Origin of the sequence: Embleya sp. NPDC059237 (assembly GCF_042754105.1) — a bacterium.
Taxonomy (GTDB): Bacteria; Actinomycetota; Actinomycetes; order Streptomycetales; family Streptomycetaceae; genus Embleya.
In genome coordinates this window covers 1-56,807 of the sequence record NZ_JBHZAE010000031.1, presented here as the reverse complement: position 1 = coordinate 56,807, position 56,807 = coordinate 1, and the positions used below count along the sequence as shown (strand labels likewise).

The 56,807-nt window shown below is 70.2% G+C and carries 54 protein-coding genes, 1 tRNA gene and 1 pseudogene (1 of these 56 running past the window's edge); 19 read left to right on the top strand and 37 right to left on the bottom strand.

Features of this window, described 5'->3' with window-relative positions:
* On the top strand, positions 1–111 hold the final stretch of the coding sequence (locus tag ACFXKZ_RS49720) for a type II toxin-antitoxin system Phd/YefM family antitoxin (RefSeq protein ID WP_380014211.1). It extends 162 nt beyond the left edge of the window; the window shows 111 of its 273 coding nt (coding positions 163–273); the start codon falls outside the window, past its left edge; it ends in the stop codon at positions 109–111.
* On the top strand, positions 108–377 hold the full coding sequence (locus ACFXKZ_RS49715; protein WP_380014208.1) for a type II toxin-antitoxin system RelE/ParE family toxin: 270 nt from the start codon (positions 108–110) through the stop codon (positions 375–377). Before ACFXKZ_RS49720 ends, ACFXKZ_RS49715 begins: the two co-directional genes overlap by 4 nt.
* 56 nt (positions 378–433) lie before the next feature.
* Here ACFXKZ_RS49715 and ACFXKZ_RS49710 read toward each other — a convergent pair whose 3' ends face one another.
* The 5 genes from ACFXKZ_RS49710 to ACFXKZ_RS49690 form a co-directional block, all read right to left on the bottom strand.
* Positions 434–1,744, bottom strand: a complete 1,311-nt coding sequence (locus ACFXKZ_RS49710) for a geranylgeranyl reductase family protein (protein ID WP_380014205.1) — start codon at positions 1,742–1,744, stop codon at positions 434–436.
* A gap of 95 nt (positions 1,745–1,839) precedes the next feature.
* A complete protein-coding gene (locus ACFXKZ_RS49705; RefSeq protein WP_380014202.1) occupies positions 1,840–2,541 on the bottom strand; it encodes a demethylmenaquinone methyltransferase in 702 nt (233 codons plus the stop codon).
* A 441-nt stretch (positions 2,542–2,982) separates the two neighbouring features.
* The gene (locus tag ACFXKZ_RS49700; RefSeq protein WP_380014199.1) at positions 2,983–4,227 is read right to left on the bottom strand and encodes an amidohydrolase family protein; all 1,245 of its coding nucleotides are present in this window, start codon (positions 4,225–4,227) and stop codon (positions 2,983–2,985) included.
* 23 nt (positions 4,228–4,250) lie between these two features.
* Complete coding sequence (gene mqnC / locus ACFXKZ_RS49695; protein WP_380014196.1) at positions 4,251–5,456, bottom strand: cyclic dehypoxanthinyl futalosine synthase; 1,206 nt, start codon at positions 5,454–5,456, stop codon at positions 4,251–4,253.
* A 70-nt stretch (positions 5,457–5,526) separates the two neighbouring features.
* Positions 5,527–6,411 (bottom strand): menaquinone biosynthetic enzyme MqnA/MqnD family protein, encoded by an 885-nt coding sequence (locus ACFXKZ_RS49690; RefSeq protein ID WP_380014193.1) that lies wholly within the window; start codon positions 6,409–6,411, stop codon positions 5,527–5,529.
* A 176-nt stretch (positions 6,412–6,587) separates the two neighbouring features.
* Between ACFXKZ_RS49690 and ACFXKZ_RS49685 the strand changes: the two genes are divergently transcribed.
* Positions 6,588–7,643, top strand: coding sequence for a hypothetical protein (locus ACFXKZ_RS49685; protein WP_380014190.1), 1,056 nt, complete (start codon positions 6,588–6,590; stop codon positions 7,641–7,643).
* 69 nt (positions 7,644–7,712) lie between these two features.
* Here ACFXKZ_RS49685 and ACFXKZ_RS49680 read toward each other — a convergent pair whose 3' ends face one another.
* Complete coding sequence (locus tag ACFXKZ_RS49680) at positions 7,713–8,213, bottom strand: Asp23/Gls24 family envelope stress response protein (RefSeq protein ID WP_380014187.1); 501 nt, start codon at positions 8,211–8,213, stop codon at positions 7,713–7,715.
* Positions 8,214–8,456: 243 nt separating this feature from the next.
* Between ACFXKZ_RS49680 and ACFXKZ_RS49675 the strand changes: the two genes are divergently transcribed.
* Positions 8,457–9,227, top strand: coding sequence for an SDR family NAD(P)-dependent oxidoreductase (locus tag ACFXKZ_RS49675; RefSeq protein WP_078975844.1), 771 nt, complete (start codon positions 8,457–8,459; stop codon positions 9,225–9,227).
* Between the two features lie 132 nt (positions 9,228–9,359).
* Here ACFXKZ_RS49675 and ACFXKZ_RS49670 read toward each other — a convergent pair whose 3' ends face one another.
* The 6 genes from ACFXKZ_RS49670 to ACFXKZ_RS49645 all read right to left on the bottom strand — a co-directional run bounded on the left by ACFXKZ_RS49670 (position 9,360) and on the right by ACFXKZ_RS49645 (position 13,354).
* Positions 9,360–9,602 (bottom strand): chaplin, encoded by a 243-nt coding sequence (locus tag ACFXKZ_RS49670; protein WP_380014184.1) that lies wholly within the window; start codon positions 9,600–9,602, stop codon positions 9,360–9,362.
* 337 nt (positions 9,603–9,939) lie between these two features.
* Positions 9,940–10,260, bottom strand: coding sequence for a hypothetical protein (locus ACFXKZ_RS49665; RefSeq protein WP_078975846.1), 321 nt, complete (start codon positions 10,258–10,260; stop codon positions 9,940–9,942).
* 91 nt (positions 10,261–10,351) lie between these two features.
* Positions 10,352–10,474 carry a hypothetical protein gene (locus ACFXKZ_RS49660; protein WP_380014181.1) on the bottom strand — a complete coding sequence of 41 codons (123 nt, stop codon included), beginning with the start codon at positions 10,472–10,474 and terminating at the stop codon, positions 10,352–10,354.
* Between the two features lie 10 nt (positions 10,475–10,484).
* Positions 10,485–11,129, bottom strand: coding sequence for a helix-turn-helix domain-containing protein (locus ACFXKZ_RS49655; protein ID WP_380014178.1), 645 nt, complete (start codon positions 11,127–11,129; stop codon positions 10,485–10,487).
* A gap of 122 nt (positions 11,130–11,251) precedes the next feature.
* The gene (locus ACFXKZ_RS49650) at positions 11,252–11,824 is read right to left on the bottom strand and encodes a GNAT family N-acetyltransferase (protein WP_380014175.1); all 573 of its coding nucleotides are present in this window, start codon (positions 11,822–11,824) and stop codon (positions 11,252–11,254) included.
* Between the two features lie 153 nt (positions 11,825–11,977).
* Complete coding sequence (locus ACFXKZ_RS49645) at positions 11,978–13,354, bottom strand: cystathionine beta-synthase (RefSeq protein ID WP_380014172.1); 1,377 nt, start codon at positions 13,352–13,354, stop codon at positions 11,978–11,980.
* Between the two features lie 300 nt (positions 13,355–13,654).
* Between ACFXKZ_RS49645 and ACFXKZ_RS49640 the strand changes: the two genes are divergently transcribed.
* The 3 genes from ACFXKZ_RS49640 to ACFXKZ_RS49630 all read left to right on the top strand — a co-directional run bounded on the left by ACFXKZ_RS49640 (position 13,655) and on the right by ACFXKZ_RS49630 (position 16,968).
* Positions 13,655–14,797 (top strand): SGNH/GDSL hydrolase family protein, encoded by a 1,143-nt coding sequence (locus ACFXKZ_RS49640; protein WP_380014169.1) that lies wholly within the window; start codon positions 13,655–13,657, stop codon positions 14,795–14,797.
* A 157-nt stretch (positions 14,798–14,954) separates the two neighbouring features.
* Positions 14,955–16,175 carry an acetyl-CoA C-acetyltransferase gene (locus tag ACFXKZ_RS49635; RefSeq protein ID WP_380014166.1) on the top strand — a complete coding sequence of 407 codons (1,221 nt, stop codon included), beginning with the start codon at positions 14,955–14,957 and terminating at the stop codon, positions 16,173–16,175.
* Positions 16,176–16,377: 202 nt separating this feature from the next.
* Positions 16,378–16,968 (top strand): hypothetical protein, encoded by a 591-nt coding sequence (locus ACFXKZ_RS49630; protein WP_380014163.1) that lies wholly within the window; start codon positions 16,378–16,380, stop codon positions 16,966–16,968.
* Between the two features lie 19 nt (positions 16,969–16,987).
* Here ACFXKZ_RS49630 and ACFXKZ_RS49625 read toward each other — a convergent pair whose 3' ends face one another.
* Positions 16,988–17,419, bottom strand: coding sequence for a hypothetical protein (locus tag ACFXKZ_RS49625; RefSeq protein ID WP_380014160.1), 432 nt, complete (start codon positions 17,417–17,419; stop codon positions 16,988–16,990).
* 109 nt (positions 17,420–17,528) lie between these two features.
* On the opposite strand from ACFXKZ_RS49625, the gene ACFXKZ_RS49620 reads away from it, so the two are divergent.
* A complete protein-coding gene (locus tag ACFXKZ_RS49620) occupies positions 17,529–17,762 on the top strand; it encodes a DUF4287 domain-containing protein (protein WP_078975854.1) in 234 nt (77 codons plus the stop codon).
* A gap of 181 nt (positions 17,763–17,943) precedes the next feature.
* Here ACFXKZ_RS49620 and ACFXKZ_RS49615 read toward each other — a convergent pair whose 3' ends face one another.
* The gene (locus ACFXKZ_RS49615; protein ID WP_380014157.1) at positions 17,944–18,798 is read right to left on the bottom strand and encodes a Bax inhibitor-1/YccA family protein; all 855 of its coding nucleotides are present in this window, start codon (positions 18,796–18,798) and stop codon (positions 17,944–17,946) included.
* A 204-nt stretch (positions 18,799–19,002) separates the two neighbouring features.
* Between ACFXKZ_RS49615 and ACFXKZ_RS49610 the strand changes: the two genes are divergently transcribed.
* On the top strand, positions 19,003–19,221 hold the full coding sequence (locus tag ACFXKZ_RS49610) for a hypothetical protein (protein WP_380014154.1): 219 nt from the start codon (positions 19,003–19,005) through the stop codon (positions 19,219–19,221).
* Positions 19,222–19,413: 192 nt separating this feature from the next.
* Here ACFXKZ_RS49610 and ACFXKZ_RS49605 read toward each other — a convergent pair.
* Positions 19,414–19,498 (bottom strand) — tRNA-Leu (locus tag ACFXKZ_RS49605).
* 451 nt (positions 19,499–19,949) lie between these two features.
* Between ACFXKZ_RS49605 and ACFXKZ_RS49600 the strand changes: the two genes are divergently transcribed.
* Positions 19,950–20,726, top strand: coding sequence for an ABC transporter ATP-binding protein (locus tag ACFXKZ_RS49600; protein ID WP_380014151.1), 777 nt, complete (start codon positions 19,950–19,952; stop codon positions 20,724–20,726).
* A 67-nt stretch (positions 20,727–20,793) separates the two neighbouring features.
* On the opposite strand, the gene ACFXKZ_RS49595 is transcribed toward ACFXKZ_RS49600, so the two are convergent.
* From ACFXKZ_RS49595 to ACFXKZ_RS49570, 6 genes are all read right to left on the bottom strand, one after another.
* A complete protein-coding gene (locus tag ACFXKZ_RS49595; protein WP_380014148.1) occupies positions 20,794–22,143 on the bottom strand; it encodes an NAD(P)/FAD-dependent oxidoreductase in 1,350 nt (449 codons plus the stop codon).
* A gap of 539 nt (positions 22,144–22,682) precedes the next feature.
* Entirely contained in the window at positions 22,683–23,630 is a 948-nt protein-coding gene (locus ACFXKZ_RS49590; protein ID WP_380014145.1) for an exopolyphosphatase, read from the bottom strand.
* Entirely contained in the window at positions 23,627–24,172 is a 546-nt protein-coding gene (locus tag ACFXKZ_RS49585; RefSeq protein ID WP_380014142.1) for a DUF501 domain-containing protein, read from the bottom strand. The genes ACFXKZ_RS49590 and ACFXKZ_RS49585 overlap by 4 nt, the downstream gene beginning before the upstream one ends.
* A 123-nt stretch (positions 24,173–24,295) precedes the next feature.
* The gene (locus ACFXKZ_RS49580; protein ID WP_380014139.1) at positions 24,296–24,943 is read right to left on the bottom strand and encodes a septum formation initiator family protein; all 648 of its coding nucleotides are present in this window, start codon (positions 24,941–24,943) and stop codon (positions 24,296–24,298) included.
* A 56-nt stretch (positions 24,944–24,999) separates the two neighbouring features.
* Positions 25,000–26,280 carry a phosphopyruvate hydratase gene (gene eno / locus ACFXKZ_RS49575; RefSeq protein ID WP_380014136.1) on the bottom strand — a complete coding sequence of 427 codons (1,281 nt, stop codon included), beginning with the start codon at positions 26,278–26,280 and terminating at the stop codon, positions 25,000–25,002.
* A gap of 314 nt (positions 26,281–26,594) precedes the next feature.
* Complete coding sequence (locus ACFXKZ_RS49570; protein WP_380014133.1) at positions 26,595–27,107, bottom strand: RICIN domain-containing protein; 513 nt, start codon at positions 27,105–27,107, stop codon at positions 26,595–26,597.
* A 1,064-nt stretch (positions 27,108–28,171) separates the two neighbouring features.
* On the opposite strand from ACFXKZ_RS49570, the gene ACFXKZ_RS49565 reads away from it, so the two are divergent.
* The 5 genes from ACFXKZ_RS49565 to ACFXKZ_RS49545 all read left to right on the top strand — a co-directional run bounded on the left by ACFXKZ_RS49565 (position 28,172) and on the right by ACFXKZ_RS49545 (position 35,099).
* On the top strand, positions 28,172–28,534 hold the full coding sequence (locus ACFXKZ_RS49565) for an SseB family protein (protein ID WP_380014130.1): 363 nt from the start codon (positions 28,172–28,174) through the stop codon (positions 28,532–28,534).
* Positions 28,527–28,877, top strand: a complete 351-nt coding sequence (locus ACFXKZ_RS49560; RefSeq protein ID WP_380014127.1) for a hypothetical protein — start codon at positions 28,527–28,529, stop codon at positions 28,875–28,877. The genes ACFXKZ_RS49565 and ACFXKZ_RS49560 overlap by 8 nt, the downstream gene beginning before the upstream one ends.
* 13 nt (positions 28,878–28,890) lie before the next feature.
* On the top strand, positions 28,891–33,363 hold the full coding sequence (locus tag ACFXKZ_RS49555; RefSeq protein ID WP_380014124.1) for a DUF6531 domain-containing protein: 4,473 nt from the start codon (positions 28,891–28,893) through the stop codon (positions 33,361–33,363).
* Entirely contained in the window at positions 33,360–33,845 is a 486-nt protein-coding gene (locus ACFXKZ_RS49550; protein ID WP_380014121.1) for a barstar family protein, read from the top strand. Before ACFXKZ_RS49555 ends, ACFXKZ_RS49550 begins: the two co-directional genes overlap by 4 nt.
* A 537-nt stretch (positions 33,846–34,382) precedes the next feature.
* Positions 34,383–35,099, top strand: a complete 717-nt coding sequence (locus ACFXKZ_RS49545) for a hypothetical protein (RefSeq protein ID WP_380014118.1) — start codon at positions 34,383–34,385, stop codon at positions 35,097–35,099.
* Here ACFXKZ_RS49545 and ACFXKZ_RS49540 read toward each other — a convergent pair.
* Positions 35,047–35,409: a hypothetical protein gene (locus ACFXKZ_RS49540; protein ID WP_380014115.1), complete on the bottom strand. Its 363-nt coding sequence runs from the start codon at positions 35,407–35,409 to the stop codon at positions 35,047–35,049. The two genes, ACFXKZ_RS49545 and ACFXKZ_RS49540, sit on opposite strands and share 53 nt — an antisense overlap.
* A gap of 33 nt (positions 35,410–35,442) precedes the next feature.
* Positions 35,443–36,327 carry a hypothetical protein gene (locus ACFXKZ_RS49535; protein ID WP_380014112.1) on the bottom strand — a complete coding sequence of 295 codons (885 nt, stop codon included), beginning with the start codon at positions 36,325–36,327 and terminating at the stop codon, positions 35,443–35,445.
* A gap of 1,787 nt (positions 36,328–38,114) precedes the next feature.
* On the opposite strand from ACFXKZ_RS49535, the pseudogene ACFXKZ_RS49530 reads away from it, so the two are divergent.
* The 3 genes and pseudogenes from ACFXKZ_RS49530 to ACFXKZ_RS49520 all read left to right on the top strand — a co-directional run.
* Positions 38,115–39,020 (top strand): annotated as a pseudogene (locus ACFXKZ_RS49530) (Scr1 family TA system antitoxin-like transcriptional regulator); the annotation flags it as partial.
* On the top strand, positions 38,933–39,244 hold the full coding sequence (locus ACFXKZ_RS49525) for a DUF397 domain-containing protein (RefSeq protein ID WP_380014304.1): 312 nt from the start codon (positions 38,933–38,935) through the stop codon (positions 39,242–39,244). The pseudogene ACFXKZ_RS49530 and the gene ACFXKZ_RS49525, both read left to right, overlap by 88 nt.
* Before the next feature lie 375 nt (positions 39,245–39,619).
* Entirely contained in the window at positions 39,620–40,351 is a 732-nt protein-coding gene (locus tag ACFXKZ_RS49520; RefSeq protein ID WP_380014109.1) for a DUF4232 domain-containing protein, read from the top strand.
* A gap of 42 nt (positions 40,352–40,393) precedes the next feature.
* Here ACFXKZ_RS49520 and ACFXKZ_RS49515 read toward each other — a convergent pair whose 3' ends face one another.
* Both ACFXKZ_RS49515 and ACFXKZ_RS49510 read right to left on the bottom strand, forming a co-directional pair.
* Entirely contained in the window at positions 40,394–41,725 is a 1,332-nt protein-coding gene (locus tag ACFXKZ_RS49515; protein WP_380014106.1) for a hypothetical protein, read from the bottom strand.
* A gap of 64 nt (positions 41,726–41,789) precedes the next feature.
* Positions 41,790–42,011: a hypothetical protein gene (locus tag ACFXKZ_RS49510; protein WP_380014103.1), complete on the bottom strand. Its 222-nt coding sequence runs from the start codon at positions 42,009–42,011 to the stop codon at positions 41,790–41,792.
* Between the two features lie 203 nt (positions 42,012–42,214).
* Between ACFXKZ_RS49510 and ACFXKZ_RS49505 the strand changes: the two genes are divergently transcribed.
* Complete coding sequence (locus ACFXKZ_RS49505) at positions 42,215–42,547, top strand: hypothetical protein (protein WP_380014100.1); 333 nt, start codon at positions 42,215–42,217, stop codon at positions 42,545–42,547.
* Here the strand turns inward: ACFXKZ_RS49505 and ACFXKZ_RS49500 are convergent.
* The 12 genes from ACFXKZ_RS49500 to rsmI all read right to left on the bottom strand — a co-directional run bounded on the left by ACFXKZ_RS49500 (position 42,495) and on the right by rsmI (position 56,583).
* Complete coding sequence (locus ACFXKZ_RS49500) at positions 42,495–42,923, bottom strand: pyridoxamine 5'-phosphate oxidase family protein (protein ID WP_078975872.1); 429 nt, start codon at positions 42,921–42,923, stop codon at positions 42,495–42,497. The genes ACFXKZ_RS49505 and ACFXKZ_RS49500 overlap by 53 nt on opposite strands.
* Before the next feature lie 102 nt (positions 42,924–43,025).
* Entirely contained in the window at positions 43,026–44,528 is a 1,503-nt protein-coding gene (locus ACFXKZ_RS49495) for a polysaccharide biosynthesis protein (RefSeq protein ID WP_380014097.1), read from the bottom strand.
* 462 nt (positions 44,529–44,990) lie between these two features.
* A complete protein-coding gene (locus tag ACFXKZ_RS49490) occupies positions 44,991–46,466 on the bottom strand; it encodes a WXG100 family type VII secretion target (RefSeq protein WP_380014094.1) in 1,476 nt (491 codons plus the stop codon).
* Positions 46,467–46,511: 45 nt separating this feature from the next.
* Positions 46,512–46,937 carry a hypothetical protein gene (locus ACFXKZ_RS49485; protein ID WP_380014091.1) on the bottom strand — a complete coding sequence of 142 codons (426 nt, stop codon included), beginning with the start codon at positions 46,935–46,937 and terminating at the stop codon, positions 46,512–46,514.
* Between the two features lie 257 nt (positions 46,938–47,194).
* A complete protein-coding gene (locus ACFXKZ_RS49480) occupies positions 47,195–48,979 on the bottom strand; it encodes an ABC-F family ATP-binding cassette domain-containing protein (RefSeq protein WP_380014301.1) in 1,785 nt (594 codons plus the stop codon).
* 52 nt (positions 48,980–49,031) lie between these two features.
* Positions 49,032–49,973: a 4-(cytidine 5'-diphospho)-2-C-methyl-D-erythritol kinase gene (locus tag ACFXKZ_RS49475; RefSeq protein ID WP_380014088.1), complete on the bottom strand. Its 942-nt coding sequence runs from the start codon at positions 49,971–49,973 to the stop codon at positions 49,032–49,034.
* A gap of 102 nt (positions 49,974–50,075) precedes the next feature.
* Positions 50,076–50,987: a 16S rRNA (adenine(1518)-N(6)/adenine(1519)-N(6))-dimethyltransferase RsmA gene (gene rsmA / locus ACFXKZ_RS49470; protein WP_380014085.1), complete on the bottom strand. Its 912-nt coding sequence runs from the start codon at positions 50,985–50,987 to the stop codon at positions 50,076–50,078.
* Positions 50,984–52,144, bottom strand: a complete 1,161-nt coding sequence (locus ACFXKZ_RS49465) for a ubiquitin-like domain-containing protein (RefSeq protein WP_380014082.1) — start codon at positions 52,142–52,144, stop codon at positions 50,984–50,986. The genes rsmA and ACFXKZ_RS49465 overlap by 4 nt, the downstream gene beginning before the upstream one ends.
* Positions 52,145–52,322: 178 nt before the next feature.
* Positions 52,323–53,219: a TatD family hydrolase gene (locus ACFXKZ_RS49460; protein WP_380014079.1), complete on the bottom strand. Its 897-nt coding sequence runs from the start codon at positions 53,217–53,219 to the stop codon at positions 52,323–52,325.
* Positions 53,220–54,839 (bottom strand): methionine--tRNA ligase, encoded by a 1,620-nt coding sequence (gene metG, locus ACFXKZ_RS49455; RefSeq protein ID WP_380014076.1) that lies wholly within the window; start codon positions 54,837–54,839, stop codon positions 53,220–53,222.
* Positions 54,840–54,926: 87 nt separating this feature from the next.
* On the bottom strand, positions 54,927–55,286 hold the full coding sequence (locus ACFXKZ_RS49450) for a hypothetical protein (protein ID WP_380014073.1): 360 nt from the start codon (positions 55,284–55,286) through the stop codon (positions 54,927–54,929).
* Positions 55,287–55,713: 427 nt separating this feature from the next.
* A complete protein-coding gene (gene rsmI / locus ACFXKZ_RS49445; protein WP_380014070.1) occupies positions 55,714–56,583 on the bottom strand; it encodes a 16S rRNA (cytidine(1402)-2'-O)-methyltransferase in 870 nt (289 codons plus the stop codon).
* Positions 56,584–56,807: the final 224 nt, after the last annotated feature.

Below are 56,807 nucleotides of genomic sequence, written 5' to 3'. Positions count from 1 at the left end.
GTCCTGCTGGCCCGCGAAGCAGAAGCGGTCCTGGCCGAAGGCGGCCCGACCGTGACAATGGCCGAACTACTGGCGGACCTGTTCACCGAGCACGGTGACGGCGCGGCGTGAAATACGCCTTCCGGTTCACCACCGCGGCGCAGCGACAGTTGCGATCCCTCGAACGCCTTGCAGCGATGCGGATCCTGACCGCACTGACCGCGCTCGGCGAGGATCCCTACCGCGAAGACGCCGACGTCAAAAAGCTCACCGGCCCGTCGGGGCTCTATCGACTTCGGGTGGGCAACTATCGGATCGCCTACCAGGTCCTCGACGGCGAGCTCGTCATTCTGGTCGTCAAGGTCGGGGACCGCCGCGATGTCTACCGCAACATCTGATCGCGTCGGTTGCCCTTCGGTCGGCCGCTCAGGGAGCGGCCGACCGAAGGCGACGACTACGCGGCCGGGGCGATGCGGGCCATGCCGTTGATGATGCGGTCCATCGCGTCGCCGCCCCTGGGGTCGGTCAGATTGGCCAGCATCTTCAGGACGAACTTCATCAGCATCGGGTGCGGCAAACCGTGCTTGGTGGCGAAGTTCATCACCCTCGGGTCGCCGATCAGCTTCACGAAGACCCGGCCGAGCGTGTAGTAGCCGCCGTAGGTCTGCTTGAGGATGCGCGGGTAGTCGTGCAGCGCGCGCTCGCGGCCCTCGGGGGTGAGGCGGGCCACCGCCTGGGTGATCACCTGGGCCGCGATCTCGCCGGACTCCATCGCGTACGCGATGCCCTCGCCGTTGAACGGGTTGACCATCCCGCCCGCGTCGCCGACCAGCAACAGGCCCTTGGTGTAGTGCGGTTGGCGGTTGAAGCCCATCGGCAGCGCCGCGCCGCGGATCGGGCCCTGCTGGTTCTCGTCGGTGTAGCCCCAGTCCTCGGGCATGCCCGAGACCCAGCCCTTGAGCAGGTCGCGGTAGTCGATGTCCTTGAACGCCGCCGAGGTGTTGAGCAGGCCCAGGCCCACGTTCGAGGTGCCGTCGCCCATGCCGAACACCCAGCCGTAGCCGGGCAGCAGCTTCTCCTGGCCGTCGCGGCGGTCCCACAGCTCCAGCCACGACTCCAGGTAGTCGTCGTCGCTGCGCGGGGAGGTGAAGTAGGTGCGGACCGCGACGCCCATCGGGCGGTCCTCGCGCCGGTGCAGGCCCATCGCGAGGGAGAGCCGGGTCGAGTTGCCGTCGGCGGCGACCACGATCGGCGCGCGGAAGACGGTCTCCTCCTTCGAGCCGTTCATCCGCGCGTTGACCCCGACGATGCGGCCGGTGCGCTCGTCCAGGATCGGGCCGGTGACGTTGGCGCGCTCGTACAGCTTCGCGCCCGCGGCCGCCGCCTGGCGGGCCAGGATCTCGTCGAAGTCGGCCCGCTTGCGGACCAGTCCGTGCGCCGGGAAGCTGGCCAGGTCCGGCCAGTCCAGTTCGAGCCGCATGCCGCCGCCGAGGATGCGCAGCCCCTTGTTGGGCAGCCATCCGGCCTCGACCGAGGTGTCCACGCCCATCGCGATCAACTGCTTGACCGCGCGCGGGGTGAGCCCGTCGCCGCAGACCTTCTCGCGGGGGAACGCGGTCTTCTCCAGCAGGATCACGCTCACGCCGGACTTGGCCAGGTGATACGCCGTGGTCGATCCGGCCGGACCGGCCCCGACCACGATGACGTCGGCCTCATGCGTCGAGTCGGCGCGCTTGGTGGTTGTGACGGGCGCTGCGTCGGTCACGGACGACTCCCCTGGAAGTCTCTGCGGCAGTGCCGAAACCGGGACGGTTCCGGCCGGACAAGTCTATGAGCAGCGGGCCGGGGACCGGCCCGTGGTCATCCGGTGGCGGGTCGAAAGCCCCGGTGCAGCGCGACCACGCCGCCGGTGAGGTTGCGCCACGCCGCCCGCTCCCAGCCGGCCCGGCGCACGATCGCGGCCAGTCCGGCCTGGTCGGGCCAGGCGCGGATGGACTCGGCCAGATAGACGTACGCGTCCGGGTTGCTGCTCACGGCGGTGGCCACCGACGGCAGCGCGCGCATCAGGTACTCCACGTAGACCGTCTCGAACGCGGGCCACGTGGGCCGGCTGAACTCGCAGACCACCAGGCGCCCGCCCGGGCGGGTCACCCGCAACATCTCGCGCAGCGCGCCCTCTGTGTCGTTGACGTTGCGCAGCCCGAAGGAGATGGTCACCGCGTCGAACGTGGCGTCCCGGAACGGCAGCCGGGTCGCGTCGCCCGCGGTGAACGGCAATTCGGGGTGGCGGCGCTTGCCCTCGCGCAGCATGCCCACGGAGAAGTCGCACGGGACCACGTCCGCGCCCGCGTCCCGGAAGGGCAGCGAGGAGGTGCCGGTGCCGGCCGCCAGGTCGAGTACGCGCTCACCCGGGCGCGCGTCCACGGCCCGCGCGACGGCTTTGCGCCAGGACCGGTCCTGGCCCATCGACAGCACGGTGTTGGTCAGGTCGTAGCGCGCCGCGACCGCGTCGAACATCGACGCGACTTCACGCGGTTGTTTGTCCAGGGAGGCTCGGGTCACCCGGCCATCATCTCGCGGCCGGGGCCGTGCCCGGGTCAGGGGGCGGGCAACGCACCGGGCGGGTCGCGTGGAGCGTGCGACCCGCCCGGTGGACTCGTGTCGGCGTGCGGCGTTCAGCGACGCGCGGCACGGCCACCGGCACGGCGCCGGCCGACCTTGACCCCGCCGCCGAGCCGGCCGATGCGCACGCCGACACCGACGCCGCCGCCGCGACCGCGACCGCGACCGGTGCGGCGGCGCCTGCGGTGCGGGGTCACGGCATGGACGAGGGACCGGATTCGCGTACCAACGGACATGGTGTGCCTCCTCGTTCCGCACGGGCGGCGCCCGCGTCGGAAGTGGTCGGGAAACCCTGTCTTGTCGACCGGGCGCCTGCCCCGGGTTCGGCCGGTCATGCCTGATCGCGCCCCGAACGATCCCGCGCCGCCGCTCGGGCCGCCGTCAGCGGCGGTGCACGAGCCGGCCGCCGAGCACGGTGGCCACGCACGAGCCGGTGCCGTGGGCGAGCAGGGCCGCGTACGGGTCGCCCTCCGTCGGCACGTCGAACACCGCGAGGTCGGCGAGGCCGCCCGGGCGCAGCGTGCCCGCCCCGTCCAGGCCGCCCATCGCCGCCGCGCCGCCGACCGTGACCGCCTCGACCAGGCGCCGGTCCAGGTCGTCCGCGCGGTATCCCTGGCGCACCGCGACCTCGCGGGCCGCCGCCGCCTCCTCCCACATGTCCAGGGACGGCGAGGAGGCCAGCGAGTCGGTGCCCAGAGCCAGCGGCGAGCCCTCACGCAGGTAGTCCGCCACCGGCGCCTCGCCCGCCGCCAGGATCGCGTTGGAGCGCACGCACAGGGCGACGGCCGTATCGTGCTCGCGCAGCAGCGCCCGGTCGTCCGCCCCCAGGTGCACCCCGTGCGCGACGTGCACGTCCGGCCCGAGCCCGGCGAAGCCGTCCAGGTAGGTCGCGGGGCTGCCGCCGCTGCCGCCGTCGAGCAGTTCCAGGGCCATCCCCGTCGCGCGGTTGGCCTCGGCGAACCGGCCGGTGCCGTGCCGGACGAACTCCACCTCGTGCGAGGTCTCCGCCAGGTGCGGGTGCAGCCGCAGTCCGCGCTCGCGGGCGATCTTCACGCACTCCGCGAATACGGCCGTCCCGACCGTGAACGGGGTGTGCGGCGACACGCCCAACGTGCGCCCGCCGCTCGCCCCGCGCAGCGTGTCGAGGAACGCCTCGCGGCGCCCGCCCGCCCACATCGCGTCGTCCGCGATCACCTCGACATAGCTGATCCCGCGCAGGCCCGACCGGCCCACCGGCACCAGTACGCACGGATCGGTGACCACATCCGCCGCCGCCGTGGTCCCCGAGCGCAACATGTGGTGCACCCCACGGCGCGCGCTCTCCTGCCACATCACCTCGGAGAAGTCGGCCCGCCGCTCGATCAGCACCCGGATCCAGTCCGGGAACGCCAGCCCGGACAACGCGAGATCGCCGAAGTCGGTGTACTGGAGGTGCGCGTGCGCGTTCACCAGCCCCGGGGTGAGCACTCCGCGCCAGACCCGCTCCCGCGCCCCCTCCGCGACCAACTCGGCCCGCGGCCCCACCGCGACGACGCGCTCGTCCTCCACGAGCACGGCACCGTCGCGAATGGGCTCCGCGTCGACCATCGACAGGACAACGGGCGCAACATGCAACGTCAACGACATGCGCCCATCCTGCCAAGCCGGGTTCAGCGCGCGTCGACCACCTTCAGCTGTGTGCGAGGCGGCTCTGGGCGGGCGGTGCCGCCGGGGATGGCGGTGGAGGACAGGTGGGAGATCACCTTGTCGTCGACCGGGTCGTTCGCCGGGTCGTCGTGCACGATCAGGTGGTTGTACGTGGTGTCGCGCTGCGCGGGGACACGCCCGGCGGCGCGGATCAGGTGCAGCAGCTCCATCCGGTTCGAGCGGTGCTTGGCGCCGGCGGAGGAGACCACGTTCTCCTCCAGCATGACCGAGCCCAGGTCGTCCGCGCCGTAGTGCAGGGTCAGCTGGCCGGCCTCCTTGCCCGTGGTCAGCCACGAGCCCTGGATGTGCGCGACGTTGTGCAGGAACAGCCGGGCGACCGCGATCAGGCGCAGGTATTCGAGCAGGGTGGCCTGGGTGCGTCCCTTCAGGTGATTGTTCTCCGGCTGGTAGGTGTACGGGATGAAGGCCCGGAAGCCGCCGGTGCGGTCCTGCACGTCGCGGATCATCCGCAGGTGCTCGATCCGCTCGGCGTTGGTCTCGCCGGTGCCCATCAGCATCGTCGAGGTGGACTCGACGCCCAGGCCGTGCGCGGTCTCCATGATCTCCAGCCAGCGCTCGCCCGACTCCTTGAGCGGGGCGATCGCGGTGCGCGGGCGCTCCGGGAGCAGTTCGGCGCCGGCGCCCGCGAACGAGTCGAGCCCCGCCGCGTGGATCCGCGAGATGGCCTCCTCGATGCCCACCCCGGACACCTTGGCCATGTGCGCGACCTCGGACGCGCCGAGCGAGTGGATCACCAGCTGCGGGAACTCGGCCTTGATCGCTGCGAACGAGCGCTCGTAGTACTCGACGCCGAAGTCGGGGTGGTGCCCGCCCTGGAACATGATCTGGGTGCCGCCGAGTTCGACCGTCTCCGCGCACCGGCGCAGGATGTCGTCGATCTCCCGGACCCAGCCCTTCTCGCTCTTGGGCGGGGCGTAGAAGGCACAGAACTTGCACGCGGTGACGCACACGTTCGTGTAGTTGATGTTGCGCTCGATGATGTACGTCGCGATGTCGACGGTGTCCGCGTAGCGCTTGCGGCGGGCGGCGTCGGCGGCTCGACCCAGCGCGTGCAGCGGCGCGTGGACGTACAGCGCGAGTGCCTCTTCGGGCGTGATCCGCCCACCGTCGGCGGCCCGGTCCAGGACCGGCTGGAGATCGCTGATCACGGGGAAGCCTCCGCATGGAACGAATACGAGTGGAACGACTGCGACTCGCGAACGAGCCTATCCGGCGCGCTCACGAAGCCTGCGGGGCGTCGAGCAGCCGCACCCGGACGTCCGCCGGATACCCGGTGTCGTGCGAGGTACGGCGGGCGAACTCGGCGAGCCCGGCCAGGTGGCGCGCGCCCAGCGAGTAGTCGAGCGCCTCGGTGTAGTAGCGCTCCAGCGTGGCCGCGTCGAACGCCTCCCACCGGGCCACGTGCTCGCAGACCTTGTCCACCTCGCGCATGCACAGGTCGCGCGACTCCAGGAAGGCCCGGTGCACCTCGCGCACCTCGGCGGGATGCGCGGCCAGGAAGTCGCGGCGCGCGGCCCACACCGCGAATACGAACGGCAGCCCGGTCCACTGCTTCCACTCCTCGGCCAGGTCGTAGACCTTCAGGCCCAGGCGCGGCGCGTCGTAGAGCGTCGCGCGCAACGCGACGTCGCCGATCACCACGGCGGCGTCCGCCTCCTGCATCATCAGGCCCAGGTCGGGCGCCGAGGTGAAGAACTTCGGCCGTACGCCGTACCTCTCCTCCAGGAGCAGCCGGGCCAGCCGGACCCCCGTGCGGCTCTGCGAGCCCAGCGCGACCCGGGAGCCGTCCAGTTCCTCGATCGGCACCTGGCTGATCAGCATGACCGACATCACGGGCCCGTCGGCGGCCACCGCGATGTCCGGGAGCACCACGAGGTCGTCCGCGTGCCGCAGGTATTCGACGACGCTGATCGGCGCGATGTCGAGGTCGCCGCGCACCAGGGCGTCGTTGAGGTTGTCCGGAGTGTCCTTGGTGAGCTCCAGATCCACCAGCGTGCCCGTGCGGGCCAGGCCCCAGTAGATGGGCAGGCAGTTCAGGTACTGGATATGGCCCACCCGGGGTCGCCGGCGGCCGGCTTGCGGTGCGTTGTCCACACTGTCCATCCCCGCAGGCTATGCCCGGCTCCGCGGATCACCGGTATCGACCCGGTCGGGACCCGCGGTGTCACCGAACAGGCACAAGAGCGGACATGCGGCAGTGGCAGCGGGAAGCGGGTGAGACCCTTCCGGAACCGGGCCGAACCGCACGGCGGTCCGCCGACTACGACGGAGGAAGCGCGATGCACTCGTCCCCGGGCTCGTATCCGGGCCAGGGTGGCGGCTACCCGCCCCCGCCCCCGCCCTACGCGGCCACACCGGCGCCACCGCCGTACGACCCGGGTGGTGCGTACCGCCCCGGCGGCCCGGGCGCGCCCGGCGGCCACGGCGCGCCGCCGCGACCGCAACCCGCCCGACCCGCGTTCGGTGCACTGCGCGGCACCGTCGCCGGGATCAGCCTGGTGCTGGCCGTGCTGTTGTCGATCCCGGCCCTGTCGGCGCTGTGGTTGCGCTGGGAGGTGGTCTCCGACCAGGGGTTCACCGACAACGCGGTCGAGCTGATCGACGAGTCGGCGATCCGCAGCGAGGTCGCGCGGCTGATGACCGACGAGGTGATGCGGCAACTGCCGCCCGGGGTCCGCAATCAGGTGCCGCGCCAGGTGGTGCAGACGGCGGTGACCGAGGAGATCGCCAAGCCGACGTTCAAGGCGGTCTGGAAGGACGGCGTCTCCACGGCGCACGACGTGGTGTTGTCCTCGCTCCTGGGCCGGGACAGCAAGAACGTCCAGACCAAGGGCGACGACGTCGTGGTCAACCTCAAGAGCCCGCTGGACGCGATCGTGGGCCAGTTGAACAAGGCCGGGATCCCGGTCTCCAAGGCGGGTCTGCCGACCACCATCGCGATCGACCTCGCGCAACTGCCGCACGCCTCCGACGCGAAGCAGGGTCGGGACGCGCTCCGGGCGGTGGACGACGCGGGTCGGTGGTTGCCGATCCTGACCCTCGTACTTCTTGTGATCGGCCTGGCGGTCGCGGTCAACCGGTTCCGCGCGCTGGTGATGACCGGCGTCGGGCTGTTCGTCACCAGCGGCCTGCTGCTGATCCTGGTCGCCACCGCGAGCGGTCCGGTCGCCGACGAGCTGGCCGCCCGCAACACGCTGAACCGGGACGGCATCGAGGCCGTCTACGGCGTGTTCACCGACTCGCTGAACACGATGTCGTGGTCGGTGTTCGCGGCCTCGGTCGTGATGGTCATGGTGGGCGCCGTCGGGCTGAGCATGCGCGGTCGGCGGCGCTGACCGCGCCGCGTCGAGGCGGCGAGGGCGGGACCGGGGCGATCCCCGGCCCGCCCTCGCCGCGTTTCCGGCTCAGGCCAGGTTGCGTGTGGAGCCCTCGTCGTCGTCCTGTTCGATGTGGATGTCGTCCACGGAGATGTCCACCTCGACCACCTCCAGGCCGGTCATCCGCTCGATCGACTCGATCACGTGGTCGCGCACCGCCGCGGCGACCTCGGCGATCGGCGCGCCGTATTCGACGACCAGGCTCAGGTCGACCGCACACTGCTTCTCGCCGACCTCGACACTGACCCCGCGCGCGACGTCGGGACGACCGCCCGGGACCGCCTTGCGCATCGCGGCGAAGGCCCGGGAGACTCCGCTGCCCAGGGCGTACACCCCCGGGATCTCGCGCGCCGCAAGCCCGGCGACCTTCGCCACCACGCCGTCCGCGATCGAGGTACGGCCGCGGTCGGTGGCCAGCGCGGTCACCTCCGTCATGTGCGAGGCGCCGGAGGCTCCGGTCGACGGGCGCGCGACGCGCTCCGGGCTCGTGCTGCTCTGGGTCGCCGGGCGGGCGGGTGCGTCTGCCATGACTGGAACCTCGTCTTTCGCCGCGTTCGTGAGAGGTGGGGGCTCCCCTCACACAGGTGTGACCCCTTCCCGGTCGGTTCCTCACGCAATCCGGGCGAATTAATCCGATCGGCCGTTCGTCGTTCCTGTCGAGCGACAGGAACATGTTTCATTTCACTCCCGGCCAACCGTTCAGGAGGCTTGCTCCCGCATCGGGAACCGCCTGTGATGGGACCCCTGCATCCCGGCCAAGGAGGAAACACTGTGGAGCGGTTCCAGGATCGGCGCATCATCGTCACCGGCGGCGGCTCGGGCATCGGCCAGGCCACGGTGCTGCGGCTGCTGAGCGAGGCGGGTTCCGTACACGCGGTCGACGTCAACGCCGACGGGCTGGACAAGACCCGCGCGATGGCGGCGGAGAAGGGCCTCGACGCCAGGCTGACCACCGGCGTGCTGGACGTGTCGGACGAGGCCGCGGTCGGCACCGGCGTGGCCGAGACCGTCGAGCGGTTCGGCGGTCTGGACGTGCTGGTCAACGCCGCGGGCATCCTGCGGGCGGGGCACACCCACACCTTCCCGCTGGACAAGTGGAACCAGATCATCACGATCAACCTGACCGGCACGTTCCTGATGACCCGCGCCGCGCTGCCCGCGCTGCTCGAAACCGGCAACGGTGTGGTGATCAACTTCAGCTCGACCTCGGCGAGCTTCGCGCACCCCTACATGGCGGCCTACGCGGCCAGCAAGGGCGCGATCGACGCGTTCACCCACGCGATCGCCCTGGAGTACAGCCGCCAGGGGCTGCGCGCGGTCAACGTCGCGCCCGGCAGCATCTCCAGCGGCATCGTCGACGACACGCCGAACCAGGTTCCGGAGGACGCCGACTGGGAGCTGTTCGGCAAGCTGATGCCGATCATCGGCGACGGCATGGCCCACCCGGACGTGATCGCCGGCATGATCGCCGCGCTCGCCTCCGACGACGGCAAGTTCGTCACCGGCACGTCGCTGCGCATCGACGGCGGCACGCACGCCTGAGCGGGACTCGGTCCCGGGTGCCGCGCGGGTCGACGCGACCCGCGCGGCACCCGGGACCGGCCCGAAAACGCCAGAGGGCGCCGTTCCGGGACCGGTTGCCCCGTACAGCGCCCACCGCGATGGTGCGAAGGTTCAGCCGGCGTTGATGCAGGTGTTGCCGAACGCCGGGTTCACCAGGCCGACGACGTTGATGCTGTTGCCGCACAGGTTGACCGGGATGTGCACCGGGACCTGGATGTTGTTGCCCGAGGCGACACCCGGGGAGTTGACGGCGGCACCGTCCGCCTCGGAGCTGGCGCTGGCCCCACCGATGCCCGCGGCGAGGATGCCACCGGCGGCGACGGTGATGAAGGCCGCCTTCTTGACCGTGTTCATTCTTCCTCCATGTCACAGTGCCGCACGAACGGATGCGGCACGTGGGACAACGAAGCCCACATCGATCGGCAACGCCCCACCGCCCGGTTCGCCGCCGATTCACCCCTACGAGGACACCCGCTTGCGCCGTACGCCGGTGCCGGGCGCCGGCGCACCACCCACCCCGAGGGGCGCACACGCGACGATCGGCGCACCACGCGGTCGAGCGGCAACGGACTGCGCCCCGCGAAGCCGGGGCTTTGCGGGGCGCGGGGACGGAGGACTCGGTGCGCGGGTCGGGGCGCGTGGGAATCGGAGGCCGAGGCAGCCGGGACGGAACAGGGTGTCCCGGGACGCGTCAGGCGTCCTCGTCGTCCTCGTCGTCGTCCTCGGGCAGGTACTCGGCGCCCTCGGACTGCCAGCCGGCCTCGCTCAGTTCGGTGCCGGCGATCTCCTCGACCAGGCTGAACGGGTCGATCAGGTACGAGACGGACTCGGCCAGGTCGCTCTCGATCGCGGCCATGGCGTCGGCTCGGTCGCCGGACGACAGTTCTTCGTCGGCCTTGACGCTGTCCAACGCGGCGGCGCGCAGCGCGTCCGCGTCGGTGACCTCGAGCACGATTTCGAGGTTGAGCCGGATGTAGCGGGTCGTGGACTCGGAGGAAGTCGGGTTTTCCATGGGCGCGAGCCTACGGGCCCACGACCGACCCCCGGCGTGCTGACGCGCCGCGCGCCGGCGCGCCGGCGCGTCGGGGCGACGCCCCGTGCGCTCAGCGGTGGCCGTACGTCACGGCGGTGACCATCAGCGCCCCGAAGACCACGGAGAATCCGAGGATGTAGATCGCGATCCGGATCCACATCCCGGTCGCCCGGCTCTTCTCGCTCTCCATCACGGCGAACTCCTCATATGTGGGCGGGAAGGCACGGCGAGAACGCGACCAGCGCGGGCGCCGCGTGGACCATCAGGAACTCGACGGGCAGGTACGCGTCGGCCGATTCCATGCGGTGCGCGAGGCCCGAGTCGAAGTGCGCCACGTCGCCGGGCGCGAGCAGGTGGGTCGCCCCGTCCAGGGTCAGCCGCAGCTGCCCGCTCAGGACGTACAGCCACTCCTCGCCCGGATGCACCCGGCCGGGCCCGTCCGCCCGCCCCGCCGGCACGCGGACCCGCAGCGCCTGCATGCCGCGTCGCGGGCTGCCCACGCGCCAGTAGGTCCAGCCGTGCGCCTCGACCGGCTCGGCCGCACGGGCGCGCACCACGGGCTCGGTCGCCGCGGCGTCCTCGCCGAGCAGTTCGGAGACGGTGGTGTTGTACACCCGGGCCAGGGTGAGCAGCGCGGGCAACGAGGGTTGCCGGCGCTCGTGTTCGAGCCGGGAGAGGTAGGCGACGGAGAGCCTGGTCAGCCGGGCGGCCTCGTCGAGCTTGAAGCCGTTCGCCAGCCGGGCCGCGCGCAGTCGATCACCGAGCCCGGTCGGCACCGCCTCGGCGGATTCCGCACCGGCGGGTTCCGGGTCGGGATCGCCGGTGTCGTAACTTGGAGGAGCGACCATGCTTCGAGACTAGGCAGGTATGGACCGGAGAGGCAATTAACTTGCCTCAGAGGCAAACGGGCAGTTCGCGGCCACCCTTCCGGCCACCCTGGCGCGCCGCTCCCCCCAGGACGCCACCCCGCTTACGCGCACCGCTCCGTCGAGAGCGCCCCCGCCGCCGGCAGCTCCGCCTCCACCAGCACCACGCCATCCTCGTAGCCGCACCTGCCGACCAGCCCGGCCCGCTCGAACAGGGCGAGCATCCGCCGGTTCCACGGCAGTACGTGCGCCCGCAGCCCGGTCGCCCCGCGCGCCGCCGCGTGCTCCGCCAGCGAGCGCAGCAGCGCCGTGCCGAGACCGTGCCGCTGCCATCCGTCCTCGACCAGGAGCGCCACCTCTCCCATCCGCTCCCCCTCGGGGTGGAACAGCGTGGCCAGCGCGCCGATCGCCCCGTCGGGGCCGATCGCCACCAGGCTCAGCCCGTCGGCCGGCGCGAGCAGCTTGCCCAGGGCGCTGTCCGGCAATCGCGGCGTCGAGGTGAAGTAGCGCAATCGCCGGGTCTCCGGCGAGCACCGCTCGTGCATCGCGCGGACCTCGGCGACGTCCTCGATCCGGGCCGTGCGCACCCGTACTCGCGCGGGCCACTCGCCCACGCCGCCCCCGCCCACCATGGTGAGCCTGGCCCGACCCCGAATCGCCGCAGTCGTCGTCTCCATCACCGCACCGCCTTTCGCCACCGGGGCGGTCCTCGCGATCCGTCCCCGTCGAACCCCCACGGTGTCGAGACGGTGTTACGCGTCGACTACGTGAACGTGTCCTCGGTGAACCGATCCGATGACGTCGTGCCCCGGTGGCGAAACGCGGGCGACTCAGCCCGCCAGGTGGCCGAGCAGGTCCTGCCGGGTGACCACACCCTGCGGCTTGCCGTGCACCAGCACCAGCGCCGCGTCGGCCTGCTCCAGCACCCGCGCGAGCCGCGCGATCGGCTCGCCGGAGCCGATCACCGGCATCGGCGCCGACATGAACTTCTCCAACGGGTCGCCCGCCGACGCCCGCCCGGCCACCAGCGCGTCCAGCAGGTCGCGCTCGGCGATCGAGCCGACCACCTCGGCGGCCATCACGTCGGGGTGCCCGGCGCCGGGCTTGACCACCGGCATCTGGCTGACCCCGAACTCGCGCAGGACCGCGATCGAATCGCCGACCGTTTCCTCCGGGTGCACGTGCACGAGGGCCGGCAGGTCACCCTGCTTGCGGGTGAGGATGTCGGCCACGGTGGCCTCGCCCTGGTCCGCGTCCAGGAAGCCGTAGTCGGCCATCCACTCGTCGTTGAAGATCTTGCTCAGGTAGCCGCGCCCGGAGTCGGGCAGCAGCACCACGACCACGTCGTCGGGACCCAGCCGCTCGGCCGCGCGCAGCGCCGCGACCACGGCCATCCCGCACGAGCCGCCGACGAGCAGGCCCTCCTCGCGGGCGAGCCGACGGGTCATCAGGAACGAGTCCCGGTCGGACACCGCGATGATCTCGTCCGGCACCGCGCTGTCGTACGCGGTGGGCCAGAAGTCCTCACCCACACCCTCGACCAGGTAGGGCCGGCCGCTGCCGCCGGAGTACACCGAGCCCTCGGGGTCGGCGCCGACCACCCGCACGCCGCCGTTGGAGACCTCCTTGAGGAACCGTCCCGTCCCGGAGATGGTGCCGCCGGTGCCGACGCCCGCCACGAAGCAGGTGATCCGGCCGTCGGTCTGCTCCCACAGCTCGGGGCCGGTGGAGAGGTAGTGCGACTGCGGGTTCTCCGGGTTGGAGTACTGGTCGGGCTTCCACGCGCCGGGCGTCTCGCGCACCAGCCGGTCCGAGACGTTGTAGTACGAGTCGGGGTGCTCGGGGTCGACGGCGGTCGGGCAGACCACCACCTCGGCTCCGTACGCCCGCATCACGTTGATCTTGTCCATGCTGACCTTGTCCGGGCAGACGAACACACACTTGTATCCGCGCTGCTGCGCGACCATGGCGAGCCCGACGCCGGTGTTGCCGGAGGTGGGCTCGACGATCACGCCGCCGGGACGCAGCGCGCCCGACTGCTCGGCCGCGTCGATCATCCGCACGGCGATGCGGTCCTTCACCGAGCCGCCGGGGTTGAAGTATTCGACCTTCGCCAGCACCGTTGCCGACAACCCCGCGGTGACGGAGTTGAGCTTGACGAGGGGGGTGTCCCCGATCAGGTCGAGCATGGATTCGTGGTACCGCACGGAACCTCCGCCATGAGTGCGCATCAGCCGGGGCCGGATGGCCCGAAATCCTCACATTGCGCGAACTTCTCCCAGCCTAGTGGCCCCTTTCGATCTCCCGGGCGGCCGGCCGGGCCGACCCGCGCGAACACGCGTTCCCGTTCCGCGACCCACAGCCGCGCGGGCCGGTCCAACGCGCCCGCGCCGGCGCGCCGCCCGGTACCCGCCGACGAACCTGACGGTCGGTTAGGGTCGGCGTGGAGTCCGTGACGGGGAGGAGACCGAGGCCTTGGACACGACGACAGGCCGCGGAGCACGGCGATGATGCGCACCCGGATGGCCCGCCGGGTCGCCGCCGCCGCGGCGTTCGGCGGCGGCGGTGTGGGCGTGCTGACCGGGGCGATGTTCGCGGTGTTGTACACCGAGGCGAAGATGGCCCGCCGCACGGTGGGCGAGCCCGACGGCGAACCGCCGACCGCGGACGGTGTCTACGGCGAGTACGGCGATCAGCCCGACGAGCCGATCGTGTTCGCCATGATCGGCGACTCCACCGCCGCCGGCCTCGGCGTCGAGGACCCCATGCAAACTCCCGGCGCACTGCTCGCCTCCGGCCTGGCCGCGGTCGCCGAACAGCCGGTGCGACTGGTCAACGTCGCGCTGTCCGGTGCCCAGTCCTCGGACCTGGAGCGCCAGGTCACGCTCGCCCTGCGGCACGAGCTCGACGTGGCGATGATCATGATCGGCGCCAACGACGTCACCCACCGGATGCGCCCCGCCGAGTCGGTGCGCCACCTCGAACAGGCCACCCGCCGCCTGATCGCCTCCGGCGTCGAGGTGGTCGTGGCCACCTGCCCCGACCTGGGCACGATCGAGCCGATCGCGCAGCCGCTGCGCTACCTGGCCCGGCAGTGGAGCCGCAATCTGGCCGCCGCGCAGACCATCGCGGTGGTCGAGGCGGGCGGGCGTACCGTCTCGCTCGGCGCGCTGCTCGGGCCGGAGTTCCTGGCCCGCCCCAAGGCGATGTTCGGCCCGGATCGTTTCCACCCCTCGGTCGAGGGCTACGCCACCGCCGCGATGGCCTCGCTGCCGTCGTTGTGCGCCGCGCTCGACCTGTGGCCGCTGGACGAGGTGCGCCCGGACAGCTTCCGCGGCGAGGGTGTGCTGCCCATCGCGCAGGCCGCGATCGAGGCGGCGGCCGAGGGCGGCACCGAGGTAGCCGGCACCGACGTGGGTGGTCGCGAACGTGGCCCGCGCGGTCGCTGGGCGCTGCTTCGGCACCGTCGGCGGCAGCAGATCCCGACGCCCGCCACGGTGGATCCGGAGGGCCCTGCCGAGGCCGCCGAGGGGTCCGGCACGGACGGCGGGCGGTCCGGGGCGGACGGCGGGTCGGGTCCATCGAACCCCGGGTCGAATCCATCGAGCCCATTCGAGGACGTCCGGGGTAATGTGGCGAAGGAAATCTGACTGGCCGTCAGTTCGGGCGTGGGGCAGGTCGCACGATCCACCCCTCCCGCTTTCGGCTACCAGGCAGTAACTTCAAGCGTCAGTTGCGCATCCGTACCGACGAGAGTCCTCGCGGGGTCCTCGTACCGACGGCCGCGAAGACCACATAGGAGTCCCGATGCCCGAAGCAGTCATCGTCGCCACCGCCCGTTCCCCGATCGGCCGCGCCTTCAAGGGTTCGCTGAAGGACCTGCGGGCGGACGACCTGACCGCCCTGATGGTCCGCGCCGCCCTGGACAAGGTCCCGGCGCTCGACCCGAAGGACATCGACGACCTGATGCTGGGCTGCGGCCTGCCGGGCGGCGAGCAGGGCTTCAACATGGGCCGCAACGTCGCGGTCCTGCTCGGCTACGACCACCTGCCCGGAACCACGATCACCCGCTACTGCTCCTCCTCGCTGCAGACCACCCGGATGGCGATGCACGCGATCCGCGCGGGCGAGGGCGACGCGTACATCTCCGCCGGCGTCGAGATGGTCACCAGCACCCGGGGCAAGGGCAGCAGCGACTCGATCCCGGACACCAAGAACCCGCTCTTCGCCGACGCCGCGGCCCGTACCGTCGCGGCCGTGGAAGAGGGCTCGACCTGGACCGACCCGCGCGAGGCCGGCCTGCTCCCCGACGTCTACATCGGGATGGGCTTCACCGCGGAGAACCTGGCCCAGCACAAGGGCATCTCGCGCGCCGAGCAGGACGAGTTCGCGGTGCGTTCGCAAAACCTCACCGAGAAGGCGATCGCCGACGGCTTCTGGGCCGAGGACATCACTCCGGTGACCCTGGCCGACGGCACCGTGGTGAGCAAGGACGACGGCCCGCGCGCGGGCACCACGCTCGAAGGCGTCTCCGGCCTCAAGCCGGTCTTCCGCCCGGACGGCACGATCACCGCCGGCAACGCGTGCCCGCTCAACGACGGCGCCGCCGCGGTGATCGTGATGTCCGACACCAAGGCCCGCGAGCTGGGCCTGACCCCGCTCGCCCGGATCGTCTCCACCGCCGTGTCCGGCCTGTCGCCCGAGATCATGGGCTACGGCCCGGTCGAGGCCTCGCGGATCGCGATGGCCCGCGCCGGCCTGACCTCCGCCGACATCGACCTGGTCGAGATCAACGAGGCGTTCGCCGCGCAGGTCATCCCCTCCTACCGGGACCTGGGCTTCGACCTGGACAAGGTGAACGTCAACGGCGGCGCGATCGCGATCGGCCACCCGTTCGGCATGACCGGCGCGCGGATCACCAGCACGCTGATCAACTCGCTGCGCCGGCACGACAAGCAGTGGGGCCTGGAGACCATGTGCGTCGGCGGCGGCATGGGCATGGCCATGGTGTTGGAGCGCATGAGCTGACCCGTACACACACGTCGGTCGCACCGACGAGCCGCGCGGCCGGTCCGGGCCACCCCGGGCGGGCCGCGCGGGGTGACCCGGACGCCGCGCCCGCGTGGGTCCGAGGTCCCATCCCGTCGGGACGTCGCGCCCTGGCGGCAAGGCGGCGACGGCGCGACCCTGGAGGGGAAGGGTTCTCCGGGTCGGCCGAGGGTTGCGGATCATGCCGAACGTCTACATCGTCCCCGTCCTGCTCACCGCGGCGTGCGCCGTCGCGGTGACCACCGTCGTGCGACGGTTGGTCCGACGCCACCGGGCCCGGGCCGGCGCCGAGGTGTGGGACCAGGCGTTCGTCGACCACCTCTTCCGCAGCCGCGAGTCGGAGCGGCCGGCGCTGACCGTGCCGGGGCCCGGACGCGACGACCTCCCGGACGACCGCCCCGAGTCGGACGAGGACGGCGCCCGCCGCCCGCACCCCTCGGAGAACCTGACCCCGCTGCTGCCCACCCACCTGACCGCCGGCTACCTCACCGGCCTGGTCGCCGGCGGCACCCCGGTCACGCACGTGCGCACCGGATCGCCCACCGGCGCCGGCGGCCTGGACGTCCTCGACTTCGCCGACGGCAGCTCGCTGGTGGTGATGCCCGGCGACCCGGAGGCCACCACGCTGATCGAGATCGCACTGTCCCTGGGCCGCCCGGTCCGACTGCTCGGCACCTCGGAGATCGGCGGCGGCTGGACGCTGACCTTCGGCCTGGACGAGGACACCACCTACGCCCTCGCGGACCGTCTGTACGTCCGCCCACCGGCATAGCCGGCGCCGCGCCCGAGCCTCAGATCGCCGCGGCCAACTCCCGGACCATCTCCCGGGCCCGGCGCACCACATCGCCCGCCGTCGCCGGCTCGCCGTCGTCCAGGCCCAGCGGGTGCTCCTCGGTCAACGGCTCCAACGCCGCGGCCAGGTCCCCCGAGGTCACCGCGATCTGGTCGCCGACCACGAACACCCCCAGATCCGGCACCTCGCGCCGGGGCTCGCCCTCCACCGCGGCGGCCAGATCGGCCAGGCACTGCGCCAGCGCGAGCGCCGCGCCCGCCCGGCTCGGCGCGCCCTCCTGACGGGCGGTCAGCGGGGCCTTGAGCCGGGCCTCGGACAGGTGGCGGAGCCGGTCGGCGACCGCACCGGACTCCTTGACGAACGGGCCCAGATCGACCGTGAGGGAAACGGACGGTTTCCCGACCGGCGGGATGGGGATGCGGGACGACATAACCGGAGCGTACCCAGCGCGCGCACCGCGCGTGGGCCGGCTTCGACCGCTTGCCAACCGTTCGCCCGTCATGCACGCTCGGGTAACGGAACGCTCACCGGAGGCGCTTATGTCCTTGCACTTCTCCGAAGAGACCCACCGCAACCTCGTGGCCCGGGTGCCCGCCTGCACCGGCCGCGAACTCCCCGAATGGTTCCGGGAGATCGAGGCCGGTCCGGCCTTCTCCCGGTTCGAGGACCGGGTCTCCTGGCTCCAGGGCGAGCACAACCTCGGACACGGCCACGCCCTCGCCATCGTCCGCGAACACGAGCGCCGCCGGCACGCGCCGGGCGGAGTCAGCTGATCCGCCGACCCGCGGCCGATCCGCTGTCGGCCCCCCGTCGAAGACCCCCGGCACCCTGATTGCGCGCACGCGCCACGTCCGCCGCACACCCTCCGCCGATCCCGCGAACGCGAAAGCGGCGGTGCCCCCGAGTGGGAGCACCGCCGCTTTCGCGTGTTCGGGCCGAGGCCCGTCACCCGCGTCAGTCCCGCAGGATCGACAGCAGGCGCAGGACCTCCATGTAGATCCACACGAGGGTCACGGTCAGGCCGAACGCCGACCGCCACGCCTCCTTCTCCGGCACGCCCTGGGCGGCCAGTTGCTCGATCTCGTTGAAGTCGAGGGACAGGAAGAACGCACCGATGAGGATGCCGAGGATGCCCATCACGATGCCCAGCGGACCGCTGCGCAGGCCGAGGCCGTCGCCGCCGGCGATCAGGATCGCCAGTCCGTTGACGAGCATGAGCGTGACGAACCCGATCGCGATCGCGAGGCCGATGCGCGCGTAGCGGCTCGTCACCTTGACCCAGCCGGACTTGTACGCGACAAGCATGCCGACGAACACGGCGGCCGTGCCGAGGACGGCCTGGACCACGATGCCGCTGTACCGCTGCTCGAACGCGTGGCTGATCGCACCCAGGAACACACCCTCGAGCGCGGCGTAGGTCAGCACCAGGGCCGGGCTGATCTCCCGCTTGAAGGTCACGACCATCGCGACGACGAACGCCGCGAACGCGGCGCCGATCGCCCAGCCGAAGTTCTCGAACGGCAGGAAGGCCCACGACAGCGCACCGGTGACGACGACCGTCAACAACGTCATCGCGGTACGCGCGACCACGTCGTCGATCGTCATCCGGCCGGTCTGGAGCGGACCGGCGGACTGCGCCCGGTACATCTCCTGAAGCTGCTCGGGGGTCATCGGTTGCATCGGCGGCTGCTGCGGCCCACCGAACGGGGCGCCCTGCGGCCCGGGCTGCGGCGCTCCGTAGCCGGCCTGCTGCTGCCGGCCGGTCTCGAACGCCCCCCGCCGCGTGAGCACCGGGTTGCTGCTCCTCATGTCATCTCCTCCATGCCCCCGGGTGGGGGTCGTGGCTTAAAAGAGTAATCCCCGAGTAAAGGTCTCGGGGGCTCCATCCTTCCCTTTCAACGTCGTCGGACACGCGATTTGTGCCCGTGGTCACTGTCCGGGCATGAAAAGTCGGATGGAATCCATCACGAAGCCGATCGCTGTACGCGCGGGAACACCCTGCGCTGTTCACGAGTGCGGATCAGGACCGTACCCGGAGCCGAGAGCACCTCGTCGATGACGTACAAGGGCCCACGGGTCGATGTCGAAACCCTCGTCGAGTCCGACGACCGGGTCGCGGCGGCATGGGCGGCGGGGCGCGAGGTACCGGCGGGGCGGGGTGTCGGTAACGATGCGTTGACCACCGAGCCGTACGCGGACGCCGTAACCACCCGACGCGGCGGCATGCGATAGCACGGCCGATGGGTCCGATCGCAATTTCTATCGATGAGAACGTCATCTTCACATTCGGAACCGCAGTTCCGACCGGTGCACAGGGGGTGACGGTGAATGATCTTCGTTCGCTCGTCCGTTGACAGACCCGCACTTCTGTCAACGGCAGCGATCTTGAAAATGGCCTTCCCGCAGGTCAGAGCCATGATCATCTGGTCCCCGGAGCGGGACTCGAACCCGCACGACCTTGCGGCCAAGGAGGTTTAAGCTCCTCGTGTCTGCGTTCCACCATCCGGGGGCGATGCTGAGCGTAGCGGCCCCGGCGCACCGGGTTGACCCCCTGTTTTTCGCGGCTCCGTGAACGGCTCGCGGCGACCCGTTCGATCGCGGAGAGCGACCGAAGGCAACCCGTCCCGATGCCGCACGGATGATGCCGAATGGGCGCTTTGAGGCGCCTGATCAGGGGATATACCGCATTCGGCTGCGGTTGCCCGGCACCTGCGGCCCCGTCGGGAGTCCCATTTCCGGCCGGCCGGCGGGAGGCTGCGGGAGGGGCGCGAGGCCCCCCTCGGCGCCGCTTGGCACGATCGATTTCGACCATGTGTGAGCGAAACCGACGAAGCGTGAGTAAGTGTGATCAGGCGTCCTGGATCATGCGCAATCTTGTGGAAGCGTGGGTAGGCAGCACGAATCGGAACCCTTCCGTCGCCCGGCGAATCCAAGGAAAAATCCAAGGAAAGAGGTCTCCTGTGACCGCCACCGAACCCATCGCGGGAGTCGGGACGCACGGCGCGCTCGCCGCCGTCGCCACCGACCTGACCAAGGTCTACGGCGAGGGCGAAACGCGGGTGATCGCGCTCGACGGCGTCTCGGTCGGCTTCCGGCGCGCGGAGTACACCGCGATCATGGGGCCCTCCGGGTCGGGCAAGTCCACGCTGATGCACTGCATGGCGGGGCTCGACTCGATCACGGCCGGCTCGGTGCGGCTCGGCGACGCGGAGCTGTCCGCGCTGAACGACAAACAGCTCACCCTGCTCCGCCGGGAAAAGGTCGGTTTCGTCTTCCAGTCGTTCAACCTGCTGCCCACGCTCACCGCGCTGGAGAACATCACGCTCCCGATGGACATCGCGGGGGTCAAGCCGGACAAGGCCTGGCTCGACCACGTGATCGAGACCGTCGGGCTGCGCGACCGGCTCAGGCACCGACCGACCGAGTTGTCCGGCGGCCAGCAACAGCGTGTCGCGTGCGCCCGCGCGCTGGCGAGCAAACCGCAGATCATCTTCGCCGACGAACCGACCGGCAACCTCGACTCGCGCTCCGGCGCCGAGGTGCTGGGCTTCCTCCGCAGCAGCGTCTACGACCTGAGCCAGACCATCGTGATGGTCACCCACGACCCGAACGCGGCCTCCTACGCGGACCGCGTGGTGTTCCTGGCCGACGGCCGGATCGTCGACGAGATGACCGCGCCGACCGCCGATCTGGTCCTGGAACGCATGAAGCGCTTCGAGGCACAGCGCACGAGCTGACCGAGGGAACGCGACGAAGCCCGGTACGCACAGGGCGTACCGGGCTTCGTCGCGAACGACCTACGACCTACGACTTGGCCACGGACTCGGCGGCCGGCCGAGGCGCGGGCAGCGCCGCCTCGGCGAACTCGTCGCGCGGGTGCTCCATCGCGCCGAGCGAGACGATCTCGCGCCGGAAGAACGCCGACAGCGTCCAGTCGGCGAAGACCCGGAACTTGCGGTTGAACGTCGGCACCATCGCACCGTGGTAGGTGCGGTGGAACAGCCAGGCCGGCAGACCCTTGAGCTTGAACCGGCCGAACATCACGGCGACGCCCTTGTGCAGACCGAGGCCGGCCACCGCGCCGAGGTTCTTGTGCTTGTACTCCTGCGGCGGGAAGCCACGCATCACCGAGACGACGTTGTCGCCCAGGACCCGGGCCTGCCGCAGCGCGTGCTGCGCGTTCGGCGGGCACCAGGCACCCTCGCCCACGGCCAGGTCCGGCACCTGCGCGTTGTCGCCGGCGGCGAACACGTTGTCCATGCCGACCACCTGGAGGGTGGTGCGGGTGTCGACGTGGCCGCGCGGGCCGAGCGGCAGACCGTACTCCGACAGCACCGGGTTGGGCTTGACGCCCGCGGTCCACAGGATCGTCGAGGCGTCGAACTCGATGTCGTTCGAGAGCACGCAGTGCTTGTCGACGCACGACTTGAGCGAGGTCTCCAGGTGGAACTCGATGTCCCGGCTCTTGAGCCGCTCCAGCGTCCACGCGCCGAGCTCGGGACCGACCTCGGGGAGGATGCGGTTGGCCGCCTCCACCATCACGAAGCGCATGTCCTCGCGCTTGAGGTTCTTGTAGTAGCGCACCGCGTCGCGGGCCATGTCCTCGACCTCGGCCAGCGCCTCGATACCGGCGAAGCCGCCGCCGACGAAGCAGAACGTCAGCGCCTTGCGGCGGATGTCCTCGTCGGTGGTGGAGTCGGCCAGGTCGAGCTGCCCGAGCACGTGGTTGCGCAGTGCGATGGCTTCTTCGATGGTCTTGAGACCGATGCCGTTCTCGGCGAGGCCGGGAATGGGGAAGGTTCGCGATATGGAGCCGAGCGCGATGACGATGTAGTCGAAGCCGAGTTCGTAGGACTCGCCGGCCAGCGGCTCGACGAGGGCCACCTTGCGGTCGTGGTCGACGGAGGTGACCCGGCCGTTGACGATCTCGGCGTTGGGCAGGACACGGCGCAGCGGCACCACGACATGGCGCGGTGAGATGCTGCCGGCGGCCGCTTCCGGGAGGAAGGGCTGGTAGGTCATGTACGACCGCGGGTCGACGACCGTGACGGTCGCTTCGCCGAAGCGCATCTTCTTGAGGATGCGCTGCGCGGCGTACAGACCAACGTAGCCGCCGCCGACGATGAGGATGCGAGGGCGATCCGTGTTGCTCATGTTTGGAAGTATCCACCGATCGAAGTCGCCGGTGCTTCGAGGCCGCGCGCAGTACCGAAGGGGCCGTCTGGTACCCTTCGTCCTTTTGCTTGTGCATTTGTGCACGGTGGGCGGTCGGGGAGGATCCATCCGACCCTGGCACCCGGCGACTCGGTCCCGGTGACCTGCGTCGATCCTGCCCGAGGGGTGCGGGGACGGCGCAATGTGATCTCCACCTCGGCTTGTCGACGACCGTGGTTTTCGAAGGCGGGGACCGTCTCGAAACGGGTCGACCAGAGGAAAACGGCCCTACATGGCCAACTTTTGCCCCGTCGACCATGTGAAGGGATTCACAAACTTTCGTCCGTGTCCGAACGTTGGACAGGGGCCGTTGGTTCCCTGGCGGTGGTTGTTCGTTCTTTGGGCGCTGCCTGTCCGCTGCCTGTTGGGGCGCCCTTTGCTCCTTGCCGATCCGGGGCGGGACGGCGTGCGGGGGCCAACTCGCGGGCGCGCCACGGGGGTCGGGCGGGGCGGGCGCGTCCGCGAGTGTGGGGCCGGGGCTAGTCGCCGACCGGGGCCTCCGCCTCGGACCAGGCGATGCCGTCCAGGATGTCGTGTTCGCTGACCACGACCTCGGTCAGGCCGGTGCGTTCCATGATCGTGCGCAGGACCAGCGCGCCGGCGGCGATCACGTCGACGCGGCCCGGGTGCAGGACGGGGATGGTCGCGCGTTCGGCGTGGGTGCTCGCCAGGAGGCGAGCGGTGACGGCGCGGACCTGGTCCAGGGTCAACCGGGCGTGGTGGATCGTGGTCGAGTCGTATTCGGGCAGGTCGAGCGCGATGCCCGCGACGGTGGTCACCGAACCGGCCAGGCCGACCAGGGTGCGGGCGCGCGCCAGGGGGACCACGGCCGCGACCTGGTCCAGGGCGGCCTCGATGTCGGTGATCGCGGCGGCGACCTGGGCCTGCGTCGGCGGGTCGTCGCGCAGGTGGCGCTCGGTCATCCGGACGCAGCCGATGTCCACCGATCGGGCCGCCTCGGGCCGGTCGGTGCCGAGTACGAACTCGGTGGATCCGCCGCCGAGATCGACCACGAGGTAGGGCGTCTCGACGGCGCCGGTCCCGGCCAGCTCGCGGGTCGCCCCCATGAAGGACAGCGCGGCCTCCTCGTCGCCCGAGATCACCTCCGGCTCGACGCCCAGGATCTTCCGGACGCCGTCCCGGAAATCGTCCCGGTTCTCCGCGTCCCGGCTGGCGCTGGTGGCCACGAAACGCACCCGCTCGGCGCCCAGTTCGCGGATCACCTCGGCGTAGTCGACGCACGCCGCGAAGGTGCGCTCCAGGGCCTCCGGAGCCAGCCGGCCGGTCCGGTCCACGCCCTGACCGAGTCGTACGATCCGCATCCGGCGGTCCAGGTCGACCAGGGTGCCGGCGGCCGGGTCCAGGTCGGCGACGAGCAGGCGGATGGAGTTGGTGCCGCAGTCGATCGCGGCCACGCGTCGGGTCATCGGGTCTCGTCCTCCGGGGCGGGGGCGGGGTCGGGAGAGGCGTCGGCGGGCTCGCCGGCGGGGCCGTCCACGCACACGCACGGGCCCTTGGCCCACCAGTCGGGCAGCGCGTCCAGTGCCTCGTCGCCGAGCGGGTTGACGCCGCGTCCGGCGGCGAGCGCGTGGCCGGCCAAGACGTGCAGGCACTTGACCCGGTCCGGCATGCCGCCCGCCGACGGGAAGCCCTCCAGCACCTCGATCGCGTCCCGGCGCGCGATGTAGTCCTCGTGCGCGGCGGCGTACCGGGCGGCCAGATCCTCGTCCTCGGCCAGGCGCGCGTTCATCTCGCGCATGACGTTGTTCGCCTCCAGCGTCCCGATCGCGGACGCCGCCCGGGGGCAGGTCAGGTAGTACAGCGTCGGAAACGGCGAACCGTCCTCCAGGCGCGGGGCGGTCTCCACGACGTCCGGCAGCCCACACGGGCACCGGTGTGCGACGCCGCGCAGACCACGCGGGGTACGGCCGAGCTGCGCCTTGACGGCGTCGATGTCCTGCTGATCCATGGAGGGAGTATGTCCTGTTTCGCTGAATGGTTCGGACCGACGTTCGAGCGGGGTGCCGCCCCGGAGCCGGTGCGGCGGCCGGTCGCGGCGGGCCGCGCGGGGCCGGCGGCGGCCCGGACCGGCCTAGCCGATCGACGTGGCGGGTGTCCTCGTGGGCGTCGGCGACGTGCTCGGGGTCGGCGCACCGGCCTTGTCCGCGTCGCGGGTGGAGTCCCACAGGTTCCGGTACCAGGGCGGCGAGCCCGCCTGGGCCGGGGTGGGCGGCGCCGGGTTGCCCGCGGTGCCGGCGGGCGGCACCACCAGGTAGGCGGTGTCGCCGGGGTAGACGAAGTGCAGCCGCTCGCGCGCCTGTTGCCGAACGTACGCCGGGTCGTTCCAGCGCTCCAGGTCGGACCGCATGCGCTCGGTCTCGGACTGCTGCTTGCGGGTGCTCTCGCGCAGGTCGGCCACGTCGGAGCGCTGCGCCAGATATTGCCGCAGCGGGTAGACGAGGGCGATCGCCAGGCTCAGCACCACCAGACTCAGCACGATCCACTTGCCGCCGCCGCGCCGGCGCAGCCGACCCAGGCCCGCCGCCGCGGCCGAGCCCTTGAAGGACCCGGCCGCGGTCTTCGGCTTGGCAGACTTGGCGGGCCTGGACCCGGCCGGCCTCGACGAGGCCGATGCCGGGCGGGTACCGCGGGCCTGGCGCGGCGGTGCGACGGCTCGGGACGCGCGGGCGACCCGAGTCGGCCCGGCCGTCCTGCGACCGCCCTCGCCCTGCTCGCTCACGCGTCCTCCCGCCGTTCCGTCGATTCGGCGCCGGCGGTCCCCCGCTCGACCGGGTGTCAGCCCTGGAAGCGCGGGAACGCGGCGCGGCCGGCGTACTCCGCCGCGTCGTCGAGGATCTCCTCGATGCGCAGCAGCTGGTTGTACTTGGCGACCCGGTCGGAGCGCGCCGGGGCACCCGTCTTGATCTGGCCGCAGTCCGTGGCCACCGCGAGGTCCGCGATCGTGGTGTCCTCGGTCTCGCCGGACCGGTGACTCATCATGCACCGGTAGCCGTTGCGGTGGGCGAGCGACACGGCGTCGAAGGTCTCGGTGAGCGTGCCGATCTGGTTGACCTTCACCAGGAGGGCGTTGCCCGCCTTCTCGGCGATGCCGCGCGCCAGGCGCTCCGGGTTGGTGACGAACAGGTCGTCGCCGACCAGCTGGACCTTGTCGCCGAGCTGCGCGGTGAGCGCGACCCAGCCCTCCCAGTCGCTCTCGTCCAGCGGGTCCTCGATGGACACCAGCGGGTACGCCTCGACCAGCTCGGCGTAGTAGGCCGACATCTCGGCGGAGGTCTTCTTGGCACCCTCGAACACGTAGGCGCCGTCGGTGTGGAACTCGCTCGCGGCCACGTCCAGGGCCAGCGCGACGTCGGTGCCCGGGGTGTAGCCGGCCTTCTCGATCGCCTCGACGATCAGGTCGAGCGCGGCGCGGTTGTTCTCCAGGTTCGGCGCGAAGCCGCCCTCGTCGCCGATGCTGGTGGCCAGGCCGCGGGCCTTCAGTACGGACTTCAGGCAGTGGTACACCTCGGTACCCCAGCGCACCGCCTCGGCGAAGGTCTCCGCGCCGATCGGCGCGATCATGAACTCCTGGATGTCGACGTTGGTGTCCGCGTGCGCACCACCGTTGAGGATGTTCATCATCGGCACCGGAAGCACGTGCGCGTTCGGGCCGCCCAGGTAGCGGAACAGCGGCAGGTTCACCGATTCGGCGGCGGCGTGCGCCACGGCGAGCGAGACGCCGAGGATGGCATTGGCGCCGAGTTCGGCCTTGTTCTCGGTGCCGTCCAGGTCGATCATCGCCTGGTCGATCAGCCGCTGGTCGTCGGCCTCGGTGCCGACGATCTCGTCGTAGATGCGGTCGTTGACCGCGTCGACGGCCTTCTGTACACCCTTGCCGCCGTAGCGGGACTCGTCGCCGTCCCGCAGCTCGACGGCCTCGAAGGCGCCGGTGGAAGCGCCGGACGGCACGGCGGCACGGCCCGAGCTGCCGTCGTCGAGGACGACCTCGACCTCCACCGTGGGGTTCCCTCGGGAGTCCAGGATCTCCCGGGCGTGGATGACGTCGATGGACGGCACGAGTTTCTCCTTGGTCAAGGGGCACGCTGGTCTGCTCGGCCAGCCTAGTAGCAGCCCGGGTCGCGCTTTGCTCGGGAACGGGTAGCTGTGGGCGACTATTCGGTGACGCGTACGCGAACGGATCGACCGGTTCGTCCCTCTACCGGGCGACGGGCGGCGCGGGCGACCTCGCTGTCACCCACGCAAGCCGCCCCCACGCGTCGGTTCGCGTGGGGGCGGCTTGCGTGGTGCGGTGCGATGCGGATGGGCGGTTCAGGTGGGTTCGACATCTCCGGGGGATGTCGGGCGCGCCCTACCGCCGGATCGGGTCGGTGTCACACCCGCTGCCACTGCTGGTTCGGTTGCCCATTCCAGGGCCAGATGATCGCCAGCGCGCCGGACTGGGTCGAGCCACCCGCGAGGTCCAGTACGTGGCCGCTTCCCGGGTAGTTCTGGAAGGACGAGCCGTACTGCGTGTCCGCCCGGTGCCACACCTGGTTGTCGCCGTTGTTGCAGGAATAGACGATCAGCGACGTGCCCTGGTTGGTGTTGCCGCCGGGGACGTCCAGGCACTGGCCACCGGTGCCGACGTTCCGGAGGGTCTCGTGGTTGTGGGCGTCCCGGCCCGTGTACCACTGCTGGGTGGAGGTGCCGTCGCACGTCCATTGCATTACCTGGCCGCCGACCACGTCCAGGCACATTCCATTCGCCGAGGCCGGGCGGAGCGTGAGAGAGGCATTCACTGCGGAGGCGCTGCTCGCGCCCGAGACCAAACCGGTTGCGGCGACGGTCAATATACCGGCGACGGCGGAAAGCTTCTTGAGCTTGCTCATCGTGATTCCGATCATTGGGGAAATTCGGCCTGGTGGGCCGCTCCGCAATTCTTGGCATCGTTTGAAGCGACGATCAACGAGCACACCATGAACTCGGGACGACTCGTTGATGAACAGAAGGTTTCCGGAAGCTGACAACTTCGCTAATAGCAGGAATTCCCATATGTCGATCGAATCGGTGTGATATCAGGCTGGCCCACGCCAAAGATTGACGACGCAAATATTCTCGAGTCGTCGTATCCGACGAATTCGCCCGACCATCCGGGCGGTTCGACTGCCGGAGGTTCCACCAACCTCTCGAACATCGCTTTCGGCTCGTGGATTATGCCCTGGTCCGATGTTGTCGCGTCAAGTATCCCGCCGCGCGAACCCGCTGGTGGCGCAGCCTCTCCGCGACGTCGCGCCACCCCGAAGCGGGGCACCCGATCACCGTCCGCACGACCGAGCGACCACCTCGACGCCTCGTGACGCCGAGGACACTCTCGACGGACCCCAGGAACGCGCAAATATCAGCGCGGGGAAAGAGTGAGGGTTCGGACTGTCGAAAACCCTGGATGGAAAGCCCGAAAGATCGCCCGATCGGGTCCTTGGTCGATCTCGTCGATCTCGTCGATCTCGTCGAGAACCGTGACGGTGTGACCCGGGCCATCGAACCGGCGACGCGAAACGGCCGCCGGGGCATTTTCGCGATATATGCCCCCTGCATGGCATCGCGCGCAGTCCGCGGAACCGGCGGCCGATCGGGACATCGCATCCCGGGCACGGCGTCGCATTCCATATCGCCGAAGCCGTCGGGGCCTTGGCGAAATTCGACCCGCGCGCCGCCGGGAGACGCGGAATCCGGGGCACGGGATATCGGGAAGGCGACGACGCCGAGGGATTCCGCTTCGTCGACCGATGCCGTGCCGGCGACGCTCGGGCGGCGTCCGAGATCCCGGCGCCTCGCCGTGGTGCACCGGCGGCGTCGACGGGGCGGGACGAGCCACGCCCGGGAACCGATAGCGGTGGGCGACCGTTCGGTGACGCGGACACCGACGGATTGGCTATGGTGACGCTCGGTCGAGGGACGGGGCGTATGTATGAACGAACCGGATTCGGGCGATATATCGCCGCTGCGGCGGGAGATCACCCGGCTGCTCGCGGGCGCGGGCGACCCGCCGGCGCTGCTCGCCGCGTTGCTCGCGGCCCGGCTGTACTGCGAACGACCCGAGCGGGTCGGCTTCGCGGCGATCGGGCCGCCGGGTGGTGGGGTGGTTCCGGTGTTCACGTCCGAGGAGCAGTTGGCGCTGTTCGTCCGGGGCGGGTGCGACTGGTTCGCCACCGAAGGCGCCGACCTGGTGCGGCTGTTGCCGCCCGGCTACGACATCGCGATCGACCTGGCCGGCCCACGACCGGTGCGGCTGCGGGCGAGTCTGTGGAACGCGGAGGCGGCGGATGGGTGACGACGGTTTCAAGGTCGACAGCACGTTCGTGCGCGGGGCCGGTACGGAGTTGATCGAGGCGCTGACGGTGGCCCGGGAGATCGCGCAGAAGCAGCAGCCGTTGCGGGATGGGTTGGTGGCGCTGCAGAAGTACTACTCGTCACCGTTCCAAGCCGGCGAGATCGTACTGGAGTCCGCCAAGGCGATGGCCGCGCTGGTGAACCTCGGCGAGAACATCGCGATCGCGCTGGAGATGGCCGCGCAGCAGTATGAGGCGGCCGAACGCGACGCCGAGGCCCGGTTCTTCACGCCCGGCGGCGCGGCCTCGATCCACGCGGGCGACGACATGGGCACCACGAACTGACGGAGGCCGCCCGGTGTTGGTATCCGGCGAACCACTCACCCCCGACTCGCAGCCACGCGGCCTGATACCGGGCGACTGGGAGGTGTTGCAGACGCTCGCCGACGTGCTGACCCGGTTCTCGACGCAGGCGCTGGAGGCCAAGGGCCGGCTCGGCAGGATCGAGGGCAAGGACCTCTGGCAGGGCAACGCGGCGGAGGGCTTTCGCAAGGACCTCGGGATCGTCACCGAGATCCTGGGCCTGCACGGCAAGGAATACCCGAGTGTCGCCGCGAAGTTGCGCGAGTTCGCCGAGGTGTTGCGGTTCGCCCAGGGCGAGTGCGCGAACGAGATCATCCCCAAGGCGAAGCAGGCGTTCTGGCTGATCGAGGCGCAGGCGCGCGAGCAGGAGTCGTACGACCTCGCCAAGCGCAATCAGGATGTGCAGAAAGCCAACGGCGTCGGCAAGGAGTGCCTGCCCCCGCTGCCGCACAAGCCCGAGGGCCATCCGGGCGCGGACATGTTGCGCGAGGCGCAGGAGCAGTTGCGGCGGGTGCGCGAGCGGGTGGAGAAGGCCGACGCGCACGCGCTGTTGGAACTGCGCAAGTCCCGTGGCGTACTCGACCTCGACCCGGACATTTGGAAGACGCTCCGCCAGGCCGGGATCGATTTCGCCAAGGGCGCCGGCGGCGGGGTCTTCGAACTCGCGAGCTTCGCGTGGACGATCGACCCGGGTCGGATCTTCGTCGACCCGATCGCGTACGCCACCGACCTCAAGGGCATCGCCGGCGGCATGCTAGGCATCGCCCGGGACCCGGTGGGGTTCGCCCAGGACACGGTCGTCACGTCGTGGGAGGACTTCAAGAAGAACCCGGCCAGGTGGCTCGGCCACTTGGCGCCCGACCTGGCCCTGACCCTGGCAACGCGCGGTGGCAACAAGACGCTGACGCCCGCCGAGCAGGTCGAGAAGAACATCGCCAAGCGGGACAACCCGCGCTGCCGGGCCGCAGAGGCGTGCACGCGCGAGGGCGAGCCGATCGACGTGGTCACGGGCGAGATGGTGCTGCCGCAGATCGACGTAACGCTTCCGGGCGCGCTGCCGTTGGTATTGGAGCGGCATCACCGGACGGCGTTCGGCGGGGGCCGGTTCTTCGGTGAGCGGTGGGCATCGACGCTCGACCAAAGCCTGCGTCTGGGCGCGGACCGGGTCACCTTCACGGCCGCCGACGGGATGACGTTGCGCTATCCGGTGCCCAGGCCGGGTGAGCCGGTGCTGCCGATGGGCGGATACCGGTGGCCCCTGGCGTGGGACGGCGCCGGCACGTTCACGGTCACCGACCCGCGGCGGGGGTGGACGTGGTCCTTCGCGGCGCTGCCGGGGCGGGCGTCGCGGCGAATACCGGTGCGGGCGCTGACGGATCGCAACGCGAATCGCGTCGAGTACGTCTACGACGCCGAAGGTGTGCCGTGCGAGGTCACCCACTCGGGCGGCTACCGGGTGGCGGTCGACTCGGCGGCGGGCCTGATCACGGGATACCGCCTGCTCGGCGCGGACCCGGTCACCCACACGAGCACGAACGACCCGGCGGCCTGCGTCGACCTCGTCACCTTCACCCACGACGCACTCGGCAACCTCACCGAAGCCGTCAACTCCTCGGGCCGCCCCCTGCGCTTCACCTACGACCCCCACAACCGCATGACGTCCTGGACCGACCGCAACGACACCTGGTACCAGTACGAATACGACGAGGCCGGCCGCTGCGTCAGGGGCTCCGGCGTGGCCGGCGTCATGGACAACACGTTCGCCTATGACACCGCCGCCAGGGTCACCCGGATGACCGACGCCCTGGGCGCCGTCCGCGAATACGAATACAACGACTGGTCCCAGGTAATCCGCGAAACCGACCCCCTCGGCGGCACCAGGCGCACCGAATGGGACTCCTACAACCGCCGAGTCGCAGCAACCGACGAACTCGGCCACACCACGAGGTACGCATACGACGCACACGGCAACCCGACCGGCGTCATCCACCCCGACGGCACCTTCACAGTCGCCGACGTCGACCCGGTGCTGTGCCGCCCCACCCGAATCACCGCCCCGGACGGCGAGGTCCGCCACCACACCTACGACGATCGCGGCAACCTCCTCACCACCACCGACGAACTCAACGCGGTCACGTCCCACACATACAACGAGGCCGGCCACCTCATCACCATCACCAATGCCCTCGGCCACACCACAACGGTCACATCGAACGCAGCCGGCCTCCCCACCACAATCAGCGACCCACTGAGCGCCACCACTCACATCACCCACAACGCCTTCGGCCGCACCACCGCCTTGACCGACCCCTTGGGCCACACCACCAAAACGGCCTGGACGGTGGAAGGAAAACCGGCCCGCCGCGAACGCCCCGACGGCACCACCGAATCCTGGACCTGGGACGCCGAAGGCAACCTCCGCCACCACGTAAACCCAGCCGGCTTCACCACATCCTACGAATCAACTTTCTTCGACCTCCCCTCCGCCCAAACCGGCCCGGATGGCGCAAGATTGGAATTCACCTACAACACCGAGTTGCACCTGACGAGGGTCACCAACCCCCAGGGTTTGACGTGGAGTTACGAATACGATCCAGCCGGTCGGCTGCTCGCCGAAACCGACTTCAACGGCCGGCACCTCACCTATCGCCACGACTCCGCAGGACGACTGATCCGTCGCGTCAACGGAGCGGGGGAGCCTGTTGCATACACCCGGGACGCACTCGGTCGGGTCGTTATCCAACGCCACGAAGCCACGGGTCACGAAACACGCTACGAACACGACGCTCTCGGTCGACTGCGCAGGGCCACCGATCCTGATGTGGATTTGGTCCTACTCCGGGATGCGTGCGGACGAGCGGTGGTCGAAATCTGCAACGGCCGCCATCTCCGATGCAGTTACGACGAACTCGGCCGGCGAACGCGTCGGGAGACTCCGAGTGGCCAGGTCAGCGAATGGACCTACGATGCTGCCGGGAGGCCGCTGACCCTGCACACTTCGGGGCATGAGTTTGAATTCACCCACGACGCCGCAGGTCGCGAAACGCGGCGCGAGTTCGGGGATCACGTCACTCTCGCGCAAAAGTGGACCGAGACTCATCGCCTCATCGACCAGTCGATCACGATCGGATCCTCGGCAACCGGACTGGCGGCCGTCCTCGACCCACGCCTCGGAACTCGGCAAACGCTTCACCGTGGCTTCACTTACCGTGGTGACGGCTGTGTCGTATCCATCGAGGATTCACTCCATGGCATGACGTCGTTCGATCTCGACGAGGTAGGACGAGTACTCGGCAAAAATGCGCCGGGCTGGTCCGAACGTTATGCATATGACACTGCCGGAAACCAGATCCACGGCCAATGGCCGACCGCCGATACAGCTGAACAGGGCTCACGTGAGGTATCCGGGACTCTCACTCGCCGTGTCGGCCGCACACATCTGGACCACGACCGCCAGGGCCGCATCATACGACGCACTCGGAAGTCTCTTTCCGGAAAATCGTACGTTTGGAACTACTCGTGGGATGCTGACGATCGACTCGTCTCCACGGTAACGCCCAGCGGCCTCACATGGAACTATATCCACGATCCTTTCGGACGCAGATTCTCCAAGACTCGCGTTTCTGACAGCGAAGGCACCCCGCAGCACTACACCTATACCTGGGATGGAACCGACCTCGTCGAAGAGTCGACGGTCGACGGCCGAATCACCAACTGGAACTACCACCCGGATGCCCCCCGCCCGATCACCCAGGCCGTGATATCGAGTGGCGCCTCCGGTGCCAAAAGCCATATTTTTTCGATCGTCACCGATCCCGCCGGAACCCCAACCGACTTGATCGACATGTTCGGTCACCGGGCGGGGGGCACGCGAACTTCACTCTGGGGTTGCGATGAACGACCCATGAATGACCTTGCCTATTGTCCACTCGGGTTCCCGGGACAGTTTCGCGACGAAGAGAGCCGATTTTTATCAAATTATTTCCGCCAGTACGATCCGACCTTCGGAGCATACGCCAGTCCGGATCCCTGGGGATTGAAGCCCGCGCCAAATCCGCATGGATACGTCACAAACCCTCTCACCTGGATCGACCCATTGGGGCTCGCTGCCTACAGCCCTGGATCCTCATTCGGCAACCCGCCGCCCGGATGGTGGCTCCCGTCGGCGATTCCGGCGGAATCGCTTGAGGTTATTCGCTGGATAGAAGATCGTGGTGTCCATCCCTACGGTTACCCTGACGGAATCAAGGGGGAATCCCTGCCGACGCCGTTCCAGAACGACGGTAGAAACAACAGCACAATCCTGCCGACCCATGATGCGCACGGAAATCCGATCGCCTACCGAGAATGGGGATCGCTCCAAACCAAAGGAGATCCCAGTAGAAGCACCGAAAGAATCGTTTCGGGGTCGGACGGTTCGATATACTACAGCCCTAACCACTACAAATCTTGGATCGTGTACAAATGATGCTCGGCACCGATATTTGGCAGTACGAATCCCCCTGGTTTCATTTCGTTCCGGACACCGAGGTTCATGCCATCCCACTGCCGCCGACTGGAAGTATTTACTGCGCACGCCTCGACGGAGCCCGAATGCTCGACAGCCAGGGCGTGCTCGAGTCGTTCTCCAGCGAACTGAAGTTCCCTTTCCAGTTCGGCTGGAACTGGCCGGCACTCGCGGAATATACACGAGATCTTTCGTGGATTCCCGCCGACAGATATCTCCTTCTGATCCTTCGTGCAGAACTTCTCCTGCGCGACGAGCCGGAAGGAAAGAGGGTCATCTGCGAAATTCTGAACCGAACCGCAAGGCACTTCGGGACCTCGCCCGGCCAACCGGCAAAACCTGCAGGAACAGAAGTCGCCTTCAACACCGTATTCTTCTGCGATCCCCTGACAATCGAGCAAACGAAGCGCGATCTGTTGATGCAACGAACCGGCGACGAATGACCGGTGTCGACCGTCAGGCCACGGCCAATGAATTCGAACGACCGATCAAGTCGGCTTCGGTGTTTGTGTGGTACCGGGGGAAATCAGCGGGACAACGAAGGAGTCGCGTGGTCCGCCAGTAGTCCGCATCTGCATTTCGTCGAGCCCGGGACTGTGGGCACCTGGGTCTACTCGATGCCGCTTACGCGGACGGTCTTCTTCGGTAGGGTCGATGGTCGCAACATGCCTGACGCGCAAGGGGTGTTCGAGGATTTCTCGCGGATGTTCGACTATCCCGCCTACTTCGTATGGAGTCGGGACGCTTTCTTCGACTGACATGCGAGAAATGGCATGGCGACCGGCCGATTGCTGCCTGACAGTCGCGCCGCACGCCAATTCCCTGCGGGACGACCCGGATACGGCCTGTGAGATCTGGAGTCGCCTTCGGCGCACCGGAGTTCGACGGCTTGGCGCGCGGATCGCCTTCCCGGGCGCACGCTTCACCAGGCGGCGACTCCCTCTCCGGCGGTACCGAGGGTCGCTAGGGGGGTTTTCGATGTGTTCGAAAACGGCGGTGTGAAGTCTATGCGTCGGGTGTTCGCCGTGCGCGGGACCGAGCCTGCGTACAGGTTCCTGTTCGAAATCGTGGACGCGATGGTGCGGGCGTTCGGGGTTTCGGAGGGGGAGGCGTTCCTCCGGGTGGATCGGCATATGCGGCCCTACCGCTGGGATTTCACGGATGAGGGCGATCGCCGGTTCCTGTTCGAGTACACCGAGGAATACTGGGCCGGCGAGATCTACCTGGAGTCGGATCCGTGGCTGCAGCGGTCTGGTGACAATCACAGCCAATCGCGGCCTCGGCCTATGCCCGAGGCCGGGGATGCGGAGTTCGGGGGCTTGGCGCTGGGGGACCATCTCGCGCCTGTCGAGATGTTCGGGACGTGGGACGGCGAGCTCGACGACTTCGTGTCCATCGTGGCCGGATCGCGGCAGAGCACGGGTGGGCATGCCGCGAGGATCGAGAACGAGCGCGTGGAAGTCTCGATCATCGGTGAGCTGTACGACGCCGAGTCCGACCGGGGATATGTATCGATGACGTGCCGGCCGAAGCACGGCGCATCCTGGGCGGAACTTTCGGAGGATTTGCGGACGATCGTCTACCGGCTGCACACCGCAGGGTTGGAGTATTCGCGGGCAACCGTGGCCGACGGCGGTAAACCGTTCAGGATTCTCCGACGGAATCGACCAACATTCCATAAGCTGCGGAGGGCGTGAGGTCGGGTTCGCCCGTCGGGTCGCCGAACTCGACGCTCATCCGGGTCGCGCCTGCCTCCTGTAGGCGCCAGGCCATGCGACGTACGTCCCGCAGGACCTCCTGCCACGAGACTCCTGTGCGCGGCGTGCAGGTCAGCGACCACATCGGGATCGCCTCGGGATCGTCGGGTGCCGGTTCCGGCAGGCGGGTGATTCGTACGTCGATGGCTTCGAGTTCGATCGCATCGGATGCGGATGAGGCGGACGTTGCCGGATCGAGCGCAACGGGGCGCGCACGCAGGAGGGTTGCCGTGAGGACCTCCGCGTCCACCGCCCATGCGACCAGGCACACCAGCGCCGTCCCCTAGTCGCCGATCGCCTCGCGGACCAGTTGCGGATCGACGGGTTCGGCCGCCGCCTCGGGGGCGAACTCGGCTCGCTCGATCACCTCAGCGAGCCGATCGCGGTCCTCCCACCTCTCGGCAATCGCCGTGGCCCACTCGTAGGCGCTTGCGCGGTGGAGGAAGCGGGCAGCATGCTCCGGTGGCATTCCGGCCACGGCGTCGAGCAGCGTGCACTCGACCCATCGGAGCGCGTCGCCGGCATACCAGTGGTGGCTGTCGGCCAGCTCTCGAACCACTTCCGTCAGCGCCCGGCACACCTCGTCGTCGCCGGTCACGGTGGGCCCCTGCCCGACCGGCACTCGCCCACCGGGCACCAAACCGGCGTCGATCAGCGATGCCGCGACGCGCACCGCCATCGCATCCTCTACGGCGAAGCAGTACTCGATGTGCGACTCGCATCCGGCCGGGGGCTCGTACGGAGCGGGCACCACGTACACCCGCACGGCGTCGCGGTCGGGTACGAAGCCGATCTTCTCCAGCCAGCGACATGCGTTGGGCTGTCCAAGCCACCTCGGATCCAGATGCGAAACGTCGACCCCTGGCAGGGCGTCGTCCGGCCGTGCGGCGACGAGCACCATGGTGTACGGCTCGGCTTGGGCAATACGCTCGACGATCTCCTCTTCCGGAAGACCGGTCCACTCCATGAGCGTTTCGAGCGCGTCGGAGTCGGGGCGCTGCGCAACGAACGCGGCAAACATGACCACGTCACCCGCGGTACGCATATTGCGCCCCCGCGACGGCACCGCACGAAGCCGACCGGAATCCGCCACCGTCAACCCGCCCGAAAGGCCGGCCCCCACGAGATCGCCAGACATGCGGCGAGAGTATCCGGCGACGTGAATCACCGGGTTGCGGGGGGAAATTGCCCGCGGTGGCGGTGGCGGTGGCGGTGGGCGTGGCGGTGGTGGTGGCGGTGGTGGCTGCGGTTGTGGCAGTCGGCGGGGACGTCCCTTGCTGTCCGCCCTTCGACTGCGGTGTGCCGGTGCGGGGCCGGCCCGCGTCGGGGGGTGGGCCGCCGCCGGTGTGCGGGGCTCCGAGACTCGGGGCTTCCGGCGAACCGGGCTTGTTGGTCGGCGAAAAAGCGGCCGGCAGCGGCGGGCAGAGAGGGTGCTCGGGTCGGGTTCGCCGGGCGTGCGTTCCCGAATGGGCCGGGTATTCCCGGCGGCCGTTGCGTTGGTGGTTGCGGGTGGCTGGTGCGAGGTTGGTCAGAGTCGATGGTGGGCCGCCGCCGGCGTGCGGGGCTCCAAGACTCGAAGCTCCCGACGAGGCGAGCACGTTGGTCGGCGAAACCCGGCCGGCAGCGGGGGCAGGGTGAGGGGTCGGGTCGAGCCCGCCGGAGAGCCTTCCCGAGTGGGCCGGGTGCTCCCGGCGGGGGTTGCGCTTGTGGTTGCAGGTGGCTGGTGCGGGGGCGGTCAGAGTCGGGGGTGAGCCGCCACCGGCGTGCGGGGCCCGAGACTTCGGGCTTCCGGCGAGACGGGTGTGTTGGTCGGCTTAAAAGCGACCAACAGCGGCGGACGGGGAGGGCGCTCGGGTCGAGTTCGCCGGGTGTCCTTCCCGAGGGGGTCGGGGTGTTTCGGGTGTGTTTGGAGGGTAGTTGGGACTCGAAACCGGATCGCGGTCGATGGTTGTGGGCTTCGGGTTTCGGTGACCTGCGGTTTTGTGGGGTCGGGGTGAAAGGTCGGGCGTCGAGTGCCGGTTTCGTGTGTTCCGGCCTCCTCGACGCCGGTGCGGAGACCGAAACTGCCCGGTCGGGGTCGGCTTCGGGCGCTGCGACCTCGCGGAGGCTGTCGAGCCGACCGAAAGTGCCCAGTGGGAGCCGAAACCGGATCCCGAGGCACTCGAAACGGCTTCCCTTCCCACTGACCTGCGGTTTTCTCGCGCACCGAGACTGCGGCACCCCACGCCGTCCGGTTTCGAGTCCCAACTCCCCTCCAAACACACCCGAAACACCCCGACCCTCTCGGGAAGGCCACCCGGCGAACCCGACCCGAGCGCCCTCCCTGCCCGCCGCTGTTGGTCGCTTTTTCGCCGAGCAAGGCGCCCGTCTCGCCGGAAGCCCGAAGTCTCGGGGCCGCACGCCGGCGGCGGCCCATCACCGACCCTGACAAGCCCCGCACCGGTCACCGGCACCCAAGGCACAACGCGCACCCGGAAGAACCCGGCCCATTCGGGAACGCACGCCCGGCGGACCCGACCCGAGCGCCCTCCCCGCCCGCCGCTGCCGGTCGCTTTTAAGCCGACCAACACACCCGCCCAGCCGAGACCTCGAGGTCTCGGAGCCCCGCACGCCGGCGGCGGCTCACCCCCGACTCTGACCGCTCCCGCACCAGCCACCCGCAACCACGAGCGCAACCTCCGCCGGAAGCACCCCGCGTACCCGCGAACGCTCCCCGGCGGGCTCGACCGGACCGCCTTGGGTGTGTTCATTCGGAGATCGCCCTCCCGGGCAGCCGAGGCGTGGCGCCCGGGGTTGTGGTCACCGCCGTTGTCGGCGGCCGGTCTGTCGGGGTGGGGACTTCAAGGGGACGTGGTGGGGACGGGGAGGGGCAGATTGTGATTCTGGTGTAAACGTGGCTATACCGGCGGTAGCGTGGCCGGTATTGGTTCATGTAGCCCTCGGGGGTGGCACGTCATGACGGCGAAACCCGGCAATCCGGCTCTCGTTCGCGCCCGCCACGCGCGCGGGTGGATCGCGCAGCGGCATCTCTCGGCCGCCTTTCGGGAGTGCGCGGCGGGTTTGGGGTTGCGGCTGGATGTGAGCGTGCGGCAGGTCCGGCGTTGGGAGTCGGCGAGCCCGCCCTGGCCGACGCCCGATTACGAGCGGGTGCTGGAAACCCTGTTCGGCGTGCCCCTGGATCGCCTCGGCTTTGTCCGACCTCCGCGCATGGCGGGTCTCGAACGGTCCGACAGCGGTGCGGGACACACCTTCCGCGACTCCGAGGCAGGCCGCGAGCAACCGGGGTGGTGGCATACCGAGTCCGATGAGGTTGCGGAGAGCGTTCACTACGGTCGGCTGCTGGAGGCGGAACGATCTGCGGTGTCCCAGCGGTGCTATCTACCCACCTTGCTTCCCGGTCTGCTGCAGACGTTCGAGTACGCCTTCACCATCATCCGAGCAGGTTCGCCGCTGATGCCGCAGGACGAGGTCCTCCTTCGTGCGCAGCGCCGAGTGGAACGGCTCGGGCATGTCGGGACGTTCTCGCGCGTGGAAGGCCGCTCCCTGTGGTTCGTCATCCACGATTCGGCACTTCGCAACCCGGTCGGCGGTTGGCAGACCCTCACCGATCAACTCGGCCACATACTGGTCGTTTTGTCGCAACGACCCGACATGCGCCTTCAGGTACTGCCCGACGATGTGGGCGCGCATCCGGGACTCAACTCCGGACCGTTCACCTGGTACGACTTCGGGCGGGAAAGTGTTGTCTACCGAGAGTTCATCACCGGACGTCTGTGGACCTCCGATTCGACCTGTCTCGCCGCTTATTCGCTGGCCTACGCTCATCTGCAAGCGGCTGCCCTCCCCGTGGACGAGTCCATCGAACTCATCGCGAAGAGGGCCCAGGAAGCGGAGTTGAAGGCGTGGGCCACGGCTACAAGTCCACTCGGTGGCGGATCAGCAGCCACTCCGCGACCTCGAACTGCGTCGCCGTCGCCCGCCTCGGCCCCGTCGGGGTTCGAGACTCCAAGCTCGCCGACGGACCGATAGTCGCCATGCCTCCTGCTGCGTGGTGTGCGTTTCTCGACGGAGTTCGTCCGCGCTGAGTACGGACCCCGCACAACTGGCTTGGCGGAAGCGCGGATTGCCGTGCGCCGAACGGGCTGTTGCACATGATCGCGAGCGCCGGCGTGGGATTTCGGGTGTCGATGTCGGGCGGCCAACCTTCTGTAACACCGGCGGCCGGGGGGCATCCTGGGGGGTTTCACCAGGGCAAACGTGGTGTTGGTGTGGGGTCGAATCGGGGGCTGTCGGGCTTTGCTGTTCTCTTTGGTGACCATGTCACCGGTCTGTGACAGCGCCGTCGTGGGTCGACGACTCCCGTATCGCCCGGCCCTGCGACCTCGCAATAGTGATCGAGCAAGCACCGCGGGGCCTCGCCGGCCCCGGGCTTCGATCACCGGATACCAAAAGGACGTTCAATGTTCGGGAACCGCAGCAGGGCCTTCCTCCTCTCCGCCGCCGTCGTCGGCGGCGCGATGATGATGACGGCGTGCCAGGGCACCGACTCGGGCAACGCCGCGCAGGGCAACCCGCCCGCCGCCGCTCCGGCGGGCCAGGCCGTCACCCAACCGTCCGCACCCGGATCCTCGACCACCGGCGGCAACCAGGCGGGCGGGAACACCTCCACCGGCTCCGGCTCCACCGTCAAGGACTCCGGGCAGACCTCCGTCACGCCGAACAAGGCCACCGGCACCACCACCGGCGGCGGCAAGTCCGGCTCCGGCTCCGGCGGCCCCGCCAAGTGCCGCACCGACGACCTCAGCTTCCTCGCCGACGACGTCACCATCGACGGTGACGGCAACCGCACCGTCGCCGTCACCCTCAACAACCTCGCCGGCGACTGCTCCATGTACGGCTTCGCCGGCGTCGACCTCAAGACGACCGCCGGACCGATCTCCGCCAAGCGCACGAGCGAGCCCGTCTTCCCCATCACCCTCAAGCGCGACACCTCGATCTCCTTCGGCATCCACTACCCGAGCAACGACTCCGGCGGCTCCGGCGTCCGCATCACCGGCCTGCTCGTCACCCCGCCCGGAGAGACCAAGGCCGCCGACATCCCCTGGCCGGGCGCCGCCACCCTCCCCGTCACCGACGGCACCGGCTCCGCCGTCACCGTCGGCCCCATGGGCAGCGCCGGCCAGGGCGGCTGACCCGCACCCGGCCCACACCCCAGGCCCACACCCGCCCCACCGTCACAGGTAGACCGGATGCAACCGGCCCGAGCGCGCCACGTTCAGGCGTGCGTCGTGGCCGGTGCGGGCGAAGGCGGAGACCAGGCGGCCGTCGACGGCGCCGAGGGCGAGGTCGTGGCGTCTGCCCGACCCGTTCGGGGTGGCGGGCGCGCGCGGGGCGGGCACGTACTCTTGGACCAGCCAGCCGGATTCGCAGGCGCGCTCCACCGCGCCGGCCCAGGCGGCGTCCGGGGATTCCCGGCCGATGACGACCCCGCGACCTCGCGTGTCGAGCGGGTGCTTGAGGACGTAGCGCTCCCGGTCACGGCCCACGGCGCGCAGAACGGCGCCGTCGCACAGCGCGATGTTGCGTGACCAAGGGATGGCCGGCCGCACACGTCGGTGGTCGGCCGCATCGAACAGGCCGGCGAACTGCGGGTCCGACAACACGGCCAGGCAGAGCTTGTTGTCCCCGAGGAATCGGCCGCGCAGCCCGTTCTGGACGAAGAGGCTCCGCTTCCGCACCGCCCGCAGGTACGGCAGCGCGTCGGCGCCCATCCGCAGCAGGTCCCGGGTCGAGATCTTGGCGTAGGCGTGCGCGATCGGCTCCCCGCCGACGACGGTGGTACCGCCGGGGCCGGTACGCAGCTCGCGCGGATCGGCGTGCACCACGCGGATCCCGATCGCCGTCAGACCGGCCTCGTAGTCGTTGATCTCGTTGCGATTGGCCCCCCGCGGACACAGCAGGGCGACCGATCGCGGTCGGACCCCGGTGTGCCGCAGCGCCAGATCGGCCAGCCAACTGCCGGTCCAGGTGGGCACGTCGGCGGGCAGCGGCGCGGGCAGGGCGACCCCGTGCCGGGTCAGCAGCACCCGCCACGCGGCCCGACCCCGACCCGCCGCGGTGAGCCCGGCGGGGCAGTTCGCGTTGGTCTCCAGTACCCGCAGCCCTCCGTCGGGATGGGGCAGCAGATCCAGCCGCATCAGATGTACGCGGTGATCGCGCGCCGCGGCGACCTCCTCGCGCAGCGGCTCGGGCACGGTGAGCACACGGCGCAGTTGCGGATCGTGGTCGTACGCGCTCAGGATCGTCTCGATCAGCCGGTGGTACGCGGCGAGGAACGCGTCCAATTCCGAACGCAGTCCCGGCCGCAGGCACAGCGGCGGCCCCAGCGGGCGCGGCCGTTGCGCGACCCCGTCCCGCAGGACCAGGGAACGGGTCAGCTCCCGGCCCTGCGGCGTATGCGCCAGCCGAGCCGTGTGTCGCGCGAACGACTCGTCGAGACCCGGCCAGACATGGGATCCGGGCCCCGCGGGTGGACGGCGCAGGGAATGACGCGTTGTCGCGGGCACGATGCCGGTCCTCCTGACCTTCGTGGCCGACCGGCCCGGACCGGCGGCCGGCCCACGCCGCCGTTCACGCGCACAGCAGACCGCACAACAAATCCGCGTAGGCGTGCGTGATCCCGTGCGGCGAGCGGTCGTGGTCGGTTCCTTCGATCGATCGCCACCGCGAGATGCGTTTCGTCGGTTCGGCACTCGGCGCCGCCATCTCCCTGGGCGCACCGGTGCGGTCGGTCCCGTCGGGTCGATCGAGGGTCCACACATCCGCCGCCACCGCGTCGGTACCGTCTGTCACCACGGCCTCCCGGTTCGACTCTATCCACTCACCGAACCCGGCAAACCGGACAGCAGCGAACCGTGCCGCCGAACCCCGGCCGCACCATCCACCCACCAAACCCCAGGGCCCACTCCCGCCGTAACAGGGGGCACTTTCCGGCCACTTCTGGTTTGCTGGGATCAATCGTTTTCAGTCACAAGCCGGAAAGGGCTTGGTTCCGCGTGGAGTTGTTCGCGATTCTCTTCGTCTCCGTGGCCGGCGGGGGCGTTCTCGTCCGCGCGGGCACGGTGGTCCGGATGTACGAACTCGCTGCATGGCGACGCTGGTTGCCGCTGATCCTCGCGCTGTTGGGGATCGCCATGGGCCTGATGCGGGCCGAGGACGTGGTGCCGGTCGCCGGGTTGATCGCCCTGCCGTGCTACGTGGCCTCGGTGTTGTTCGCCCAGGCGGGGATCCAACACGCCGTGGACGAGGAGGCGGCCCGGCGTCGCCGAAGCGACGTCATGATCCCGGCCCCGGACCCAGACCGAACACCCGCCAGCGCTTGGGGGTGACCACGCCCAGGCTGGTGCCCTCCCGGGACAGCGGGCGCTGCTGTTGCGCCAGCCCCGCCTCGCCCAGGATGTGCCGCATCGCGAATTCCCAGCGCTCCTGCGCCCATTCGTCCTCGCGCATGGCGACCTCGCCCCACACGATGACGTGCGCGATGTCGCCATCGCGCGCCATCGACAGACACACCCGCGGATCGTGTTCCAGGTTCGCCTTCTTGGTGCGACCGGTGAGGCTGAGGTAGAGGTACTCGTCGTCGTACGCCAGCATCACCGGGGTCACGTGCGGCTCCCCCGTCGGGGTCACCGTGCCCACATGCACCCAGTGCTCCGGGTCGCCGAGCATCGCGTCCAGGGCCGTCTTCAGTTCGGGGTCGATCACGGAGGATCCGCCTTTCGCAGCACAGGGGCCTCACCGCCACCGTACTGCGCCTCACACCCCACCGGTCACGGGATTACCGTCCCAACGGTGTTCGGAAATCGTCTAGAAGTCGTCCGGATACGGCGCGGACACCACCTCGACCACGCTCGGCGCCGGTGTCGTGTACCCCGGCAGCAGCTCGGACAGCAGCGCCCGCACCGCCCTGGTGTCGTTGACCGCCGCCGCCTCGTACAGCTCCGGCAGCCGGACCACCGCGTCCAGGGCCTGGCCCGGCGGCACCGTCGCCTGGATCCGCCGATGCTCGGTGGGCAGTCGTTCCTCGCCGGCGGCGAACAGCGCCTCGTTGAGCTTCTCGCCGGGCCGCAGACCGGTGAACCGGATCGGCACGTCGGGCAGGTTCACCTGTTCGGCGAACTTGTGCACCAGGTCCACGATCCGTACCGGCTCGCCCATGTCGAGGACGAAGATCTCCCCGCCCTGGGCCATCCGACCCGCCTCCAGGACCAGCCCGACGGCCTCCTCGATGGTCATGAAGAACCGGGTGACGTCGGGATGGGTGACGGTGACCGGGCCGCCGGCGCGCAACTGCTCGGCCAGTACGGACAGCAGCGAGCCGCGGCTGCCCAGCACGTTGCCGAACCGCACGCCCGCGAACACCCCGGGCGCCTGCGTGTTCGCCTGCACGATCAGCTCGGCCAGCCGCTTGGTGGCACCGAGCACCGAGACCGGATCCGCCGCCTTGTCGGTGGAGATCAGCACGAAGCGCTCGACCCCGATGTCCAGGGCCGCCCGGACCAGGTTCTCCGTACCCAGCACATTGGACTTCACCGCCTCGCACGGATGCCGCTCCAGCAGCGGCAGGTGCTTGTGCGCGGCGGCGTGGAAGACCACCTCCGGCTTGAGTTCGTGGAAGAGCTGCTCGATCCGCGGCCGATCCCGGATGTCGGCGATGACCAACGACTCGTCGTCGAGCAACGCCTCGCCCCACACGTCGAGTTGCAACCGGTGGAGGTTGGACTCGTCGTGGTCGAGCATGTACATCCGGCTCGGTCCGAAGCCGTACACCTGCCGGCACAGCTCGCTGCCGATCGAGCCGCCGGCGCCGGTGATCAGCACTCGGCGCCCCGCGATCACCTCGCGCACCGACGCCGAGACCACGTGCAGCTCCTGCCGACCGATCAGCCGGTTGACGTCGAGCATGCGCATGTCGCTGCCGACCACATCGCGCCGCAACGCGACCAGGAAGGACGGCAGATACCGCACGGCGGCGCCGATCGCGGCCGCGCCGGCGGCGACTTTGCGAAACTCCTCGTGCGGAAGGCCCGGGATGGCCAGGACGACCACCTCGATGCCGTGCTCCAATGCCACGTCGGTCAGGGCGTCGAGACCGCCCAGGACCGGAAGCAGATGTTGTGGATTGTCCGCGTCGGCGACCCGGACCCCGTCCTTTTCGGGATCGTCGTCGAGAAATCCGATCGGACGCAACCCGAATTCGGGCGTCCGCAAAAGATCCCTCGCCAACGCGCTGCCCGCCGACCCGGCCCCCACGACCAGGGTCCGCAGACCCGCTCCGGATATGTCCGTCGCTGCCGAACTCCGACCCATCAAGCCCCCCTCGGTCAGGAGCAGCGTGATCGGCCTCGGATCGTGCACCGACCACACGCGGCACCGACCCGCCGGTGCAGCCAGGCGTCCCGCCTCGTCGCACCACGCCCACCCCGGCGGTCGTACGCAACTGCCCCTATTGCCCCCACAACCCCCGACGGCCCCACGATCACGGCGTCACTTGCGGCCCAGGCGCATCGGGTGGACCAACAGCCGCGCAGGCAACCACCGGCACTCGGGATTCAGCGTACGGCCCGCCTCGGGCCGCCGTCGCGGTTTTGCCCAAACGCCCGAGAGTTTGGTGTTTGCCGTTTGCGCGAGGGAACGCCACCCGCCTCCGCCACGTCCCCTTCTGTTCCCCGGGCACGAAGTCCGAGCCCCACCCGTTCCGTTGCCGGGCACGAAAACCGGCCCCACCCGCGACACACGCGGATGGGGCCGATCCCGAGTCCTACCGACCGATCAATCCACCACCGGCGGAGCCGCGGTGCGGTCGCCCACCCACGTCTCCTCCTCCTCGCGCAGGTAGTCGGCGCGCTGCCGCCGGTTGCGCTGGTCGCGCTCCCCGCCGCCCGCGCCCATCCCGCCGCCGCGCATCCCGCCGCGACCGGCGCCGGCCCGACCGCCCGCACCCGCGCCGGCCCGACCGGCCAGACCGGTGCCGCCGGAGGAGAACTGGCCCGCCCCACTCGCGGTACGCGGAGTGCCGCCGACCACGCCACCGCTCTGCCCGGTGAACCGGCGCCCACCCGCGCCCCCTGGCTTGCCGCCAAGGCGACCGCCGGACGGGTGCTCGCCGCCACCGCCGCCACCCGGGCCGCGTCCGAAGGGCCGACCGCCGCTGACCGGCTCGGTCGAGGACTGGACGTTGGGGTTGCGCCCGTTGCCGGGAAGCGGGTTCGAGGTCAACTGGGCCTTGGTGATCCCGGTCTTGCCACCGGGCGGAATGCCGACCTTGCCGCCGCCCAACGCCGGCGGGAAGCCGCCGGGCAGACCACCGGGCGGATTCTGCTGGAAGGGACCGCTGCCACCGGGACCGGGCAGACCGGGACCCGTGGGGCCGGGGGGACCGTCCAACACCGGCGTGGGCCCGTTCTGGAACGGGCCGGTGCCCTGGAGGTCGGTACCGACCGGCGGCACGTAGCCACCGGAACCCCCGACGCTCCCGGACCCCGAGCCGCCCGAACCCGAGCCGTCGGAGCCGGAGTACACCACGCCGCCGTCCCCGTTGGGCCCGTGCCCGGGGATCAGCGTCCCGCCGTCACGGCCGGTCGTGGTCCGCACCGTCGAGTTGTTGCCGGTCCGCCGGGGGTCGCCGGTCGTACCGCCGCCCCCCTTGTGCGTCACCTGCGGCAGCGCGGGCAGCGGCGGGAATTCCACCGCCGGTGCCTTGGCGAGCGTCTCGGTGGTCACCGTGTAGGTGCTGCCCAGGCTCTCCATCCGCCGGATGGCCTCCTGGCGCGCCTTCTCCAACTCGGTCTTGGCCGACTCGACCAGGACCTTCTTGTCGGGGCTGTCGCCGGGTTGGCACAGCAGCTTCTTGTCACCGTTGCTGTCCACGATGACCTTGGCGTTCGCCGGCACCTCCGGCATGGTCAGCAGCGCGAAGCTCAACTCGCTGCCCGCGTGGTCCATCGCGGTGCCGACCGCGCCCGAGTGCTCGGCGAACTTGCGCGTCGCGACCATGACCTTCCCGGCCCAGTCGCGGAAGCCGTCGGCCGACTTGCCCTTCCACTCCAGTCGGCTGATCCGCGTCTCCAACGCCGTCGTCAGCGTCTCCAGCGTCTCCTTGGCATCGAGCAACGCCTTTCCCGATGCCGTCAGTTCGGCGGGTCGCGCGCCGTCGATCATCTTCTTCAGCGCCTCGTGCGAAAACTCGTCGAACTTGGTGGGACCATCTCCCCACCCACCGCCACCGCCCGCATCCGCAACCATCACGTCACCCCGTCCCCGTAGTTCCCGTCACGTCGAATCGGACCCCGCTCAGGGGGTCTTCGCCGGCGGCGCGGGAGCCGGCGCGTTGTTCGCGTAGTCCTGTTGCAGAGCCTTGTACTTGGCGGTGAACTCCGCCTCGTTGCCCTCGTACGTGCCCTGCACGTACTGGACGGTCATCTGCATCGCCTCGATCTGGCGCTTGAGCTGCGTCGACAGGTCGATCAGCTCCGAGCGCACGTCGACGTAGGCCGACCACAGCCGGATCGCCTCGCCGAAGTTGCCCGAGGCGTCCAGCTCGACGCGGTTGTCCACCAGCTTGTGCGGTGCCGCGGTGGATGCGTCCAGGTCGTCCAGCGCGCGCTGGACGTCCTTCTGGAACTGCACCATCGATTCCAGACCGACGGACAGCGCCTGCATGTCCGACGACGAGACTCCTACCGGCCCGCCGTCACCGATATCCGCAATGAGCACCATCTGCCACACTCCCCCGTGCGTGGAGCCGATACCTCACCCCGTCACCACGCAGCTAGTTACCAACACACCGCGCGTGCCCCACATCCGAGGCGGCGCATCGCGGCGCACCCGTATCAGTAGTCCCCAGACTACCCAGCCGATATGACCGATGGGTACGGGGTAAACCCTCGCTTCGGACGGTAACCGGGTATCGATTCGGTGAACCACGAACGCACGGAATACCCGACATATCCCATCGCCGGGTCTCCCGCTACGAACTATTCGGCCTCTTCGGCCAGTTCCAGCCAGCGCATCTCCAACTCGTCCCGCTCGTCCCGGATCGCGCGCAGTTCGGCGTCGAGCGCGGAGACCTTGTCGAAGTCGGTGGCGTGCTCGGCCAGGCCGTCGTGCACCTTCTTCTCCCGGTCGGCCAGCTTGGTCAACTGCCGCTCGACCCGCTGGAGTTCCTTCTTCGCCGCCCGGGTGTCCCCGCCGCTGCGGCGGACCGGCGCGGCGGCCGTGGCACCCGCCTCGACGACGGCGTGCCGGCGCTGGAGGTATTCCTCGATGCCGCCCGGCAACATCCGCAACGTGCGGTCGCCGAGCAGCGCGAGCACCGTGTCGGTGGTGCGCTCGACGAAGTAGCGGTCGTGGCTGACGATCACCAGCGAGCCCGGCCAGCCGTCGAGCAGGTCCTCCAGCTGGGTCAGCGTCTCGATGTCGAGGTCGTTGGTCGGTTCGTCCATGAACAGCACGTTCGGCTCGTCCATCAGCAACCGCAGCAGCTGCAACCGGCGCCGCTCGCCACCGGACAGGTCGGAAACGGGCGTCCACTGCTTCTCACCGGTGAAGCCGAACTGCTCGCACAGCTGACCGGCGGTCAGCTCCTTGCCCTTGCCGATCTCGACCCGCTCGCGCACCTGGGAGACCGCCTCCAACACGCGCAGCGTGCCCGGCAGTTCGACGACTTCCTGGGAGAGGTAGGCGAGCTTGACGGTGCGCCCGACCACGATCTTGCCCGCGGCGGGTTGGCGGTCCTCGTAGGCCGCGTCCTTGAGCGCGCGCAGCAGCGAGGTCTTGCCCGCGCCGTTGACCCCGACCAGGCCGATCCGGTCGCCCGGGCCCAGGTTCCAGGTCAGGTGCTCCAGGAGGGTCTTGGGGCCCGCCTCGATCCGGACGTCGAGCAGTTCGAACACGGTCTTGCCCAGGCGCGCGTTGGCGAAGCCGCGCAGCGCGAGGGTGTCGCGCGGCGGCGGTTCGTCGGCGATCAGCTCGTTCGCCGCCTCGATCCGGAACTTGGGCTTGGAGGTGCGCGCGGGGGCGCCGCGGCGCAGCCAGGCCAGCTCCTTGCGGACCAGGTTCTGCCGCTTGGTCTCCTCGGTGCTCGCGATCCGCGCGCGCTCGGCGCGGGCCAGGACGTACGCCGAGTAGCCGCCCTCGTAGTCGTGCACCTTGCCGCCCTGCACGTCCCACGTGCGGGTGCAGACCTCGTCCAGGAACCAGCGGTCGTGGGTGACCACGACGAGCGCGGAGCGCCGGGTCTTGAGGTGTCCGGCCAGCCAGGCGATGCCCTCGACGTCGAGGTGGTTGGTCGGCTCGTCGAGGATGATCAGGTCGTGCTCTTCGATCAGCAGCTTGGCCAGCGCGATCCGGCGCCGCTCGCCGCCGGACAGCGGGCCGATCACCGAGTCGATGCCGCTCTCGAAGCCGGGCATGGACAACCCGCCGAACAGCCCGGTCAGCACGTCGCGGATGCGCGCGTCGCCCGCCCACTCGTGCTCGGGCCGGTCGCCGACGATCTCGCGCCGTACGGTGGCCGTCGGGTCGAGGTCGTCCTGCTGGCTGAGGATGCCCAGGCTGAGCCCGCCCACGTGGGTGACCCGGCCCGAATCGACCGGCTCCCGCTGGGCCATCACCCGGATCAGCGTGGTCTTGCCGTCACCGTTGCGACCCACGACCCCGATCCGGTCGCCCTCGGCCACGCCGAGGGACACTTCGTCGAGCAGGGTGCGCATGACGTACGCCTTGCCGACTGACTCAAGATTGACCAGGTTCGCCATCAGACCGAACCGCCATACCGCAACGCTCGCATTCGACCAAGACTAACGGTCTCCACTACACCGTGTTCTCGCGCTCCACCGGAACGACCCGGCGCGGCAGTACCCGGGCCCCGGGCACCGCGCCGAACGCGACCCGCGCGGCCCGACAGGTGCCCGATCCGGTCAGCCGCTCGGCCACCAGCCGGGCCGTCTCCCGGTCCGGCGCCAGGAACGCGCAGGTGGGTCCGGAGCCGGAGACCAGCGAGCCGACGGCGCCCGCGGCCATGCCCGCTGCGAGCGTCGCGGCCAGCGCGGGCCGCAGGGACAGTGCGGCCGGTTGCAGATCGTTGACCAGGTTCGCGCCCAGCGCGCGCGCGTCGCCCGCCCGCAGCGCGGCGATCAGCTCGGCTCGCGGCTCCGGCGGCCCGACCGGCTCGCCGGCCAGCTCGCGCAGCCGGTCGCACTCGCCGTAGACGGCGGGCGTGGACAGCCCGCCGTCGGCGAGCGCGAAGACCCAGTGGAAGCGCGCCGTGGTCGGCACCGACGCCAGCCGCTCGCCCCGCCCGGTGCCGATCGCGGTCCCGCCCAGGTCGGAGAACGGTACGTCGCTGCCCAGCTCCGCGCCGAGCCGGCGCAACATCGGGCGCGGGGTGTCGCCGCGCCACAGCGTGTCGCACGCGAGCAGCGTGGCCGCGGCGTCCGCGCTGCCGCCGGCCATGCCGCCCGCGACCGGGATGCCCTTGCGGATGTGGATGCCCACGTTCGGCTCGCGGCCGAGCCGGTCGGCGAGCAGAATCGCCGCGCGCGCGGCCAGGTTGTTGTGGTCCAGCGGGACGTCGCCGACGCCCTCGCCCTCACAGGTCACCGTGAGCCGGTCCGCCGGCGTGACGGTGACCTCGTCGTACAGCGACACGGCGTGGAAGACGCTGACCAGCTCGTGGAAGCCGTCGGGCCGCACGCCACCGACCGCGAGCTGCAGATTGACCTTCGCGGGAACGCTGACGGTGACGGAAGACACGGCTGGTGGAACTCCTTCGTGGCCCTGTCGGGCCTCTTCGGACGCGGGCCGTGCGAACTCCCCGGCACCGTCGCCGATGGTATCGACGGCGGCACCCGGCCCTCAGTCGCGGGGCTCGTTCGGGGCGCCGGCGGGGCGGTTGTCGGGCCGGCTGTCGGGCCGGTGCTCGGCGATCCGGGCGAACTCCGCCACCCCCAGCGCCTCGCCGCGCGTGCGCGGGTCGATCCCGGCGGCGCGCAGCGCCTCCTCGGCCCCGGCCGCCGAGCCGGCCCAGCCCGCCAGCGCCGCGCGCAGCGTCTTGCGCCGCTGCGCGAAGGCTGCGTCCACCACCGCGAACACCTCCGCGCGGGTCGCGGTGGTCGGCGGCGGATCGCGGCGGACGAACGACACCAGGCCGGAGTCGACGTTGGGCGCGGGCCAGAACACGTTGCGGCCGATCGCGCCCGCGCGTTTGACGTCCGCGTACCAGGCGGCCTTGACCGACGGCACCCCGTACACCTTGCCGCCGGGCGTGGCCGCGAGCCGGTCGGCCACCTCGGACTGCACCATCACCAGGAGTCGATCGAGCGAGGGGAACGTCTGGAGCATGTGCAGCAACACCGGCACCGAGACGTTGTAGGGCAGGTTCGCCACCAGCGCGGTGGGCGCCGGGCCGGGCAGCTCGGCGACCGTCATGGCATCGGCGTGCACCAGCGCGAAATCGGCCGCCCGCTCCGGCATGCGGGCCGCGATCGTGGTCGGCAGGTGCCGGGCCAGGACCGGGTCGATCTCGATCGCGACCACTCGCGCGGCGCTTTCGAGCAGGGCCAGGGTCAACGAGCCGAGGCCGGGACCGATCTCGACGACCACGTCGTCGGGGCGCACCCCGGCGGTGCGCACGATGCGGCGCACCGTGTTGGCGTCGATCACGAAGTTCTGGCCGAGCTGCTTGGTCGGGCGCACACCCAGGGCCTCGGCGAGCGCACGGATGTCCGCGGCACCGAGGAGTCCCGGTCCCGCGGGAAGATCACTCACGAGAAGAGCCTACTGCCGCACAGCGGCCACGGACTCGCCCCGCGCTGGACATACATGAGCTTTGCCCGATATGTCTGCTCGGACGCGGGTGCCTGGCTGGCCACCCCGGTGCCGCCCATCGACTGCCAGGTCTGCGCGTCGAACTGGTAGAGCCCGTGATAGGTCCCCGACCCGTCCACCACGTTCGCCCGGCCGCCCGACTCGCACTGCGCGAGCGCGTTCCAGTTGAGCTGGTCGGCCCCGGCCACCGAGTTCGGCATCTCCTTGGTGCCGACCTTGACGATCTGGGTGACCGGCTCCTTGATCACCTTCTCCGAGACCTTGCGCGGCTCCTGCTTGACGCCGTTGATCGTCTCGTAGGAGTAGGTGATCTGCTTCAGCCCGGTCACGCCCTTGGTGGCGACCTCCTCGGTGCCCTTGTACTGCGTCGGGTCGTCTTCCTTGACCGTCTTGAACGGAAGCTTCTCGTCCTTGGTGACCGTGCTGCCGGTGACCCGCAGGATGGAGATGGTCTGCCCCTGCTGCGGATACGCGTCGGTCGGCGTGTCCATCCGGTCCTGCGGCCCTATCGCGATGCCCGCCTGGTCCAGGGCGGCCTGCACGGTGGCCGCGTTGGTCCGCAGCGGGATGGTCTTGCCGTCGACCAGGAAGGTGATCGCGCGTTCGGTGCGCACGTCCAGGTTGAGCCCCTGCCGGCCGATCGGCAGATCGCGCGAGACGGACAGGTAGGCGCCGTCCGCCCGCACCCCGACCTGCTCCAGCGCCTCGGACACCGACTTCGCGGTCACCCAGACCTGCTGCGGCCGGCCGTCGACGGTCAGGGTCAGCAGGCGGCCGTAGCGCACCGCGATGCGGTCGCCGTCCTCGATGCCCGCCTTGCGGCCGGGCGCGACGATGTCGTGCTCGCCGACCTTGACGTCCTGGCGGTCGAGCAGCCCGGAGACGTCGGAGGCGAACGTATGCACGGTGCGCTCCTCGCCGTCCACGACGAGCTTGACCGTCTTGTCGTAGGCGACGAAGGCGGTGGTGCCGCCGACCAGGACGGCGACCACCAGGGCCTGCGGGACGAGCGAGCGCAGGGACGGGCCGGGGCGGCTGCCGCCCCTCCCCGCCCGGGCGGAGGTACGCCTGCGGGCGGAGCCGGCGGAACGACTCAAGGGTGCTCCTGAGGGGTTTCCGGGGGTCGGGTCCGGGGGTGTGATCCCGGGTGCGGGCCGAGGTTCCGCCCGACGAGCACCGGACTGTACACCGGCCCGGGACGCGTGCCGGCCGCCGCCCGGTCGTCCGGGTGACGGGCGGCGGCCCGCACCGGCCCGCGGCGGGCCGGTGGGGCAACTACGCGGGCGCGAACGCGCGTTCGGCGTTGGCCGCGAGCGCGGCGGCCAACTCGTCCTCGGCCAGGCCCTTGACCTCGGCCATCGCCCGCACCGTGATCGGCACGAGGTAGGGCGCGTTGGGGCGGCCCCGGTAGGGCACCGGGGTCAGGAACGGCGCGTCGGTCTCGACCAGGATCAGCTCGGTCGGGGCCACCGTCAGCGCGTCGCGCAGCGGCTGCGCGCTCGGGTAGGTCACATTGCCCGCGAAGGACATCACGTAGCCGTGCTCGGCGCAGGTCTTCGCCATCTCGGCGTCACCCGAGAAGCAGTGGAAGACGACCCGTTCCGGGGCGCCCTCCTCGGCCAGGATCCGCAACACGTCGGCGTGCGCCTCGCGGTCGTGGATCACCAGCGGCTTGCGGTGCCGCTTGGCGATCTCGATGTGCCGGCGGAACGACTCCTGCTGGGTCGCCACTCCCTCGTCGCCGGTGCGGAAGTAGTCCAGGCCGGTCTCGCCGACCCCGCGCACGTGCGGCAGCGCGGCGAGCCGGTCGATCTCGGCGATCGCCGCGTCCAGGGCGGCCGCCCCGCCGGGCGGGCGCCGCTGTCCGGACCATCCGTCGGGGTCGCCGAGCACGATCCGCGGCGCCTCGTTCGGGTGCAGCGCCACGGTGGCGTGCACTCGCTCGTGCGCGGCGGCCGTGCGCGCCGCCCAGACCGAGGACGGTACGTCGATGCCGACCTGGACGAGGGTGTCCACGCCGACCGCGGCGGCGGCCGACAACGCGTCGGCGGGCGTCGTGTCCTGGAGGTCCAGATGCGTGTGCGCGTCCCAGACCGGCACCCGCAGCGGATCCGGGGCGGGCGGCGGGGTGGTGTCCCGAGGCCCGCCGTCCCGCCGCTTGCGCTTGCTCACCTACGCGTCCGCCTTCTTCTCTTCCAGCCTCGGGAACAACACCGCGCCCTTGGTGACCACGGCCCCTTCGGGCAACTGCCCCCAGCGGCCCGCGTCCTGCACGTGCTGCGCGTCCAGCGCGCCCAGGTGGGCCTCGGCGCCGAGCGAGTCCCACAACTTGTGCGCGGTCTCCGGCATCACCGGGTTGAGCAGCACGGCGAGCGCGCGCAGCGACTCGGCGGAGGTGTACAGGATCGTGGCCAGCCGGGCTCGACCCTCGGGGCTGTCGTCCTTGGCCACCTTCCACGGCTCCTGCTCCGTGATGTAGCCGTTGACCAGCTTCACGTAGCCGAACACCGCGTCCAGACCGGCCTGGAAGTCGAGCGCGCGGACCCGGTCGTCGGCGAGCGAGACCGTCTCGATCAGCGCGCTGTGCAGCACGCCCTCGGCGTCCCCGTCGGCGGTGGAGGCGGGCAGCGCGCCGTCGAAGTACTTGCCGACCATGGCCGCCACGCGCGAGGCCAGGTTGCCGAAGTCGTTGGCCAGCTCGGAGGTGTACCGCGCGGAGAAGTCCTCCCACGAGAACGACCCGTCCTGGCCGAACTGGATCGCGCGCAGGAAGTAGTAGCGGTAGGCGTCGACGCCGAAGTGGTCGGTGAGCTGCCGCGGCGAGATGCCGGTCAGGTTCGACTTGCTCATCTTCTCGCCGCCGACCATCAGCCAGCCGTTCGCGAACACCCGTCCGGGCACCGGCAGGCCGTTGGCCATCAGCATCGCGGGCCAGATCACCGCGTGAAAGCGCAGGATGTCCTTGCCGACCAGGTGCACGTCGGCCGGGAAGGTCTGCTCGAACTTCGCCTGGTCCGCGCCGTAGCCGACGGCGGTGGCGTAGTTGAGCAGCGCGTCGATCCACACGTAGATGACGTGCTTCGGGTCCCACGGCACCGGGATGCCCCAGTCGAACGTGGACCGCGAGATGGACAGGTCCTGCAGGCCCTGCCGGACGAACTGCAGCACCTCGTTGCGGGCCGACGCCGGCTGGATGAAGTCGGGGTTGGCCTCGTAGAACTCCAGCAGGCGCGGACCGTACTCGGAGAGCTTGAAGAAGTAGTTCTCCTCCTTGAGCATCTCCACCGGGCGCTTGTGGATGGGGCACAACTTCTGCCCGTCCTCGCCGTCGAGCAGGTCACCCGGCGCCTTGTACTCCTCGCACGCGACGCAGTACGGGCCCTCGTAGCCGCCCTTGTAGATCTCGCCCTTGTCGAACAGGTCCTGGACGAACTCCTGGACCCGGGCGGTGTGTCGCAGCTCGGTGGTGCGGATGAAGTCGTCGTTGGCGATCTCCAGGTGCTCCCACAGCGGCTTCCACGCCTCCGTGACCAGCTTGTCGCACCACTCCTGCGGAGTGACCCCGTTCGCCTCGGCCGTGCGCATGATCTTTTGACCGTGCTCGTCCGTGCCGGTGAGGAACCACACCTTCTCGCCGCGCTGGCGGTGCCAGCGGGTGAGCACGTCGCCTGCGACGGTCGTATAGGCGTGGCCCAGGTGCGGGGCGTCATTTACGTAGTAAATGGGCGTTGTGACATAGAACGCCTTCGTGCGCTCGCCCGCAGTGTGTTCAGTGGTTCCAGTGGCCGCCATACCCGGAATCCTACGGCCGGCGGGACGCCGCCCGCCCCCGAGTATCCCCGGGGGCGGACGGCGGCGTCCGGGCGGGCCGGACGGGGGTCAGGCGGAGCGGTGCAGCGAGGGCAGGTGCCATCGCGAGGCGCCGCGCGGGGCGGGCACCTTGTCCGGCTTCGCGGCCTTGGTCGGCTTGACGGCCTTCACCGGCTTGACCGGCTTGGGCGTGCCGGCGACCGAGGCGACCCGTCCGGCGGGCAGTATCCGCAGCCGGGTGCCGTCGCAGTGCTCGCACGCCGGCTTGGTGAACGGGGACGGCACAAGGGTCCCCTCCGAGTAGTAACGGCACAGTCGCAATCCGTGCAGATCGGTCGCGTGGTGAATCTCGTAGTCGCGTTCCCAGCCTCGACCACACGACATACAGACGAAGGAGTAGGACTCGTGCACCACCGTCGGGTTCTCCATGACGACCTCCTCACACGGGTGGGCCCGCCGACTGGTTCGAGGGCTTCCCGTGACCGGTATCCATGGAATGCCCGAGGGGGCGGTGACGTATCGACCCGAACGGTTCCTTGACGGGGGGCACTACGGAATATTGATATTCCGAAAGACTCATCACCCGATCGAGTGCAGCGCCCTACCTGCCCGTTGCACGCGCTTGACCGTCGCGCCGTGCGCTTGCGCGGACGGAGCGGGCACGTGCTGTCGCGGATCGTGCACACGGCGTTCCGGGCGGGTGGGGCGGGGCGTTCGGAGCGTGGGGGCGTGTGCTCCGCCGGGGCGGCCGGGCGGACGGATCGCCGGGGGCCGGACGGCTCGGGCGGGCCGGTCGCCTCGGGTCGGGTCGGGCAACCGGCTCGGCCGGGTGCCCCGCGGCGGCCCGGGGCCCGGGCTACTTGGTCGCCTTGGCCGCCACCACCGCGTCGAAGACCGTGCGCTTGGGCACGCCGACCTCCGCGGCCACCGCCGCGATCGCCTCCTTGCGCGGCTGTCCGGCGGCCTCGCGTCCGGCCACCAGCGCGACGAGGTCGGCCGGGCCGAGCTGCGACGGGTCGGCCGGCGGCGCGCCCGCGACCACCACGGTGATCTCGCCGCGCACACCCGGCTCCGCCCACACGGCGAGTTCGGCCAGGGTGTCCCGGCGGACCTCCTCGTACGTCTTGGTCAACTCGCGACACACCGCGCCGCGCCGTTCGGCGCCCAGCGCCTCGGCCATCGCCGCCAGCGACTCGGCGAGCCGGTGCGGCGCCTCGAAGAACACCATCGTGCGCGGCTCGGCGGCCAACTCGGCCAGGCGTCGGGACCGCTCCCCGGCCTTGCGGGGCAGGAAGCCCTCGAAGCAGAACCGGTCCACCGGCAGACCGGACAGGGCCAGCGCGGTCAGCACCGCCGACGGTCCCGGTACGGCCGTCACCCGGATGTCCTCCGCCACCGCGGCCTCGACCAGGCGATAGCCGGGGTCGGACACCGACGGCATCCCGGCATCGGTGACCAGGAGCACCCGCTTGCCCTCGCGCAACGCCCGGACCAGGTCCGGGGTGCGCGCCGCCTCGTTGCCCTCGAAGTACGACACCACGCGCCCCGGCACCTCGACGCCGAGCGCGCCGGCCAGTCTGCGCAGCCGGCGGGTGTCCTCGGCGGCCACCACGTCGGCCGTGCCCAGCTCCGCGGCGAGGCGCGCGGGCGCGTCGCCCACGTCGCCGATGGGGGTGCCGGCCAGTACGAGTACGCCGCTCTGAGAGGTGTGCTGTTCGTGTTCCACGCGGCCATCCTCTCCTTTCGCGCGCCCGGTCTCGCCCGCGCGTCAATACGATGCTCCGGTGACGAGTGACGTGGCGACCGATCAGCCGACCCGAAAGCATGCCCCCCAGGGGGATGCGGAGTCCCCCGGCGACACGGGGACCGCACGTCCGGAGCCGCGTGGTTGGGCGTGGTCACTGGCTCGGTTCGGGTTTCGGGATCGGCCGCCGACGTCGTTGCGTGAGC

Excerpts from the sequence above, each read along its gene's own strand:
- ACFXKZ_RS49635 (WP_380014166.1), top strand. The coding sequence starts at position 14,955 with ATGCCCGAAGCAGTCATCGTCGCCACCGCCCGTTCCCCGATCGGCCGC.
- ACFXKZ_RS49665 (WP_078975846.1), bottom strand. The coding sequence starts at position 10,260 with ATGGAAAACCCGACTTCCTCCGAGTCCACGACCCGCTACATCCGGCTC.
- ACFXKZ_RS49570 (WP_380014133.1), bottom strand. The coding sequence starts at position 27,107 with ATGATCGGAATCACGATGAGCAAGCTCAAGAAGCTTTCCGCCGTCGCC.
- ACFXKZ_RS49650 (WP_380014175.1), bottom strand. The coding sequence starts at position 11,824 with ATGGAGACGACGACTGCGGCGATTCGGGGTCGGGCCAGGCTCACCATG.
- ACFXKZ_RS49685 (WP_380014190.1), top strand. The coding sequence starts at position 6,588 with ATGCACTCGTCCCCGGGCTCGTATCCGGGCCAGGGTGGCGGCTACCCG.
- ACFXKZ_RS49655 (WP_380014178.1), bottom strand. The coding sequence starts at position 11,129 with ATGGTCGCTCCTCCAAGTTACGACACCGGCGATCCCGACCCGGAACCC.
- ACFXKZ_RS49620 (WP_078975854.1), top strand. The coding sequence starts at position 17,529 with ATGTCCTTGCACTTCTCCGAAGAGACCCACCGCAACCTCGTGGCCCGG.
- metG (WP_380014076.1), bottom strand. The coding sequence starts at position 54,839 with ATGGCGGCCACTGGAACCACTGAACACACTGCGGGCGAGCGCACGAAG.
- ACFXKZ_RS49485 (WP_380014091.1), bottom strand. The coding sequence starts at position 46,937 with ATGGTGCTCATTGCGGATATCGGTGACGGCGGGCCGGTAGGAGTCTCG.
- ACFXKZ_RS49495 (WP_380014097.1), bottom strand. The coding sequence starts at position 44,528 with ATGGGTCGGAGTTCGGCAGCGACGGACATATCCGGAGCGGGTCTGCGG.
- ACFXKZ_RS49450 (WP_380014073.1), bottom strand. The coding sequence starts at position 55,286 with ATGGAGAACCCGACGGTGGTGCACGAGTCCTACTCCTTCGTCTGTATG.
- ACFXKZ_RS49560 (WP_380014127.1), top strand. The coding sequence starts at position 28,527 with ATGGGTGACGACGGTTTCAAGGTCGACAGCACGTTCGTGCGCGGGGCC.
- ACFXKZ_RS49690 (WP_380014193.1), bottom strand. The coding sequence starts at position 6,411 with ATGGACAGTGTGGACAACGCACCGCAAGCCGGCCGCCGGCGACCCCGG.
- ACFXKZ_RS49550 (WP_380014121.1), top strand. The coding sequence starts at position 33,360 with ATGATGCTCGGCACCGATATTTGGCAGTACGAATCCCCCTGGTTTCAT.
- ACFXKZ_RS49565 (WP_380014130.1), top strand. The coding sequence starts at position 28,172 with ATGAACGAACCGGATTCGGGCGATATATCGCCGCTGCGGCGGGAGATC.
- ACFXKZ_RS49590 (WP_380014145.1), bottom strand. The coding sequence starts at position 23,630 with ATGACCCGACGCGTGGCCGCGATCGACTGCGGCACCAACTCCATCCGC.
- ACFXKZ_RS49595 (WP_380014148.1), bottom strand. The coding sequence starts at position 22,143 with ATGAGCAACACGGATCGCCCTCGCATCCTCATCGTCGGCGGCGGCTAC.
- ACFXKZ_RS49625 (WP_380014160.1), bottom strand. The coding sequence starts at position 17,419 with ATGTCGTCCCGCATCCCCATCCCGCCGGTCGGGAAACCGTCCGTTTCC.
- ACFXKZ_RS49640 (WP_380014169.1), top strand. The coding sequence starts at position 13,655 with ATGATGCGCACCCGGATGGCCCGCCGGGTCGCCGCCGCCGCGGCGTTC.
- ACFXKZ_RS49670 (WP_380014184.1), bottom strand. The coding sequence starts at position 9,602 with ATGAACACGGTCAAGAAGGCGGCCTTCATCACCGTCGCCGCCGGTGGC.
- ACFXKZ_RS49680 (WP_380014187.1), bottom strand. The coding sequence starts at position 8,213 with ATGGCAGACGCACCCGCCCGCCCGGCGACCCAGAGCAGCACGAGCCCG.
- ACFXKZ_RS49630 (WP_380014163.1), top strand. The coding sequence starts at position 16,378 with ATGCCGAACGTCTACATCGTCCCCGTCCTGCTCACCGCGGCGTGCGCC.
- ACFXKZ_RS49700 (WP_380014199.1), bottom strand. The coding sequence starts at position 4,227 with ATGTCGTTGACGTTGCATGTTGCGCCCGTTGTCCTGTCGATGGTCGAC.
- ACFXKZ_RS49520 (WP_380014109.1), top strand. The coding sequence starts at position 39,620 with ATGTTCGGGAACCGCAGCAGGGCCTTCCTCCTCTCCGCCGCCGTCGTC.
- ACFXKZ_RS49585 (WP_380014142.1), bottom strand. The coding sequence starts at position 24,172 with ATGGATCAGCAGGACATCGACGCCGTCAAGGCGCAGCTCGGCCGTACC.
- ACFXKZ_RS49615 (WP_380014157.1), bottom strand. The coding sequence starts at position 18,798 with ATGAGGAGCAGCAACCCGGTGCTCACGCGGCGGGGGGCGTTCGAGACC.